Origin of the sequence: Kitasatospora sp. NPDC101235 (genome assembly GCF_044767505.1) — a bacterium.
GTDB lineage: Bacteria > Actinomycetota > Actinomycetes > Streptomycetales > Streptomycetaceae > Kitasatospora.
The window spans coordinates 1-55,608 of the sequence record NZ_JBIWNZ010000029.1 but is presented as its reverse complement, the minus strand read 5'-3'; the positions used below and the strand labels follow the sequence as shown (position 1 = coordinate 55,608).

General features: G+C 70.4%; 51 protein-coding genes and 11 pseudogenes (1 of these 62 only partly in view). 26 read left to right on the top strand and 36 right to left on the bottom strand.

From position 1 onward, the window contains the following. Positions 1–320, top strand: partial view of a hypothetical protein gene (locus ACIRRH_RS34800; protein ID WP_403075460.1) — the 3' portion only. The gene continues 31 nt to the left of window position 1, outside the view; 320 of the gene's 351 nt are visible here — the last part of the coding sequence; its start codon lies off the left edge, out of view; it ends in the stop codon at positions 318–320. 205 nt (positions 321–525) lie between these two features. Continuing rightward, positions 526–658: pseudogene (locus ACIRRH_RS34795) on the top strand (IS5/IS1182 family transposase); the annotation flags it as partial. A gap of 2 nt (positions 659–660) precedes the next feature. Here the strand turns inward: ACIRRH_RS34795 and ACIRRH_RS34790 are convergent. Continuing rightward, positions 661–1,572 carry an NmrA family NAD(P)-binding protein gene (locus ACIRRH_RS34790; RefSeq protein ID WP_403075458.1) on the bottom strand — a complete coding sequence of 304 codons (912 nt, stop codon included), beginning with the start codon at positions 1,570–1,572 and terminating at the stop codon, positions 661–663. Between the two features lie 107 nt (positions 1,573–1,679). On the opposite strand from ACIRRH_RS34790, the gene ACIRRH_RS34785 reads away from it, so the two are divergent. The 3 genes from ACIRRH_RS34785 (at position 1,680) to ACIRRH_RS34775 (ending at position 4,318) form a co-directional block, all read left to right on the top strand. Further along, on the top strand, positions 1,680–2,447 hold the full coding sequence (locus tag ACIRRH_RS34785; RefSeq protein WP_403075455.1) for a TetR/AcrR family transcriptional regulator: 768 nt from the start codon (positions 1,680–1,682) through the stop codon (positions 2,445–2,447). Positions 2,448–2,620: 173 nt separating this feature from the next. Further along, on the top strand, positions 2,621–2,992 hold the full coding sequence (locus ACIRRH_RS34780; protein ID WP_403075454.1) for a hypothetical protein: 372 nt from the start codon (positions 2,621–2,623) through the stop codon (positions 2,990–2,992). A gap of 198 nt (positions 2,993–3,190) precedes the next feature. Further along, entirely contained in the window at positions 3,191–4,318 is a 1,128-nt protein-coding gene (locus tag ACIRRH_RS34775; protein WP_403075453.1) for a DUF4185 domain-containing protein, read from the top strand. On the opposite strand, the gene ACIRRH_RS34770 is transcribed toward ACIRRH_RS34775, so the two are convergent. The 5 genes from ACIRRH_RS34770 to ACIRRH_RS34750 all read right to left on the bottom strand — a co-directional run bounded on the left by ACIRRH_RS34770 (position 4,279) and on the right by ACIRRH_RS34750 (position 8,558). Continuing rightward, entirely contained in the window at positions 4,279–4,446 is a 168-nt protein-coding gene (locus ACIRRH_RS34770) for a hypothetical protein (protein WP_403075450.1), read from the bottom strand. The genes ACIRRH_RS34775 and ACIRRH_RS34770 overlap by 40 nt on opposite strands. Positions 4,447–5,266: 820 nt before the next feature. Beyond that, positions 5,267–6,325: a caspase family protein gene (locus ACIRRH_RS34765; protein ID WP_403075448.1), complete on the bottom strand. Its 1,059-nt coding sequence runs from the start codon at positions 6,323–6,325 to the stop codon at positions 5,267–5,269. Continuing rightward, on the bottom strand, positions 6,322–6,666 hold the full coding sequence (locus ACIRRH_RS34760) for a hypothetical protein (RefSeq protein ID WP_403075447.1): 345 nt from the start codon (positions 6,664–6,666) through the stop codon (positions 6,322–6,324). Before ACIRRH_RS34760 ends, ACIRRH_RS34765 begins: the two co-directional genes overlap by 4 nt. A gap of 28 nt (positions 6,667–6,694) precedes the next feature. Beyond that, a complete protein-coding gene (locus ACIRRH_RS34755; RefSeq protein WP_403075444.1) occupies positions 6,695–7,915 on the bottom strand; it encodes a tetratricopeptide repeat protein in 1,221 nt (406 codons plus the stop codon). A 112-nt stretch (positions 7,916–8,027) separates the two neighbouring features. Beyond that, entirely contained in the window at positions 8,028–8,558 is a 531-nt protein-coding gene (locus ACIRRH_RS34750) for a hypothetical protein (protein WP_403075441.1), read from the bottom strand. Positions 8,559–8,651: 93 nt separating this feature from the next. Between ACIRRH_RS34750 and ACIRRH_RS34745 the strand changes: the two genes are divergently transcribed. The 3 genes from ACIRRH_RS34745 to ACIRRH_RS34735 all read left to right on the top strand — a co-directional run bounded on the left by ACIRRH_RS34745 (position 8,652) and on the right by ACIRRH_RS34735 (position 12,266). Next, positions 8,652–9,260 carry a transposase gene (locus ACIRRH_RS34745; RefSeq protein ID WP_403075579.1) on the top strand — a complete coding sequence of 203 codons (609 nt, stop codon included), beginning with the start codon at positions 8,652–8,654 and terminating at the stop codon, positions 9,258–9,260. 548 nt (positions 9,261–9,808) lie between these two features. Continuing rightward, the gene (locus ACIRRH_RS34740; RefSeq protein WP_403075439.1) at positions 9,809–10,975 is read left to right on the top strand and encodes a serine hydrolase domain-containing protein; all 1,167 of its coding nucleotides are present in this window, start codon (positions 9,809–9,811) and stop codon (positions 10,973–10,975) included. A gap of 115 nt (positions 10,976–11,090) precedes the next feature. Next, positions 11,091–12,266 carry a serine hydrolase domain-containing protein gene (locus tag ACIRRH_RS34735; protein WP_403075436.1) on the top strand — a complete coding sequence of 392 codons (1,176 nt, stop codon included), beginning with the start codon at positions 11,091–11,093 and terminating at the stop codon, positions 12,264–12,266. Between the two features lie 370 nt (positions 12,267–12,636). On the opposite strand, the gene ACIRRH_RS34730 is transcribed toward ACIRRH_RS34735, so the two are convergent. Both ACIRRH_RS34730 and ACIRRH_RS34725 read right to left on the bottom strand, forming a co-directional pair. After that, on the bottom strand, positions 12,637–13,338 hold the full coding sequence (locus ACIRRH_RS34730; protein WP_403075435.1) for a response regulator: 702 nt from the start codon (positions 13,336–13,338) through the stop codon (positions 12,637–12,639). Beyond that, positions 13,335–14,564, bottom strand: a complete 1,230-nt coding sequence (locus tag ACIRRH_RS34725; protein ID WP_403075432.1) for a sensor histidine kinase — start codon at positions 14,562–14,564, stop codon at positions 13,335–13,337. The genes ACIRRH_RS34730 and ACIRRH_RS34725 overlap by 4 nt, the downstream gene beginning before the upstream one ends. A 326-nt stretch (positions 14,565–14,890) precedes the next feature. Between ACIRRH_RS34725 and ACIRRH_RS34720 the strand changes: the two genes are divergently transcribed. Continuing rightward, positions 14,891–17,209, top strand: coding sequence for an MMPL family transporter (locus tag ACIRRH_RS34720; RefSeq protein ID WP_403075430.1), 2,319 nt, complete (start codon positions 14,891–14,893; stop codon positions 17,207–17,209). Positions 17,210–17,651: 442 nt separating this feature from the next. Continuing rightward, positions 17,652–17,933 (top strand): annotated as a pseudogene (locus ACIRRH_RS34715) (DDE-type integrase/transposase/recombinase); the annotation flags it as partial. A 159-nt stretch (positions 17,934–18,092) separates the two neighbouring features. Here ACIRRH_RS34715 and ACIRRH_RS34710 read toward each other — a convergent pair. The 4 genes from ACIRRH_RS34710 to ACIRRH_RS34695 form a co-directional block, all read right to left on the bottom strand. After that, on the bottom strand, positions 18,093–19,100 hold the full coding sequence (locus tag ACIRRH_RS34710) for a zinc metalloprotease (protein WP_403075428.1): 1,008 nt from the start codon (positions 19,098–19,100) through the stop codon (positions 18,093–18,095). 499 nt (positions 19,101–19,599) lie between these two features. Beyond that, the gene (locus tag ACIRRH_RS34705; RefSeq protein ID WP_403075425.1) at positions 19,600–20,043 is read right to left on the bottom strand and encodes a hypothetical protein; all 444 of its coding nucleotides are present in this window, start codon (positions 20,041–20,043) and stop codon (positions 19,600–19,602) included. Between the two features lie 141 nt (positions 20,044–20,184). Beyond that, positions 20,185–22,083 (bottom strand): putative Ig domain-containing protein, encoded by a 1,899-nt coding sequence (locus ACIRRH_RS34700; RefSeq protein ID WP_403075423.1) that lies wholly within the window; start codon positions 22,081–22,083, stop codon positions 20,185–20,187. A 434-nt stretch (positions 22,084–22,517) separates the two neighbouring features. Next, on the bottom strand, positions 22,518–22,847 hold the full coding sequence (locus ACIRRH_RS34695) for a hypothetical protein (RefSeq protein WP_403075420.1): 330 nt from the start codon (positions 22,845–22,847) through the stop codon (positions 22,518–22,520). Here ACIRRH_RS34695 and ACIRRH_RS34690 point away from each other — a divergent pair. Further along, complete coding sequence (locus tag ACIRRH_RS34690) at positions 22,827–23,009, top strand: hypothetical protein (RefSeq protein ID WP_403075417.1); 183 nt, start codon at positions 22,827–22,829, stop codon at positions 23,007–23,009. The two genes, ACIRRH_RS34695 and ACIRRH_RS34690, sit on opposite strands and share 21 nt — an antisense overlap. A gap of 22 nt (positions 23,010–23,031) precedes the next feature. On the opposite strand, the gene ACIRRH_RS34685 is transcribed toward ACIRRH_RS34690, so the two are convergent. Further along, the gene (locus tag ACIRRH_RS34685; protein ID WP_403075414.1) at positions 23,032–23,757 is read right to left on the bottom strand and encodes a hypothetical protein; all 726 of its coding nucleotides are present in this window, start codon (positions 23,755–23,757) and stop codon (positions 23,032–23,034) included. Positions 23,758–23,983: 226 nt separating this feature from the next. Continuing rightward, entirely contained in the window at positions 23,984–24,457 is a 474-nt protein-coding gene (locus ACIRRH_RS34680) for a hypothetical protein (RefSeq protein WP_403075412.1), read from the bottom strand. An 87-nt stretch (positions 24,458–24,544) separates the two neighbouring features. Between ACIRRH_RS34680 and ACIRRH_RS34675 the strand changes: the two are divergent. Then, positions 24,545–25,695 (top strand): annotated as a pseudogene (locus tag ACIRRH_RS34675) (ATP-binding protein). A gap of 86 nt (positions 25,696–25,781) precedes the next feature. Here the strand turns inward: ACIRRH_RS34675 and ACIRRH_RS34670 are convergent. After that, the gene (locus ACIRRH_RS34670) at positions 25,782–26,405 is read right to left on the bottom strand and encodes a hypothetical protein (protein ID WP_403075410.1); all 624 of its coding nucleotides are present in this window, start codon (positions 26,403–26,405) and stop codon (positions 25,782–25,784) included. A 350-nt stretch (positions 26,406–26,755) separates the two neighbouring features. On the opposite strand from ACIRRH_RS34670, the pseudogene ACIRRH_RS34665 reads away from it, so the two are divergent. Together ACIRRH_RS34665 and ACIRRH_RS34660 are read left to right on the top strand one after the other, a co-directional pair. Further along, a pseudogene (locus ACIRRH_RS34665) lies at positions 26,756–26,998 on the top strand (IS1380 family transposase); the annotation flags it as partial. A 101-nt stretch (positions 26,999–27,099) separates the two neighbouring features. After that, positions 27,100–27,816, top strand: a complete 717-nt coding sequence (locus tag ACIRRH_RS34660) for a class I SAM-dependent methyltransferase (protein ID WP_403075408.1) — start codon at positions 27,100–27,102, stop codon at positions 27,814–27,816. Between the two features lie 125 nt (positions 27,817–27,941). Here ACIRRH_RS34660 and ACIRRH_RS34655 read toward each other — a convergent pair. The 3 genes and pseudogenes from ACIRRH_RS34655 to ACIRRH_RS34645 all read right to left on the bottom strand — a co-directional run. After that, positions 27,942–28,244: pseudogene (locus tag ACIRRH_RS34655) on the bottom strand (transposase); the annotation flags it as partial. A gap of 17 nt (positions 28,245–28,261) precedes the next feature. Then, positions 28,262–29,350, bottom strand: coding sequence for an IS110 family transposase (locus ACIRRH_RS34650; RefSeq protein WP_403075405.1), 1,089 nt, complete (start codon positions 29,348–29,350; stop codon positions 28,262–28,264). Between the two features lie 200 nt (positions 29,351–29,550). Beyond that, positions 29,551–29,808: pseudogene (locus ACIRRH_RS34645) on the bottom strand (IS630 family transposase); the annotation flags it as partial. Between the two features lie 310 nt (positions 29,809–30,118). Here ACIRRH_RS34645 and ACIRRH_RS34640 point away from each other — a divergent pair. The 3 genes and pseudogenes from ACIRRH_RS34640 (at position 30,119) to ACIRRH_RS34630 (ending at position 32,617) form a co-directional block, all read left to right on the top strand. Continuing rightward, complete coding sequence (locus ACIRRH_RS34640) at positions 30,119–30,598, top strand: nuclear transport factor 2 family protein (protein ID WP_403075403.1); 480 nt, start codon at positions 30,119–30,121, stop codon at positions 30,596–30,598. An 808-nt stretch (positions 30,599–31,406) separates the two neighbouring features. Continuing rightward, positions 31,407–32,186: pseudogene (locus ACIRRH_RS34635) on the top strand (transposase family protein); the annotation flags it as partial. Between the two features lie 185 nt (positions 32,187–32,371). Beyond that, on the top strand, positions 32,372–32,617 hold the full coding sequence (locus ACIRRH_RS34630) for a helix-turn-helix transcriptional regulator (RefSeq protein ID WP_403075401.1): 246 nt from the start codon (positions 32,372–32,374) through the stop codon (positions 32,615–32,617). Positions 32,618–32,649: 32 nt separating this feature from the next. Here the strand turns inward: ACIRRH_RS34630 and ACIRRH_RS34625 are convergent, their stop codons facing one another. From ACIRRH_RS34625 to ACIRRH_RS34610, 4 genes are all read right to left on the bottom strand, one after another. Next, positions 32,650–32,847 (bottom strand): hypothetical protein, encoded by a 198-nt coding sequence (locus ACIRRH_RS34625; RefSeq protein ID WP_403075399.1) that lies wholly within the window; start codon positions 32,845–32,847, stop codon positions 32,650–32,652. After that, a complete protein-coding gene (locus ACIRRH_RS34620; protein WP_403075397.1) occupies positions 32,838–33,197 on the bottom strand; it encodes a hypothetical protein in 360 nt (119 codons plus the stop codon). The genes ACIRRH_RS34625 and ACIRRH_RS34620 overlap by 10 nt, the downstream gene beginning before the upstream one ends. Positions 33,198–33,310: 113 nt before the next feature. Continuing rightward, positions 33,311–33,496 (bottom strand): hypothetical protein, encoded by a 186-nt coding sequence (locus tag ACIRRH_RS34615; RefSeq protein ID WP_403075394.1) that lies wholly within the window; start codon positions 33,494–33,496, stop codon positions 33,311–33,313. Between the two features lie 94 nt (positions 33,497–33,590). Beyond that, positions 33,591–35,150 carry an NPCBM/NEW2 domain-containing protein gene (locus ACIRRH_RS34610; protein ID WP_403075576.1) on the bottom strand — a complete coding sequence of 520 codons (1,560 nt, stop codon included), beginning with the start codon at positions 35,148–35,150 and terminating at the stop codon, positions 33,591–33,593. A 366-nt stretch (positions 35,151–35,516) separates the two neighbouring features. On the opposite strand from ACIRRH_RS34610, the gene ACIRRH_RS34605 reads away from it, so the two are divergent. The 3 genes from ACIRRH_RS34605 to ACIRRH_RS34595 are packed head-to-tail and all read left to right on the top strand — an operon-like array spanning position 35,517 to position 39,252. Further along, the gene (locus ACIRRH_RS34605; RefSeq protein WP_403075574.1) at positions 35,517–36,623 is read left to right on the top strand and encodes a substrate-binding domain-containing protein; all 1,107 of its coding nucleotides are present in this window, start codon (positions 35,517–35,519) and stop codon (positions 36,621–36,623) included. 32 nt (positions 36,624–36,655) lie between these two features. Next, positions 36,656–38,230 (top strand): sugar ABC transporter ATP-binding protein, encoded by a 1,575-nt coding sequence (locus ACIRRH_RS34600; protein WP_403075391.1) that lies wholly within the window; start codon positions 36,656–36,658, stop codon positions 38,228–38,230. Further along, positions 38,227–39,252: an ABC transporter permease gene (locus ACIRRH_RS34595; RefSeq protein ID WP_403075389.1), complete on the top strand. Its 1,026-nt coding sequence runs from the start codon at positions 38,227–38,229 to the stop codon at positions 39,250–39,252. Before ACIRRH_RS34600 ends, ACIRRH_RS34595 begins: the two co-directional genes overlap by 4 nt. Before the next feature lie 19 nt (positions 39,253–39,271). Here the strand turns inward: ACIRRH_RS34595 and ACIRRH_RS34590 are convergent, their stop codons facing one another. Continuing rightward, positions 39,272–39,481, bottom strand: coding sequence for a hypothetical protein (locus ACIRRH_RS34590; RefSeq protein ID WP_403075387.1), 210 nt, complete (start codon positions 39,479–39,481; stop codon positions 39,272–39,274). A 48-nt stretch (positions 39,482–39,529) separates the two neighbouring features. Further along, positions 39,530–40,333, bottom strand: a complete 804-nt coding sequence (locus ACIRRH_RS34585; RefSeq protein ID WP_403075384.1) for an SDR family NAD(P)-dependent oxidoreductase — start codon at positions 40,331–40,333, stop codon at positions 39,530–39,532. Positions 40,334–40,428: 95 nt separating this feature from the next. On the opposite strand from ACIRRH_RS34585, the gene ACIRRH_RS34580 reads away from it, so the two are divergent. Next, entirely contained in the window at positions 40,429–40,731 is a 303-nt protein-coding gene (locus tag ACIRRH_RS34580; RefSeq protein WP_403075381.1) for a hypothetical protein, read from the top strand. A gap of 237 nt (positions 40,732–40,968) precedes the next feature. Continuing rightward, a complete protein-coding gene (locus ACIRRH_RS34575) occupies positions 40,969–41,394 on the top strand; it encodes a DUF6262 family protein (RefSeq protein ID WP_403075379.1) in 426 nt (141 codons plus the stop codon). Here the strand turns inward: ACIRRH_RS34575 and ACIRRH_RS34570 are convergent. Together ACIRRH_RS34570 and ACIRRH_RS34565 are read right to left on the bottom strand one after the other, a co-directional pair. Next, positions 41,388–41,900 carry an NUDIX domain-containing protein gene (locus ACIRRH_RS34570; protein ID WP_403075377.1) on the bottom strand — a complete coding sequence of 171 codons (513 nt, stop codon included), beginning with the start codon at positions 41,898–41,900 and terminating at the stop codon, positions 41,388–41,390. The two genes, ACIRRH_RS34575 and ACIRRH_RS34570, sit on opposite strands and share 7 nt — an antisense overlap. A 222-nt stretch (positions 41,901–42,122) precedes the next feature. Beyond that, positions 42,123–42,743: a plasmid pRiA4b ORF-3 family protein gene (locus ACIRRH_RS34565; RefSeq protein WP_403075375.1), complete on the bottom strand. Its 621-nt coding sequence runs from the start codon at positions 42,741–42,743 to the stop codon at positions 42,123–42,125. 128 nt (positions 42,744–42,871) lie between these two features. Between ACIRRH_RS34565 and ACIRRH_RS34560 the strand changes: the two genes are divergently transcribed. Beyond that, positions 42,872–43,906 (top strand): IS630 family transposase, encoded by a 1,035-nt coding sequence (locus ACIRRH_RS34560; RefSeq protein WP_403075372.1) that lies wholly within the window; start codon positions 42,872–42,874, stop codon positions 43,904–43,906. 27 nt (positions 43,907–43,933) lie between these two features. On the opposite strand, the gene ACIRRH_RS34555 is transcribed toward ACIRRH_RS34560, so the two are convergent. The 3 genes and pseudogenes from ACIRRH_RS34555 to ACIRRH_RS34545 all read right to left on the bottom strand — a co-directional run bounded on the left by ACIRRH_RS34555 (position 43,934) and on the right by ACIRRH_RS34545 (position 45,950). Further along, positions 43,934–44,353: a hypothetical protein gene (locus ACIRRH_RS34555; protein ID WP_403075369.1), complete on the bottom strand. Its 420-nt coding sequence runs from the start codon at positions 44,351–44,353 to the stop codon at positions 43,934–43,936. A gap of 419 nt (positions 44,354–44,772) precedes the next feature. Beyond that, a pseudogene (locus ACIRRH_RS34550) lies at positions 44,773–44,925 on the bottom strand (RNA polymerase sigma factor); the annotation flags it as partial. A 641-nt stretch (positions 44,926–45,566) separates the two neighbouring features. Further along, positions 45,567–45,950 carry an NADAR domain-containing protein gene (locus ACIRRH_RS34545; RefSeq protein ID WP_403075571.1) on the bottom strand — a complete coding sequence of 128 codons (384 nt, stop codon included), beginning with the start codon at positions 45,948–45,950 and terminating at the stop codon, positions 45,567–45,569. 62 nt (positions 45,951–46,012) lie between these two features. On the opposite strand from ACIRRH_RS34545, the gene ACIRRH_RS34540 reads away from it, so the two are divergent. Continuing rightward, a complete protein-coding gene (locus ACIRRH_RS34540; protein WP_403075367.1) occupies positions 46,013–46,867 on the top strand; it encodes a hypothetical protein in 855 nt (284 codons plus the stop codon). A 671-nt stretch (positions 46,868–47,538) separates the two neighbouring features. Here the strand turns inward: ACIRRH_RS34540 and ACIRRH_RS34535 are convergent. Both ACIRRH_RS34535 and ACIRRH_RS34530 read right to left on the bottom strand, forming a co-directional pair. After that, the gene (locus tag ACIRRH_RS34535; RefSeq protein ID WP_403075364.1) at positions 47,539–48,387 is read right to left on the bottom strand and encodes an NAD(P)H-binding protein; all 849 of its coding nucleotides are present in this window, start codon (positions 48,385–48,387) and stop codon (positions 47,539–47,541) included. A gap of 136 nt (positions 48,388–48,523) precedes the next feature. Next, positions 48,524–49,405, bottom strand: a complete 882-nt coding sequence (locus tag ACIRRH_RS34530; protein ID WP_403075362.1) for an SDR family oxidoreductase — start codon at positions 49,403–49,405, stop codon at positions 48,524–48,526. Positions 49,406–49,490: 85 nt separating this feature from the next. Between ACIRRH_RS34530 and ACIRRH_RS34525 the strand changes: the two genes are divergently transcribed. Further along, on the top strand, positions 49,491–50,069 hold the full coding sequence (locus tag ACIRRH_RS34525) for a TetR/AcrR family transcriptional regulator (protein ID WP_403075359.1): 579 nt from the start codon (positions 49,491–49,493) through the stop codon (positions 50,067–50,069). An 80-nt stretch (positions 50,070–50,149) separates the two neighbouring features. On the opposite strand, the pseudogene ACIRRH_RS34520 reads toward ACIRRH_RS34525, so the two are convergent. The 3 pseudogenes from ACIRRH_RS34520 to ACIRRH_RS34510 form a co-directional block, all read right to left on the bottom strand. Beyond that, positions 50,150–50,347 (bottom strand): annotated as a pseudogene (locus tag ACIRRH_RS34520) (VOC family protein); the annotation flags it as partial. 195 nt (positions 50,348–50,542) lie between these two features. Beyond that, a pseudogene (locus ACIRRH_RS34515) lies at positions 50,543–50,764 on the bottom strand (hypothetical protein); the annotation flags it as partial. Positions 50,765–51,317: 553 nt separating this feature from the next. Beyond that, positions 51,318–51,572, bottom strand: a pseudogene (locus ACIRRH_RS34510) (hypothetical protein); the annotation flags it as partial. A gap of 11 nt (positions 51,573–51,583) precedes the next feature. Here ACIRRH_RS34510 and ACIRRH_RS34505 point away from each other — a divergent pair. Further along, positions 51,584–52,336 (top strand): hypothetical protein, encoded by a 753-nt coding sequence (locus ACIRRH_RS34505; RefSeq protein ID WP_403075357.1) that lies wholly within the window; start codon positions 51,584–51,586, stop codon positions 52,334–52,336. 54 nt (positions 52,337–52,390) lie between these two features. Here ACIRRH_RS34505 and ACIRRH_RS34500 read toward each other — a convergent pair whose 3' ends face one another. Next, complete coding sequence (locus tag ACIRRH_RS34500) at positions 52,391–52,915, bottom strand: hypothetical protein (protein ID WP_403075354.1); 525 nt, start codon at positions 52,913–52,915, stop codon at positions 52,391–52,393. Positions 52,916–52,954: 39 nt separating this feature from the next. Then, complete coding sequence (locus ACIRRH_RS34495; protein WP_403075351.1) at positions 52,955–55,516, bottom strand: hypothetical protein; 2,562 nt, start codon at positions 55,514–55,516, stop codon at positions 52,955–52,957. Positions 55,517–55,608: the final 92 nt, after the last annotated feature.

The following is a 55,608-nucleotide window of genomic DNA, read 5'->3' as shown; positions in this document are numbered from 1 at the left end:
CGGCGTTCGACGATCAGGCCCTCACCGTCGACATCGCCGGCTCGGTGCCGACGGCTGCCGACGCCCAGCAGGTGACAGAGATCCTCTTCGCGTGGGGCTGGCGGGTACGCAAGCAGTCCTGGACAGAGTTCGAAGCTGAGCACACCTACGCCCGGTTGTCAGTGCTCCCGCTGGACCCGGTGACCTTCACGGGCGAGATCGCGATCACTGGGATCACGGAACTGATCGACACCTTCGGCCGGATCGGCCACCGCTGCACCATCGAACTCTATGACCCGGATAGCGGCGAACTCCTCGCCGAACGCCCTGTCCGCCCATAGCCAAGCCTCGAACCGACGGACGGCCACGCTTGTTGACCGCATACGACCGCTAACCCTTGGCATCAGTCATCTAGAGATCGAGCCTATTCAGAGAGGCCACCGATCGGGTGACGGCCTGGTGGTCGGGATGAGGGCAGAACGAACGAGGCTCCCGGGCGGTTGAGCGAGATGTCTCACGTCTCAAACAACCAGCCAGGAAGCCTCGTTGGTCACCTATCCTGCCGCACTGGACCTGCCTCACGCGCTCGTTGAGTGGGTCACCATGCTCATCGTCACCCGGGAGGGTGACCGCCGTTGCAAACTCCGGCCCTCCCAGCGAGCCCTGGTCGCTGGCCTGCCGCTACTGCGCGCCGAGTTGGTGGGCGCGCAGGGCGGCGGCGCCGGTTTCGGCGAGCCAGTCGGCCAGGGTGCGCAGTCCGGGGTGGATGACGCGCAGCGCCTCAATGTCGGCGTGCCAGCGGTGTCCGGTGGCCCACTGCCGGCGGACCTCGGCGAACTCCGGGTTCAGCGCGGCCGCCTCCTCGTGGGTGACCCACTCGTAGCGCACCGGGATGCCGGTCGCGGCACTGATCGCGGCGGCGGCCTCGACCGGGGTGAGGTCATCGCCGGCCAGCTCCAGGGTCCGCCCGGCGAACCGCTCCGGCTGCTCGAAGGCCAGGGCCGCGAACTCGGCGATGTCCTCCAAGGCGATGACCTGCAGCGGCTCGTGCGGGGCGAAGAGGTGCCGGTGGACGCCGTCGACGATCCCGTCGAGGCCGACGCCGGTCCCGAAGTAGTTCGTCATGAACCGCACCGGGCGCAGCACGGTCACCAGCGGGAACCGCTCGCGCAGGTACTGCTCGACGCGCCGCTTCCCCGGGGCCGCGAACGCCGCGCCGGAGGTCGAGGCGACGCCGGTGAACACCACCTGGCGGACTCCCGCGGCCGCCGCCGCGTCGGCCAGCGCCCGGCCGCGGGTGAACTCCAGCTCGTGGTCGGTGCCCTTGGGCCCGTAGGCCACCGGCGGTACGGCGAACAGCGCGGCGGTGCCGGCCAGCGCCGGTTCGAGGCCCGACGGCTCGTCGAAGTCCGCGCGGACCAGCTCGGCTCCGGCCTCCGCGAGCGCCACGGCGGCGGGCGAGGACGGGTCCCGGACCAGTGCGCGCACCGCCCGGCCGCCGGCCAGCAGCCGCCGTGCCGTCGCGGCGCCCTGCCGGCCGGTGGCGCCGGTCACGGCAACGGTGCCCCGGGCGGTGCTGGTGTTGTCGGTCATGTTGTCCTCCCTCTCCCCGGGGTCGTGCCCAGGGACGCTGTGGTGAGCTCGATCCATCTGGAATACTCCAACCCGTTTGACTCCGGGGAAACAAGGGGTTTCGTGACATGACCGCAGTGATCGGCGGCGGCGACCGGGCCGACGCCCGCCGCAACCGGGCCAGGGTGCTGGCCGCCGCCGGCGAGGCGTTCGCCGAGCAGGGGCTCGATGTCCCGCTGGGCGAGATCGCCCGCCGGGCGGGCGTCGGCGCCGGCACCGTGTACCGGCACTTCCCGAGCAAGCAGGCCCTCCTGGAGGCGGTGTTCGCCCAGCAGCTGACCGACCTGGTCGCCTCCGGCGAACGGCGGATGGCCCGGTTCGCACCCACCGAGGCGTTCTTCGGGTTCGTCCTGGACGTCGTCGAGACATCCCACCGGCGCGGCCCCCTCTGCGACGTCGTGGCCGCCGACGCGAGCTGGCCGCGCCCGGTGCTCACGGCCGCCGTGCTGAGGTTCCGCCAGGTCCTGGCGGCGCTGCTGGAGGCGGCGCAGCGGGTCGGCGGCGTCCGCGCCGACGTCGGCCCCGACGACGTCGCCGCCCTCACCCTCGGGTGCGTCGCGATGCTCGACGCGCGCCGTGATCGACCGGCGGGCCGCAGGCTCGTCCGGCTGACCCTGGACGGATTGCGTCTCCCCGGTTCCGTCACGGAAGTCCGGGGCTTTCGTGACGGAACCGCCGGCCCCGGCGGCCCCGGTGCGCGTGGTGTGCGCGGGGACGCGGTCGCGTGCTGCGAGGAGTGCGGGGCCGCGCTCGCCGTCCGACCCACCGGCCGACCGGTGCGCTACTGCGGCGCCACCTGCCGCCAGCGGGCCCGCCGTCGGCGCCTCGCGGGCTGACCGGAAACGTCCGGTCCACCCGGTGGATGCTCCCCAGGCCATCCGCACCCGGTGGCGCGCCCTCGTCACCGCGCGCCAGCACCGCCTCCGCAGCGGCGGCGCCAGAGAGGAAGCCGGCTCCCCGTCGAATCCCGTGGCGGCTCGCCTGGAGCTATGGCGCGGCGGTGGCCAGGGTGTCGTCGACCAGGACCTCGGGCACCGGGTCCGCGGCGGAGCGCGCGGTGCTGGAGCGGGCCGCCGACGCGATGGAGCAGGCCAGCGGCCGGGAGATCGTCCCCGGCGGCGAGGGACAGCTCGACGACGAGCTGCGCTACGCCTTGGCCGCCGGCCTGGTGACCGGCAACCCCTACGCCGGCGGCCTGCCGGTACTGGCGCCCGGGGAACGGGTCGCGCTCACGGCGGTGTGCGCGCTGGTCGCGGCGACGCCGGTCACGGTGCTGAACGACCCGGTACGTGAGCTGCCCGTACTGTGCGCGGTGATCGACGACGCGCCGGCCCTGGCCGCGTGGGAGCCGCTCCCGGCTGGAGACACGGCCGGTCGATGACACGCCCTCCCGCCCCTGCCGGCAGAACGCAGGTGGCGCCGGGTCCGACCGGCCCCGCCTGGTACGTAGTCAGTTCGAGTGAAGGTCCGTCACCGAACGATGAACCGGCGCCCGGCCGCCGTAGCCTCGCCTCGACCGAGGTGCGCGACGCGTTTCGCAGCCGCAGCAGTCCATCGACGCGGAAAGGCCATCGACAGCATGACGCACACAACGGGCGGGAACGACACGACGACCGCGGGGCCCTCCCGCCGCAGGCTCCTCAAGATCGGCTTCGGCGCGGTCGTCGGGACGGCGGCAATCGGCTCAGGCACCCCCGCGGCCGTCGCCGGCGGGCCCAACGACCCGACCATCCCAACGATCGCCACCAAGGTGAAGAACCTCAGCGGCGACGCCGAGACGGGGTGGCTCGGCGCACCGTGGACGGACCTCGGCATCCCCGTGCGGTGTCCCGACGGCAGCATGCTCTTCGTCTGCGGCGACACCTTCGACGGCAACGGGGTGGGCGACGGCAACTGGTACGCCCCCGCCGGCCTGCGCTCCAGTAGCGCGGACCTGAACAACCTGCGAATCGACGGCGTCGTCGGCGGCGACCACGCCCGCAGCCTTGTCGACGAGCCGCACAACCCGGTCGGCGACCACCGCACGACGGCGATCCCCTCCGACGTGTTCGTCGTCGACGGCGTGATGTACATGCACCTCATGCGCGGCGTCCTCTACGACACCCACCACACCGACTTCTGGCGCTCCTTCGACAACGGGGAGACCTGGGAGTACCTGTGCAAGTGGCCGGCCGACCTGCACGGCGGCCAGTTCCAGCAGAAGACGTACGCGGTGGCCGACGACGGCTACTGCTACGTCCTGTCCACGGTCTTCAACCGGGACGTGGACTCGGGCATGCTGCTGCACCGGGTCCGCAAGGAGAGCCTCGGCGACCCGGGCGCCTACGAGCCGTGGGGCTATGACAACGGCTGGCGGTGGAACGCGCCTGCCCCGACGACCGTCTTCGGCACCCGCAAGTGGGGCGAGATCTGCTTCCGCGCCATGGACGGCAAGTACGTGCTCACGTGGCTGAACATGGACCCGCTGTCGATCAGGGCGATGGTCTTCCCGCTGCCGACCTCGGACCTGACGAGGACGCCGGAGCAGACCATGATCCTCCCCTGCGACCCGGGGCAGGAGGCAGGGAACCTCGTCCTCAGCCCCTACGGCGGCTTCGTCATCCCCGGCTCGACCTTCGGCAATTTCCACATCGTCGTCAGCCAGTGGTACGTCCCGGACCCGAGGAACTACCGGATCATGCAGTACCGGATCAACATGGTGTCCTGAGCGCCGCCCGCACACCCGGGGCCGAGCAGCTCTCCGGCGTTGCGGATCAGGTCGTAGCGGCCCAGACCGCGCAGGTACGGCTCCGACGGCGGGCGCAGCGGGTCGTCGTCCTGCTGGCGAGGGAGCACAACCGGCGGGGCAGGTTCGGCGTCGGCCGGTACCGCCGGGACGGGCTGCTCCTGGTCCTCGCCGGCGTCCGGGGTTTCGCCCCGCGAGGCGGAACCGTTGTGGTCCTGGTCCGTCGTCGGTCGAACCGGCGTCGTCGCCCCACAGGTCGATCCGCTCGACCAGGCGCCGGCTGACGCGCTCGGACTCGGTGAGGTCGGGCCAGCGGGTCTTGTCCCGGATGTCCTGCGCGGTGGCGAAGACGCGGGAGCTGTAGCCGGGCAGCCGGAGCGTCAGTTCCTTGAAGGCTGCGACCGGGTCGCCGGTCTCGGTCTCCTCCAGGAAGGCGGTCAGCTTGCGGCGCAACACGTCGGCCAGGCTGAGCAGGTAGCGGCCGTGCTCGCCCCAGCGGTCGTCGTCGGCCGGGACAGCGGCTGCGGGCGCAGCAGCAGCAGCCGGTTCGGCCGGGCGGGTTTCGCCCCGCGTCCTGTGGCGGGACGAAACGCCGCCCGGGACGGGAGGCCACCAATGTGCTGACCCGCGGTGGGGAGTTTGGCCGCGGCGAGACTCACCAAGTGTGCCGGGCCGAACTCACCGGGCCGTGCGGTGTCCTGTTAGCCGGTCACCGGGTGTGGTGGTGCCGGGCGTGGGCGCCCGGGCGAGGGCGCAGGGTGGGGTGGTGGGCGTCCTCGTGGTGATCGAGCAGCCGCAGCAGCCGGACCTCCTGGTCGTGCACGCCACTGGCTCCGATCCGGACGCGCCCGGTGACCCGCTGCCGGTGACGGCCTGCGGGATCGACTCCGCGAGCATGGTCGTCGACCCGTGGCGGCCGCGCATCGACACCTATTCGTCATCAGTGACTGATGTTTCGGCTATGTCGGCGCGCTCGAACCACGATCTCGCCTCATCGGGCATGCCGATCGACTGGTAGTACCGCCCGAGCGCGAGCATCGAGGCCGCGTGGCCCGCTTCGGCCGCCTTGCGCCGCCAGAGCATTGCCTGCCCGTCTGCGCGGCGGTGGAGGAACCGGGCGAGGTCCGCCATAGCCTCTACGTCGCCGGCGCTCACTGCCTGGCGGTAGAGGCTTTCCGCGCCCGCCTCGTCCCCGAGGCGGGCGAGCCGTGCGGCAGCCTGCCGCAAGGATTGGGTATCCGCGGTGCGCCGGTGGTTCCGGGCAAGGGCGAGGTTGGCCGCCGTACGGGTGTTGCGTTGTTCGGGGCGTGGCAGGTCTGCCGCCGACAGTTGCCGGTACAGGCCTTCGTAGATTGCATTCAGGGTGAGGAGGTCGGGCGCCAGTTCGCTGCCGTGCCGGATTATTCGGATCAAGGCACCGGTGAAAGCGGTGTGCTCGGCGCCGACTGGCGCGCTCGAGGTTCGGTTCGCGGGCGATGAGGCCAGGGTGTAGGTGCCGGCGACGTCGAGCTGTGCCGCCACGATTGACGTGCTGTCCGTCATGGCGCTGGCGGTGGCGCGGCCGGAGAAGCAGCAGTCCAGGATCAGTATTCGGTTGGCGGCCCGTGCGGTGGCCAGTCTTCTGCGGACCAGGGGGAACGGCAGGGCGGTCCAGGCGATGAGTTCGCGGTCGGCGTGCGTGTCGGGCAGGCCAAGGTAGAGCTCCCCGTCGTCGCCGATCAGACCGTGTCCCGCGTAGTAGATCAGCAGCATATCCTCGGCCTGCGAGGCGGCGGCGGCCAGAGCTGGGCCGAGGACGGCGAGCGGTGCGTCGAGGTAGGTCCAGCAACTGCCCGGGAGCAGGCCGGTGCCCGCTTCGCTGACCAGGATGTTCCGCATCTCCGAGAGGTTGTTCGCAACTGCGGGAAGCGCGGGCAGTGTGCGGTCGTGAAATGCGCTCGTGCCCAGAAGTACGGCCCGGGACTTACGGGGGTCGGGGAGCCGACTCACGGTTCCAGGGCTTTGCGCACGAGGGCGTCCACTGTCTCAGGGTTCGCGTCGCGGACGGAGACTTTCACCGACATCCCGCCCTCCCGGGAGAACTCGACGTCCGCGGAGGGGCGGCGGTGCTTGATCCAAGTGGAGACGGCGGTGGCCAGGATCGCCCCGGCTCCCTGTGCCCCGAGCGCGACGACCAGGGTGTCGGCTATGCCGCCCATCTCGTCAGCCCGTACGGCGGGAGCCGGGACGGTGACACGGCCGCGCAGTTCGTCCTCCTCGGCAAGCCAGGCGGCGAGGCCCTCCAGGTCGGCCGCCGCCGATTCGCCGATGAGAGTGATCGTGATGTCCACCGTGCGGTATCCCTTCGATCCGGCGCCGCTAAGCGCCCGTTCCGTTCTGCCGAAGCTGCTCCTGGACTTTGCGCAGCAGGTCCAGGGCCATCTCGTCGCCGGTCTGTGCGGCCCGCTCGCCCCAGATCGCGGCTTCGGCGCCGCGGCCGGTCGCACCCAGGAGCGTGGCCAGCATGACCATCGTGGGACCATGGCCGGCCTCGGCGCCCTGGCGCCACCACCGTTCGGCCTCGACGAGGTCGTTCTGCCCGTGCCGAAGCCAGCCCACCTGGAAGGTGGCGGCTGAGTTGCCGGCCTCGGCTCCGCGCTCGTACCAGCGCGCTGCCTCGCCGAGTTCCCCACGTTCCTCGAACCCATGCCCGACGAGGTACATGGCCATGCCGTCGCCGCCCTCAGCTGCCTGGCGCAGCCACTGTTCCGATTCGCCGAGATCCCCGCGCAGCCGGGTCAGGTGGGAGAGCCTCATCATGGCGTCGGTGACTCCGGCCGTGGCGGCCTGCCGGTACCAGTGCTCGGCCTCCTCAGGATCGGAGCGCGATATCACGTCGCCCAGCAGGCTCATCGCCATCGGCATCCCGCTGTGCGCCGCCTTGCGGTACCACTGCTCGGCCTGGGGCAGGTCTTCGGACCTGTGGGCCATAAGGCCGAGTTCCAAGACGGAGGACATGTGGCCTGCGTCGGCGGCCCGCCGATACCAGGCCTCGGCCTCGGCCAGGTTTCCCCTGGCCAGCTCAAGTGCGCCCAGCGAGGCGAAGGCCCCGGGGACGCCTTGCTCGGCGCATCGCCGATGCCACGGCTCGGCCTCGTCGCCGCGCCCAAGCATGTCGAGATAGGCGCCGTAGATGAACATCCCGTCTGGATAGCCGGTTTCGGCCGCCTCCCGGTACCACCGTTCCGCGTCGGCGGCCTCGCCCTGTCGATGCTTGAGCCGGGCCAGCAGGACCCGCGCCTGGGACCGCGTCGCGGCCGCCTGCGCGACCGCGATCGCCTGCCGGTAGTACTTCTCGGCCTGCGCGTCGTCGTTGTGCCTCTCGCAGCGCTCCCCCAGTCCGAGGAACCCCAATTCGTGGCCGCCCTCAGCGGCGGCCACACAGTAAGGCCATGCCTCGTCATGGGCACCGCGCTGCTGGAGGATCCGTCCCAGGATCGCCGAAGCCTGGACGCTGCCCATGGCTGCGGCTTTCCGCAGCAGCCGCTCCGACGCCTCGTGCTCGCCCTCCTCCCAGAGCTGCCACGAGCGCTGCACCATCACTTCAGTGTCTGCAGACCCGCCCATAGCGCCTCCCGTGAAGAACCAGACGTCTGATCCCGGAGCCCGTCGAAGGCCAGTACAGCCTCGAAGCCTCCAGAGGTGAAAACCGCTATCCGCGAACCTGGGCGATCACCGTCGCGACGAGCGTGACCCCAGGCAACGCGAGCAGAACGAGCGCACAGCCTGCACCGCCCCCAGCTCCGGCTCGGGCTCGGGCTGCGGTTTCGCTCCTTTCCTGCTGCTCCACGGCTGCAGCGAGCCGCGTGCCCGACGCGTGCGCGGCATCCAGGTAGGTCTCCATGTACAGCTCGTACCGACCCGGGCCCAGCAGACCGTGCAGCTGTCCGGCCGCTTCGGCGGAACCGCCGGGATACTCCTTGGCGGCCCAATCGGCCAGTACGTGCGGCGTGAACCTCGGATCGGCTCCCGATGCCGCTTGGACCTGCAGGGACAGCACCGCCCCAATACTCCAGGGCGACGCCCCCGTGTGATAAAGGAACGTCGCCGTACCGGCCGTATGGCCATTGACGACGCGGGCCATCGCGACCCGATAGGCGTCCCCCGGTGCCGGATCGACCGAGGTGATGCGAACACCGTCGCTGGCGGCAAGCGCTGCGAGTAACGCGGGGCCATTAGACACCCGCGCAGTCTCGCAGGGAACCAGCGGCTTGCACAGAGGAACGACCGGTAACTACCCGAAAGGATTGGACAGTTGAACTGAAGAGATGGCCGACTGTCGTGCTGTGCACAGGCGCGCTCGCCGACGCCACCGGCGGGGCGCCGCTCGACACGACGATGCTCCTACATCGTCGGCCACACCGTCGAGGCGGCCGAGTCAGCCGAGCGGGCGGAGGAGTTGATCCGCGAGACCATCGCGCGCAACGGCATCGCCCCCCAGACCGTGCACGCCGACCGGGGCACCTCGATGACCTCGAAGAAGGTCTCCCAGCTCCTGATCGATCTCGGCGTCGCCAGGAGTCACTCGCGCTCCAAGGTCTCCAACGACAACCCCTACAGCGAGGCCCAGTTCAAGACCACCAAGTACATGTCCGATTATCCCGAGCGGTTCGACTCCCTGGCCCGCGCCCGCGAATGGTTCGACGCCTTCATCTCGTACTACAACCACGATCACCGGCACTCGGGCATCGGACTTCACACGCCCGCCAGCGTCCACTTCGGCACCGCCGAAGAGATCCGTGACCAGCGGGCCATCACCCTCGCCGAGGCCTACGCACGGCACCCCGAACGCTTCGGCCGCCGCCCCAAACCACCCGAGATCCCAAAGACGGCATGGATCAACGACCCAGCCACACGCAGGGAACCCGCACCACAAACCCCATAACGTCACGACCGTCTCACTGGACCTGAAATCTTCCGCCAGGACCTCTGGTTCCACCACACCGACAACGTCGCGCTCAACACCATCACCATCCACCACCAGCACGTGACCATCCATGCCGCAACCACCGGCGACGTCACGGAAGATCGGCCCGCTCCCCACCCAGTGGTCCGGCGTCCTTCATCAGACACTGGGCGATCGCGACTTCGGCGTCGGCAACGCCCTGACGAGCGCTTCGGACGGGAGCAGGCTCTGTCCAAGGCTTTGGCGACTTCGAAATCGTCGAACACTCGGCGTACTCAGACGCTGCGCCAGTCCGCACGGGCCTGGAAGAAGCTGACCGTGTTCATGGCCAGGGATACGAGAGCGGGCGAGGAGCAGCGGGCCGATCGGCACCGATGGCCAGGAGTACGGTCCTGGCCGGGGGCGACTCCCGGAGTCTGCTCCCGGGCGCGGTTTCGTCCTGGGTGCGGACGAACTCCCCTGCCCCCGAATGGTCCTCTTGATCAAGGCCGGGAATCACCGGCGCCATTCATCGGAGGGGTCCTTTCGTGTACGAGCATGCACCGCACAGTCGCTTCCCGCTCTCCCGCCGGGGCAGCCGGCACCGGGCGGTGGCGGTCGTGACCGCCGTGGCCGCCGGGGTCATGACGGCCGGGGCGCTGGCACCGACCGCGGCGTTCGCGGGCGGTAGGCCGGACAGTGTCCAGTCGGGCCTGAACGCGCTGGTGAAGGACGACGGCCTGCCCGCCGCGCTGGCCTCCGTCAAGGGCCGCGACGGCCGCACCCACAGCTACACCGCCGGCGTCGGCGACCTCGCCACCGGAGCCAAGGTCCCGGTGGACGGGCAGGTTCGGATCGGCAGCAACACCAAGCCCTTCACCGCCGTCGTCGTCCTCCAGCTCGTCGCCGAAGGAAAGGTGGGCCTGGACTCCCCCGTCGAGACCTACCTGCCGGGTCTGCTGCGCGGCGACGGCATCGACGGACGCACCATCACCGTCCGTCAGCTGCTCCAGCACACCAGCGGCCTGCCCGAGTACGTGGACAAGGCCACGATCCTCGCCGGTGCGACGCGGTACTACGAACCGCGTGAACTGCTCGACGCGGCACTCGCCCAGAAGGCTCACTTCGTCCCGGGCACGCGCTGGGAGTACTGCAACACCAACTACCTGATGGCGGGCCTGATCATCCAGAAGGTCACCGGGCGGCCGCTCGGTGAGGAGATCAACCGGCGCATCGTCGACCGCATCGGCCTGCGCCACACCTACTTCCCCACCCCGGGGGACATGAGCATCCACGAGGCCCACCCGAAGGGTTACAACCAGGAAGCCGACGGCTCGTTCCGCGACTACACCGAACTGGACCCGTCCTGGGGTTGGGCGGCGGGCGCCGTCGTCTCCACCAGCAGCGATCTCAACTCGTTCTTCGCCGCGCTCCTCGGCGGCCGACTCCTGCCCGCGGCGCAGCTCGCCGAGATGCGCACCACCGTCCCCGCCGACGAGGTGGCTCCGGGCGTCCGCTACGGGCTGGGCCTGATGAGCCGGCCGCTGTCGTGCGGTGGCGTGTACTGGGGCCACGGCGGGACCATTCCGGGCTACGACACCGCCGGGGGCGCCACCGATGACGGCCGCGCCGTCAGCATCACGGTGACCATGATCCCGAGTGACGCGGTCAAGCAGCACGTGGCGGCCACGGTGGACTCCGCCCTGTGCCGCTGACCCTCCCCGATCCGACCTGAGCATCCGCACCGGTACGACCAGCGGGTTCTGCGCGCACCTGCGCGCAGAACCCGCGCTCCCCACCAATTCCGCCCTCCAGCAGAGGAGTTCCTCCGTGAACGAGCACGTACAGCACAACCGGGCCGACCGACGCCGCCGTGGCCGGCGCGGGTTGGCGGTGGCCGTGGCCTCCGTGGCCGCCGGGGTCATGACGGCCGGGGCGCTGGCACCGACCGCGGCGTTCGCGGGCGGCAGGCCGGACAGCGTCCAGTCGGGCCTGAACGCGCTGGTGAAGGACGACGGCCTGCCCGCCGCGCTGGCCTCCGTCAAGGGCCGCGACGGCCGCACCCACAGCTACACCGCCGGCGTCGGCGACCTCGCCACCGGGGCGAAGGTCCCCGTGGACGGGCAGATACGCGCCGGCAGCAACACCAAGGCCTTCACCGCCGTCGTCGTCCTCCAGCTCGTCGCCGAAGGAAAGATCGGCCTCGACGCGTCCGTCGAGACCTACCTCCCCGGCCTGCTGCGCGGCGGCGGCATCGACGGACGCGACATCACCGTCCGTCAGCTGCTCCAGCACACCAGCGGCCTGCCCGATTACATGGAAACCCCCGCACTCCCGGACTTCACCACGATCCAGTACCGCTACTTCGAGCCCCGCGACCTCCTCGACAGCGCCCTCGCCCAGAAGGCCCGCTTCCCCGCGGGTACCAGCTGGGAGTACAGCAACACCAACTACATCGTCGCCGGACTCCTCATCCAGAAGGTCACCGGACGGCCCGTCGGCGAGGAGATCACCAAGCGCGTCATCGATCGCATCGGCCTGCGCCACACCTACTTCCCCACCCCCGGGGACACCCGCATCCACGAGGCCCACCCTCACGGCTACTACCGCAGCTCGCCGGACGCGCCTCCGATCGACTACACCGAGATGGACTCCTCGGCGGCCTGGGCGGCGGGGGCGATCGTCTCCACCAACACTGACCTCAACTCGTTCTTCGCCGCGCTCCTCGGCGGCCGACTCCTGCCCGCGGCGCAGCTCGCCGAGATGCGCACCACCGTCCCCGCCGAGCTCCTGGGCCCGGGGGTCCGCTACGGGCTGGGCCTGCAGAGCAAGCCGCTCTCCTGTGGCGGCCTCTCCTGGGGCCACGGCGGGACCACCGCGGGCTACCGCTCCCGCAACGGGGTCACCGACGACGGTCGCGCCGCCGCCATCACGGTCACCACCATCCCGGGCGGGGTCGGCGCGCAGCACATGGCGGACGCCCTGGACGCGGCCCTCTGCCGCTGACTCACCCCTCGGCGTGTACAGCGTGCCGGACACCGGGCGGACGGTCTCACGGCTTCCGTGGACGGGGGCCGCGAGGCCGTCCGCGAAGTACCGCTGCCGGAATCGGCCCACCTCAGAGGTCGCTCGGACAGGCGCGGTGTCGGCACCCCAACAGCGGAACAGGCACAGGCCTTGGCAATCATGGAGTTGCGACGTTCCCGGGTCACCGGGGAGACCTGTGCTCCGCCCAGGCCCCGGCAGTCACGGAACGTCACAACAACTCCGTGATCGCCGGGGCCTCTTGCCTGCTTTTCTGCCGGGACACCCGTCCATGCCTATCTGCGCAACCTCTCGGCCGGGCTCGGCTCAACCTTGCCCGACCCGGCCCGCTTCAGCCCGCCGGGTTCGCGCACCGGGCCTCCACCAGGCCCGACTCGTAAGCCGCGATCACCGCCTGGGCGCGGTCGCGGACACTCAGCTTGGCGAAGATGCTGGTGATGTAGTTCTTGACCGTGGAGACGCTGATGCCCATCGCCGACGCGATCTCGGCATTGTCGAGGCCGGTGGCCAGCAGGTGCCACACCTCGATCTCACGGGGCGTCAGTTCACCCAGGCTGGACACCGGCACCGGCGATGGCGACTGCGGCAGGCGGGGCGTGGTGACGTAAGTGGAGATCAACCGGGTGAGCAGGCGCGGCGCCACCGCCGCCTCCCCGGTGTGCACGGTGCGCACGGCCGCCGAGAGCTCCTCCGGGGAGACGTCCTTGGGCAGGAACCCGGAGGCGCCGGCGCGCAGGGCAGCCACCACGTACTCGTCCATGTCGAAGGTGCTCAGCGCCAGGACCCGGCATGCGGGCAGCTCCCGCGCGATCCGCTCGGTCGCCTGGACCCCGTCGAGAACCGGCATCCGGATGTCCATCACCACGACGTGCGGCCGGTGCCGGTGCGCGAGGTCGACCGCTCGCTGCCCGTCGTCCGCCTCGGCCACCACCTCGAACGCCGGGTCCGGTGCCAGGATCAGGGCCAGGCCCCGCCGCACCAGCGGCTGGTCGTCCGCGATCAGCACCCTGATCCGCTCCTGGGTTCCCGTCATCCGAGCCGTTCCTCTCCGTCGGCCGGCGCCACCGGCAGGGTGGCCACCACCCGGAAGCCACCACCGTCGACGCCGCCGGCCACCATGCTGCCGCCCTGCAGCGCGACGCGTTCGCGCATGCCGATCAGACCGTACCCGGTGCGGCCCGCCCTCGGTCCGGCCGCACCGCCCGCCCCCGTCAGGGCTCCCACCAGGGTGTCGGCCGGTACGGCGGCGCCGTTGTCGGACACCTCGACGGTGACCCGGTCCGGGTGGTACGTCAGCTGGACCCGCGCCTGGGCCCGGCCGGCATGCTTGCGGGTGTTGGTGAGGGACTCCTGGACGATCCGGAACACCGCCAGGCTGGTGCTCGGCGGCAGCGGACGCTCCTCCCCCAGGACGGCGAACTCCGTGGGCAGACCGGCCCTGCGGGACTCCTCGACGAGCCCTCCGAGGTGCCCGACACCGGGCTGCGGCGCGGACGGCGCCCCGTCCGCCTCCTCCAGCGCGTCGCCGGCCCGGAGCACGTCGAGCAGTTGGCGCATCTCGCGCAGCGCCATCCGCCCGGAGCCCTCCAGCGTGACCAGGGCGTCGCGCACCACCTCGGTGTCACCCCCGAGGTTCGCTCTGGCACCGCCGGCCATCAGCTGCATGGTGGTGATGTGGTGGGCCACGATGTCGTGCAACTCCCGTGCGATGCGGCGCCGTTCCTGCGCCACCGCGCGGTCGGCGAGCAGCCTGCGCCTGACCTCCACCTCGTGCTGCCAACGTTTCAGCACCTCGGCCGCGACGATGACCAGCGCCGCAGCGAGCACGTTGGCCGCCACGTCCCCCGCCGGAGGGGGCAGCGGATACCCCTGGCCCAGCAGTGGCACGGCGGCCGCCACCAGGGCGGCCGGCGCCGCCACCGCGATGCCGCGGGAGCGGGCCACGGCGAACAGCGCGACGCACAGCGTGCAGTTGAAGTGGTGCGGCACCGGCCCGCTCAGGTTCAGTGCCAGGCCGAGGACCAGCACAACCGCCAGTGACGCCAGCGGGTAGCGGCGCCTGGTGAGCAGCGGCATGGCCGCCAGTACGAGCAGGACCAGCGCGGTCAGGGCGATCGGCTGGCTTCCGTCCGGACCGCCGACCGTGTAGCCGAGGAGGTCCAGGGCGGCCGCCCCGACGGCCAGCAGAGCGTCACTGGCCGTCCAGGGCAGGCCGTCGGCTCTCGGCGACGGCGGCAGGGGACGGTGGTGCGTCGACATGCTGGTGCTGGTCCTTTCTGTGGCCGGGCGGCGCTGGCCTTCGCCGGTTCACCGCGACCGTCGTCCGTGAGCCGTGTGCCGTTCCCGCAACGGCCTGCGGTCCCCGGGGGAAGCGTCCGCGGTCCATTCTGGCAGCGGCTCCCGGCCCCGGGCAGGCACCCCGGACCGATCCCTGACCAGGCCCCTGGTCCTGGTCAGGGCCGTGTACCGGGCCCAGGTCCTGACGGCGTTCTCCTCCCCCGCTCGGACGAGAACGCCCAGTACGCCGTGATGGTCTGGAGACGTGCCGGAACTCCCCGGCGACAGCACCGAAGCCGGAGGACATCGTGATCCGCGCCCTGACCGGATTCTCCACCAGGAATCCGTGGAAGGTGATCGCCGTATGGGCGGTCCTGGGAATGCTCCTGACCGTCCTGAGCCAGACCTTGATCTACCGGGTGACCCAAACGCAGACGGCCGACTTCCTGCCGAAGAGCTACGACTCGGCCGCCGCCATGCAGATCGCCCACGACCACTTCGGGACGAAGCCCGACTCCAACCCGGTGACCGTCCTGGTCGCGCGGACCGACGGCCGGGCGCTGACCCCCGCGGACCACGAGCAGATCGACGCCGGGGCGAAGCGGCTGAGCCGCCTGAAGGTCACCATGCCCAAGCCCAAGGACGCGGCGCCCCTCCAGCGGGACTACTCGCAGATCCCCCAGGTCAGTCCGGCCATGACGGCACCTGACGGAACCTTCGAGCTGCTCTCCGCCAACCTCACCGGCAACCCCGCCGACCCGGGCCTGGAGAACACCTTCCGGGCGTTCCGGGACAACGCCCGGGCGGAGTTCGCCGCCCAGGGCCTGCGAACCGGTTTCACCGGCGCACTCGCCGGCCAGGTCGACTCCGCCGACGACGGGAAGACCATCGGGATCATCGCCTCCGTCTGCTCCTTCGCCCTGATCGTGCTGCTCCACGTCCTCGTGTTCCGCAGCGTCCTGGCCGCCCTGCTGCCGCTGATCGCGGTGACCCTCATCAGCGGCGTGGCCGCCGGCGCGGTCGTGGGCACCGCGCTGCTCACCGGCATCAAGCTCGACCCCTCCGTACCCAGCCTCATCGGCGTGGTGCTCCTGGGCATCGGCATCGACTACTTCCTGTTCCTGATGTTCCGCTTCCGCGAGCAGCTGCGGGCCCGACCCGATCGCCACCACCGCTCCACCGCCGCCGAGGTCAGCCAGAAAGTCGGCACCGCGGTCACCTCGGCCGCGCTGACCATCGTCGCCGCCTTCGCCACTCTCGGGGTCGCCAGCTTCGGCCAGTTCCGGGTGCTCGGCCCGGCCGTCGCGGTCTCGGTCCTGGTCATGCTGCTGGCCAGCCTCACCCTGATGCCGGCCTTGCTCGCGGCCTGCGGACGCAAGCTCTTCTGGCCTTCCCGCGCCCTCAAGGCCGAACCCCGCGACGGCACCGCGGCCCGGTTCGCCGACCTGGTGACCCGTCGGCCGCTGACCATGGTCCTCGCCTCGCTCGCCCTCCTGGGCGCCCTGGCCGGCGGGCTGGCCGGGATCAAGATGGACTACGGCCTGGGCGGCGGCCCAGGCACCGCGTCCCAGACCACCGCCCTCGAAATCTCCCGCGCCCTGCCCGCCGGCGTGGCGGACCCGACCAGCGTCTACGTCGAAACCAAGAACGCCGGCCCGCTCTCCCCCGGCGCACTCGACGGCCTGGCCCAGCGCCTCACCGGGGTCGCCGGCGTCGGCCAGGTGGCCAAGCCGGTCCTGAGCGAGAGCCGGCAGGCCGCGCGGATCGACCTGTTCCTCACCGAGGACCCGCAGTCCCAGCAGGCCCGCGACCTGGTCTCCGGCCCGATCCGCGCGACCGTCGCCCAGAGCACACCCGCCGACCTGACCGCGCACGTCGGCGGCACCCCGGCCGTCTTCGCCGACGTCTCCACCGCCGTCGGCCGCGACCTTCGGCTGGTCTTCCCGGTCGCGGCGGTACTGATCGGGGTGATCCTCCTCCTGCTGCTGCGCAGCCTGCTCGCACCAGTGGTCCTGATGCTCTCCGTCGGCCTCGGCTTCGCGGCCACCCTCGGCGCGGCCGCCCTGCTGTTCCAGCACGCGATGGACAAGCCGGGCGTCAACTTCACGCTGCCCCTGGTCCTGTTCCTGTTCGTGGTCGCGCTCGGCACCGACTACAACATCCTGATCAGCGACCGGATCCGGGAAGAGATGGAACACCCCGGGCCGCCCCGGGCAGCAGTCGCGCGCGCCCTCCGGCACACCGCCCCGGCCATCGCGACGGCGGGCGTCGTCCTGGCCGGTTCCTTCGCCAGCCTCGCGGTGACCCCGCAACCCTCCACCCAGCAGATCGGCTTCGCCACCGGGCTCGGCATCCTGCTCTCCGCGTTCCTGCTGTCCATCGTGCTGGTGCCCGCCCTGGCCGCGGTCCTCGGCCGCAGCCTGTGGTGGCCCCTGCGCCCCGGACGCACGACCACCCGACCCACCCCTCAGCACCGCACGGCCATACCGCACTCACTGCAGTCGCCGCCCTGGTCCCAGTGGCCCGCGCCGCCGCACCAAGACACCCACCCCTACCCCCAGCCGTACGCGCCACAGGAGGAACAGGGCACAGACCCCTCCTGGGCCCGACGGAGCCATCACTCGTAGGACGCGGCCGGCTCGGACGACGACACGGGCGCAGCCGCCCCAGTGCCTCGGAGAACGTGCTGGTCAGTGCGGTGGCACCGGCCGGATCCGCCAGCAGGCGCGAACCAGCGTGGCTGGCGACCCGGTGCGCGTCAGCGCTGACGACGAGCTTGGGGCGGGTGCTGTCACGTTGACTGGTGGGTGGGATGATCTCCGGGTTGGTCGTGGCGCGGAGGGGCCTGTCGTGAGGAGCGTGCCGCCGTCGTACAAAGGCCACCGGTACCCGGCGGAGGTGATCTCGCACTGCGTGTGGCTGTACTTCCGCTTCCCGCTCAGCTTCCGCGAGGTCGAGGAGCTGATGCTCCAGCGCGGTGTCATCGTCTCCTACGAGACCGTGCGCCGCTGGTGCCTGAAGTTCGGCCAGGCGTACGCGGACGGGCTGCGCCGCCGGCGACCCGTGGCTGGGGACACGTGGCATCTCGACGAGGTCTTCGTCAAAATCAACGGTGAGCGGCGGTACCTGTGGCGGGCGGTCGAACGAAGTCTTGGATGGATCATGTTGCGCCGGCGCCTGGCCCGCGACTACGAGACCCTGCCGGCCAGCTCCGAAGCCGTGATCCACATCGCCTCGATCGACAACCTCACCAAGCGCATAACGGACGAGGCCACACCAACCTGGCGAGGAACTTACCAGGGCATAAAGGGCAATCCGCTTACGCCAAACGCCCTCTCAGTAGCCATTTGAATCTGCCGCACAGCACTGAAAACCAGCTGGGCGGCCGGCGCAGTTGGGGCCCGGCCCGGCAGGGGTGTACTGGCGGGTGCGCGGCGTCATCGCCACGCACCCGCCAGCGTCAGGGCGGCGGTCCTCAGATCCGGGTGGACCGCCGGACCAGGTCCGTCGTCAGGCCCGGTAGGCGGCCCAGGCGGTGGACATCCGGGCGACCTGGCCCGCGGTGAACTGCGTCATGCAGGAGTCGTAGGTGTAGTCCATGAAGTTGTGGATCGGGTCGACGCCGGCGGCGGTACAGGTGTCCCGGCCGGCCGGGCACTGGTAGGCGGCGCTCTTCTCGGCCGGGGTGTCGGAGACGTAGTCGCCCTGGCCGCTGCAGCCGCCCTGGAAGGTGTGGTACAAGCCGAGCCAGTGGCCGACCTCGTGGGTGGCGGTGTCGCCCTCGTTGTAGTTGGAGGCCGAGCCGCCGGGGAACGAGCCGTCGAGTATGACCACGCCGTCGTCGGTCGGGTTGGACCGGTAGCTGCTCGGGAACGTCGCCCAGCCGAGCAGCGACTGGCCGAGCTTGGCGCTGTAGATGTTGAGGGCGTTGGCGCCGCCCTTGCGCAGCGTGCTCTTCATCGACTTCTCGGCAGTGGAGCCCGGCGTGACGTCGGAGTACCAGGTCGCGTTGTCGGTGTAGTCGGTGGAGACCAGCTGGAACTGGAACTGGCTGGGGGTGTTGCCCGCGCCCTGGCCGCCGTAGGCCGCGTTGAGGACGTCGATCTGCTTGGCGATGTCGGTGGCCGACAGCTTGCCAGTGGTCCCGGAGTGGACGACGTGCATGTACACCGGGATGGTGGTGGTGGCCGCCAGCGCGCCGGGGGCGAGGGCCCCGCCCTGGGTGGAGTTCGCCAGCTGGGCGACACGGGCCTTGAGGTCCGCGTCCATCGCCTTGGCCTGCGCGTCGGTGACGGCGTTGGGCTCGTGACCACCGGGGTTGCCGGCGGGCTTGCGGGCCGCGGCGTCGTCGTGGCCCGCCTCCTCGACGCACTCGGTGGAGGCCGCGGTCTGCGGGGCCGCGGCGGTGGTGGCCGTGGAAGGGGCGGCGAACTGGGTGAGGCCGAGGGCTGCGACCAGCGCCGCGGCGCTGAGGAATCTGCCGGCGGCACGCGAGGGGACGCGAACGGAACGACGCATCTGCGCTCCTGAGGGAGTTGTGGGGGACGGCGGTCGAGGGGGACCGCCGGGCCAAGGCTACGCAGAGGCGCGTGTACGCGTCAGACTCGTTCCAGCCTGGAAGTTCTGACGATGAATCGGACATAATACGGAAGTTTTAGCGGCCAGACCCGGCCACACATGGAGCATTTCCCGTCGCGCACACGCGCACAGTACCGGCTTTGGGCTGTCCGAAAGTTGACGCCCCCGCCTGCCCGGCGAAGCGGCACAGCGGCCGACGGCACGGGACGAACTGACCAGCCGGATGAACCGGACGCCCCGACCGCCTCGCCGAGACCACGACGCCACGAAGACGATCTCCCGCAGGGCACGCGCACCGGCCCGGTCAAGTACCACCGCCGACGCACAGCCGGGCGGGCGATGACGGACCGGCCGCACGACCACCACGACGCGATCGTCGTCTCCCGGCGGCAGTGGGACGAGGCCAACCCGGGCTCGGAGATCAGGTAGCAATGGGACCTCAGTCCTCGACGTCCACCGTGACCTCGTAAGTCCGCTGCTCGGGCGGGCAGTTGAGGGCCTCGCCGCAGCTGGTACGGGTCGCGGTGAGGCGGGCGGTGCCGGGGGCGCGGGCGGTGAAGGCTGCGGTGACGGTGCCGCAGCCGCCGCCGGGGCGGCAGGACGGGGACGGCGCGGTGCTCGGGGCGCCGTCCGGGGCGAGGACCTCGGGGGCGGAGCTGGTGGCGGCGGACCAGTAGGTGCTGTGGAGGGCGAGCGTGACGGTCGTGCCGACGGCGGCCTTCAGCGTGGTGCGGTCGGCGTGCTCGTCCACCGTGACCGTCGCCGGGCCCGGGGTGGCCGGCGTGGCGGCGTGCGCCGACGGGCCCGTTTCGGCGGAGGCGCAGCCGGCCAGGGTGAGCAGGGCGGCGGCGAGTGCCAGGGCGGCGGGTCTTCTCGGGTTCACGGTGGTTCCTCTCGCCGTTGTTCCAGGGGTATCGGTTCGACGCACCGACGGCCGGTTCGGATCCCGCCGGACCGCGCCCGGACCGGCAACGGCACCGGGGCGGGCGCTGGGCCCACCCCGGTGCGTTCGGCGCGGCGGTGGTCAGGAGACGGTCACGTCGTCGTAGTAGGTGTAGGTCGGGTCACCCGGGTAGTTGTCGTCGTGGTTGCTCAGGGTGAGGGTGTAGGAGTGGCCCGGGGTGACGGTCGCCGTCTTGTTGGTCCAGGTACCGGTGGTGGTGCAGGTCTTGGCCAGGACCGTGGTGGTCGTGCCGGTGGTGTTGTCCTTCAGGGTGGCGGTGGCCCAGTCGTAGGTGACGGTGTCGTTGCAGGTGTTGCTGTACCAGAAGGACAGCTTGCTGGAGCCGGTCGGCGCGGTGAAGGTCTGGGCGATCGAGGAGTCCCCGGTCGGGCCGGTGGCGCCGACCATCGCGCCGTAGCTGCCGCTGTGGGCGGCGGAGGTGGTGGCGGAGGCCGTGCCGGCAGCGGTCCAGCCGGTCAGGCTGCCGCTCTCCAGTCCGCCGTTGGTGACGGCGTCGCCGCCGCCCCCGCTGGTGGACTCGGTCCAGGTGAAGCTGGTGTTGCCGGCGGCGCCGGTGCTGTCGGTGGCGGTGACCGTGACGCTGGAGGTGCCGGCGGCGGTCGGGGTGCCGGAGATCAGGCCGGTCGAGGAGTTGATCGACAGGCCGGCCGGCAGGCCGGTGGCCGAGTAGCTCAGCGTCTGGCCGGTGGCCGAGTCGGTGGCGTTGATCTGCAGGCTGGCCGCCGTGCCGACGGTGCCGCTCTGGTTGCCCGGGTTGGTGACGGTGACCGTGTTGCCGTGGGTCAGGATGGCGTGCGAGATCGCGCAGGAGTTGGTGTCGTTGGACCAGCTGGCCTGCTCGGCGTAGCTGCCGAAGGAGCCGAAGGAGATGTTGGCGGCGCCGCCGGTGCTGCCGGGCTGGATCCAGGCGCACTCGTCGGAGTTCTCCTGGCCGTTGTAGCTGCTGCCGGAGACGTGGTTGGTCCAGCCTCCGGCCGGGTTCTGGTCGGACATCATCTCGTGCCACTCGTGGCCGAGGGTCATCGTCCAGCCGTCCAGCGTACCGGGCGAGTTGACGAAGCCGACGCCGCAGTTGGAGCCCGCGTCGATGTTGTACGGCTGGTTGGAGAAGGCGATGTCGCCGTAGGGCGAGCTCGCCGCACCGCCGGTGAGGGTGGTGTCACCGTTCCAGTCGTGCCAGGCGCAGTACCCGGTGGTGGGGTTCTGGTAGTCGTCCGGGTTGGTGCCGTGCGGCGACAGGACGATGTAGTACGCGTCCCGGTTGGCGGCGGCGGTGGTGTTGCCGAAGTGGCCGGCGGCCTTGACGGCCTCCTGGGCGAGCTGGTTGCCGCTGGCCTGGCTCGGCGAGGCGGCCGCGTTGTCGTACCAGACGCCGGACAGGACGCCGCCGCTCTGGTACGGGATGAAGTTGGCGTTGGACGGGCAGCTCACGGCACCGGTGGCGACGTTGGGGCCGTCGCACCACTGGGTCAGGTCGGCCGACCAGGTCTCGCCGTTGGTGCCGATGCCCTTGAACATCTGCTGGGTGGCACCGGCGGCGCCGGCCGAGTCGTTGGAGAACTTCGCATTGCCGTTGGCGTCGGTGGTCTGGGTGCCCCACTGGTTGCCGTAGAACACCAGGTAGACCTTGGAGTGCCCGCTCTGCACGCCGATGCCGTCGACGCCGCCGCCGTACGACAGCGTCTGCTGGCCCGTCGCCGCGGCCTGGTTGTGGGCGGCGAGCCACTTCTTGTAGTTCTCGTGCTGGGACATGCCGGGGACCGCGCCGTGCCGGTAGGGGTGGCCGTTCTGCGGGCTCCAGGGGTTGAACTCGTTGGTGGTGCTGCCCTGCGAGCTGGAGACGTCCTGCGCGGAGGCCGGGCCGGCCGCGCCGGCCAAGCCGGCGGCGGCGAGCGCGAGCGACGCTATTCCGGTGAGCGCCGCGTACCTCGCGCGTCCGGTCCTGGGGGAGTGACCCATGGGTGAGGGTGCCTCTCTTCTGCCGATCGTCCACGGCCCGGGGCCGGGAACGATCCCTTTGTGGGGAAGGGCCGGCGGCGGATTCCGTCGGGGGAGGGTTCCGGTCGAATTCATGCGCACGCTCGGAATTGACTGCCCGTCGGTTCTTCGCCGCCTGCGCAAGAAGGAAAGCAGAGCTGATGAACACCGGTCAACGGCGTAGGGTAAGGAACGATTAAGAAACGCGTCCAAGCAGGTCAAGTGGCGTTGATGAAAAGGGATCAACGCGTGTAGTCATTCACTGAATAGAGCGGGAAACGGGGTTCCGGAATCCGCACGGCCGCCGTACGGCGAGTTCACCTTGACGGCAATTCACCGCCGCACGAGGGCCTCTCGTCCACGGGTCGTCAGGGAGGGGGCGGCGCCGTGGCTCCGCCCGCCGCCACCCCGGCCCGCTAACGCTCGTACGCCACCTCCGGGAAGCGCGCCGAGGGCCCGTCCAGCAGGTGGTCGTCCTGGCCGCGCAGCCGGCAGTCGAAGAAGGACGCGACGTAGGAGGGGGTGGCGAGTTCGGCGCGGCCGGGGCGGATGTCACCGACGTCCCTGCGCAGCTGCTCGGTGCTGAGCACGCCCTGCCGGGCGAGCTGCGGCAGCAGCGGCTGGGCGTCGGTGTACGAGCCGTGGCGGGAGCCGGTGAGGGTGACGTCGGCGTGCCAGCCGGTGCGGTGCTGCCACAGGGCGTTCCAGCCGGGCTGGTTGCGGTAGTGAGCAACCCTAGGTACCACGTCTGCAAGCCGGTCGCACTGCACTCCTACGGCCTGGTCAACAACACCAACTCGACCTTGCAGGTGCACACCTCCGCTGGGGCGTGCGTGGGCGACTCGATCGATGTTTCTCCCGGCGAGAAGACCAACTCCACTTTCACGAGCTTCATGGCCCTGGGCTGACCCGACAGCTCCTGGCCGGAGGTCAGGAAATCTCTACAGCGGCCGGATCGGGTCTCGTCTGAGCTGTAGCCATTGTCGGTGCCGCTGGTCGGGCCGAATCCATTCGTGGCCCGGCCCGACGCAACGTCCCCGAGGTGAACGGACCCGGTGGTACTGGCTGGAGCGGCGGTTCGGTCACGCGTCGGCGGGCGCGGTCGGATTGTCGTCGGTGTCGGACAGTGGCTTGGCGCCGGATGAGCCAGGCCCGGAGGACGTTCTTGCGGACCTTGCCGAGCTCGTTGCGGGGGAAGCGCGGCACCATCTCGACGCGGGTGGGCCAGTACCAGTCGGTCATGCCGCGTCCGGCCAGCCAGGTGTGCAGTTCGGCCAGGTCGGGGACGTGCTCGCCGGCGGGGACGACGACCGCGCATGGAAGGTCGCCGTGTTCGGCGGGGTAGCCGACCAGGGCGACATCGGCGATCGCCGGGTGCTCGCGCAGCTCCGCCTCCACGTCCAGGACGGGGATCATCAGCTGGGTGGTACCGGAGATCCGGTCGGAGGCCCGGCCCGCGTAGCGCAGGCCGCCCTCCCCGTCCGGGCGCATCAGGTCTCCGGTGGCGTACCAGCCGCCGGTGTCGGCCGCGCGCCACAGGAGCCGGCCGGTATCTCGGTCGAAGGTGCCCAGACAGGTGGACGGGCTGCGCAGGTCGACCGGCGAGGCCTGGTCCGCTCCGGTGGCGGGCGCCATCCGCAGTTCGATACCGCGCATCGGTATCCAGCTCGTTCGTCCTCGCCCACTCGGCTCTCGTCGGGCTCCGGGCGCTCCAGCTGGACTCCTCCGCAGAGGCGGAAGCAGCGTGGCTTTGTCGCCGAGGCCCATCACCGATTCTTGGTCAGCGCCGAGAACGGTCCACAGCCGACAGAAACGGTGTTGCCGAGTTCCGGAAGCACCTCGGTACTTGCGCTGGGCCACCTCGCGCGACACAGGATTCGTTTCAGGTGGTGGGCCACGTGCCGAGCGCACGGGCCAACCGGTCGCTCTGCTCCCGGGTGATGCCCTGAGCTATGCGTGTTCCGAACCAAGGACTTCCGGGCTCGTCGCAGCACAGGATGCCGGTGAAGGATTCCTTGCTGCTGCCGGAGAACGGCGACGCGGACGGCAGCGACCATCCGGCCGGCTCCCAGTACGGATGACCCAGGAGCAAGGCCTCAGCAGCCCGGTGGGTTTCCGTCTCCGGCGCTCCCGCCCACATCTGGGCGCCGCGGACGACATCGGCCGCGTCGGCGGGGAGATCGCTGTCGCCCAGCGCGGGCAGGAGGAGCAGGCGGGCGTTCGGGTCGTGGACTCCTGCGACAGTGGCCCCGCAGCCCGCCGGAACAGTGCCGCAGACGGTCTCCAGGGGGCTGCGGCGGCAGTGCGACACCCTCCCGGTCGGGCGCTCCCGACTGCCCTTCAGGAGCCCGTCCACGGCCTCGCTAAACTGGCTCTGAACTGGTGTCTTTTCGGAAATCTCCTAGGCTGGGGGATCTCTGTCGGACACCTTCGGAGGGGCATCATGAGCGAGGAGTCCAAGGCGTACGACGCCAGCACGATCGTGGTTCTGGAAGGCCTGGAGGCCGTTCGGAAGCGGCCGGGGATGTACATCCGATCGGTCGGTGAACGCGGCCTTCACCACCTGGTGTTCGAGGTCGCCGCGCGGGCGCTGGACGAGATTCTCGGCGGCACTGCCAGCCGTGTCGAGATCACCCTCACCGCCGACGGCGACATCCGCATCGTCGACGACGGCACGGGCCTTCCGGTCGAGCACGCCCGCCACAGTGACGGCCGTCCGCTGGAGGCCCGGTTGGCCGTGCTCTGCTGCGGGACACAGCCTGCCGACCGGCGCTCGCTGTTCGGCGGCTACTTCGGCGTGGGACTGGCCGTCGTCAACGCCCTGTCAGGCCATCTGACGGCCGAGGTACGACGCGACGGCGCCCGCTGGGTGCTGGAGTACGAGCGAGGCGTGGCTGTCGCGCCGCCCGCCCACGCGGGACCGGCAGGCGGCAGCGGGACCGCGATCACCTTCCGGCCCGGTGCCGAGATCTTCGAGACGCTGGAGTTCTCGTTCGACGCGCTGGCCGAGCGTTTCAGGGAACTTGCCTTCCTGAACCGGGACTTGGACATCACCCTGGCCGATGACCGCGACCCCGCGGTGCCCCGGGCCGTCCGCTTCCACTTCCCGGGCGGACCGAGGGACCACATCGCAGAGCAGAGCGCCCCCCTCCACCCGGACGTGATCGGCTTCGAGCGCGAGTACTCCGAAATGGACGGAACCGTCGAGGTGACCCTCCGCTGGTACGACTCCCGCGAGGAGCGGGTCGCAAGCTACGCCAACAGCCAGCCGACCACCGGCGGCGGCACACACGAGTCGGCTTTCGCGACGGCCCGGCGGCCGCGGTCAACGCCTACGCCCGGGAGCACCAGCTGCTCACCCCGTCCGACCCCGACTTCACTCCCACCCAGCTCGGCACGGGCCTGACGGCGGTCGTGTCGGTGAAACTCGATCACCCCAAGTTCGAGGGGGCCATCCGCGACCGACTGGGCAACGACCCCGTCCGCGCCTGCGTCGCCGATGCCGTCCGAGAGCACCTGACCGCCTGGCTCCGCGCCGACCCGGCACAGGCGACGGCCGTCCTCGCCCGGATCTCGACGACCACCCACCACTGACACCCGATGCGCGCCAGGGCGGACACCAGCGCGGACACCAGCCCCCACCGGGTCGGGGCGGGCAGCACCAGCGAGCCAGTGATCCCTCACCTCATCTCCAGGTCGCCCGGGTGAACGGTGTAACCGCCGCCGACGACCGGTGCGAAGGGCGCCGGTGCCATACAGGTGCCCACCACCGGCGGCACGGGCTTCCCGTTGGCGTCCACATCAAGGTTGACAACACCCCAGGAGAAGCCGAGGCGGTCCTTGCCGTGGCCGTGTCCCTGGGAGATGCTCAGGCCGACCCGCTGGCCGACCGGCATCGCATCCGACGTGGTGATGACGGCGGTCAACGTGGCGACGTGGTCCCCGGTCACCAGACAGTCGACCGCGGCGTCGGCGGTACCCACCGCCCCCGTCCCGGCGACGCGGTGGGTGAAGTGGACGGTGCCGCGCGCATCGGTCGGCAGGCCGTCCTTGATCCGGGTACCCGGGAAGCCCCGGGTGTACGGGGCCGCCTGAGCGTCGATGGTGAACCGGATCTCGTCGTCAGGCTGGAAGGCGTAGAAGATCCGCGCCGACCCGGTGACGCTCGCCAGCCGAACGGGATGGCCCTCGGCGGGCGCAGCGGAGCCGGCGGCGGAGGCCGGGGTGACGGTAGCGATCGTCGCGAACGCAAGGCCGACGGCGGCGAGGGCGGCGGCGGTGCGGGGCTTGATGCCGTGAACCATCGGGGGGCTCCCTTCGTTGACGGCGGCCCTGGTGACCGCCGTCCGGTGCCCATCAGCCTCGCCGTCACCGGGATATCCGCACCATGTGCCGATCGGCACGTAGATCCGCCCGAGGACCCGTGGGGTTGTGCCGATCGGCACAACCCGCGCAGCGGACTCCCAGCCCGGGGTCATGCCCGCGAGCTCCAGGACGCCGGGGTGCAGGAGCCGGCCAGACGCCCCCGGCACCAACAGGTCACACCGGACGCCTCGACGCCGGGCAGAGCCTCTCGTGGAGGAGACGGACCTCCCACCACGGGTCGTCGAGCCTGCCGCGCCGAGCCCGGGATCGGCCGTTGTTCGTCTCGTCAGCCACGCCCACCCAACGCGCCACCGGCACACCGATCGCCCGGCTGGAACCACGGCACCGCCAACGCGCCCGCGCCGAGGACCGCATCCGCGCCACCCGCGACACCGGCCTGCGCAACCTGCCCCTGCACGACGCGGCCCAGAACCGGATCTGGCGGGATATCGTCCAGATCGCCCTCGACCTGCTGGCCCGGATACCGATGCTCGCCCTGACCGGCGACGCCCGGCGCTGGGAGCCCAAACGGACTGACGGTACCCGGGACGAGAACCGGCCGTCCCTGACGGACTGGCCGAAAGACGTCCAACCGGCCTTCCGTCCCCGCTCCCCCCGTGTTCCGATGGCCCCATGGACGACAACACGAACACGAACATTACGCGTCGCAAGGGTCACGACGGAACCGGCCCGGGCGCGATCACCCCGGACGGCTGCGCGGTCGAGCTGTATTCCCGCCTCCCCGTCGGCGACGCCCCGGACGTGATCGAGGCCGCCGCGCCGCCCGGCGCGTCCATCCTCGAACTGGGCTGCGGTGTGGGCCGGATGACGCACCCGCTGACCGACCGCGGCTTCACCGTCACAGCCGTGGACGAGTCCCCCGAGATGCTGGCCCGGGTGCACACGGACATTCGCAAGGTGCGGAGCCCGATTGAGAACCTGGACCTCGGCGAGCGCTTCGACGTCGTCATGCTCGCCTCCTTCCTGGTGCACGCGGGCGATGTGACCGTCCGCCAGGCCCTGTTGGAGACCTGCCGCCGCCACGTCACCGAGGGCGGCTGCGTACTGATGCAGCGCGAGGGCGAGGACTGGTACCGGAACGTGCCGCGGGAGAGCCGGATCCCCGGTACGGACGGGGTGTTCCGGCTCACCTCCTCCACCGCGGTGGGCGACGGGGTGAACTCCGTCCACGCGGAGTACGAGTTCCCGGACGGCACCTGGACGCAGACCTTCCTGTCCCGCCCGCTCAGCACGGAGGCCTTCGAGCAGGCCCTGGCGGACGCCGGCCTGCGGGTGGAGTCGTACCTGACGGAGGACCGCGTCTGGGTGCGGGCCCGGCCGATCGGCTGACCGCCAGCGAACCGACCCCGTGGAGCCTGCGCGCAGCTCTACTCGGCCGGGGAAGTCGACCGGGCGCTCAGCACCGCGGCGGTCACCAGCCGCTTCGCGGACAAGGACCTGCTGTCCATCCTCGACTAGTGACCTGCGCCAGAGATTCGTTGGCAGAAGCGGGCGAGGGAGTCCAGGATCTCTTCGGCGGTCTTGGTCCAGGTGAACGGCTTGGGGTTCTCGTTCCAGTCCTTGACCCACGCGCGGATGTCGGCTTCGAGGGCCTGCACGTTCTTGTGGGCGCCGCGTCGGATCATCTGGTCGCTCAGGAAGCCGAACCACCGCTCGACCTGGTTGATCCACGAGGAGCTGGTCGGAGTGAAATGCACGGTGAAGCGCGGATGCCGCTCCAGCCAGGCCCGGATCGCGGGGGTCTTGTGGGTGGCGTAGATGCCCCTATGGTTCGTCAAGCGGCAGATGACATGTCGGCGGTCACTGAAGGGCCTATGTGCCGGTAGAGCTCTCGGGCGACGTAGCGTTTGAGACAGCGAATGATCTCGCGCCTGGACATGCCCTCGGCAATGCGTCGCTGCAGGTATGCCTGTGTGCGTTCGTCCCAGCGTATGCGGGACTGGACGATGCGGTAGAGGGCGGCATTGGCCTGCCGGTGGCCGCCGCGGTTCAGCCGCCTTCGCTGGGTCTTGCCGGACGACTGCTCGACCGGGCTCACGCCGCACAAAGCCGCGAACGATGCCTCGTCCGTGAGCCTTTCGGGGTTGTCGCCTGCGGCGATGAGAAGGGCCGCAGCACTGTCGGGCCCGACGCCCGCCAGCTCCAGCAGCTGCGGCCGATTGGCTCGGACAGCCTTGGTGGTGCGCTTGGTCAGCTCCTTGACCTCCTGGGAGAGGTTCCGGACCCGGCGGGCGAGCGAGCGCATCGTGAAGACCGCCTCGTCTCGATCGTCGTCTAGTGCCGCGCAGGTGGCGATCAGGGCCGGGTTGGTCAGGCCGGTGAGTAGTTCGCGCAGATCGGGGTCGACGACCAGGAGGACGGCCTTGAGCTGGTTCATTGCCTGCGTGCGTGCCTTGACGGCCGATTCCATGGCCAGCCGCAGCACCCGCATGTCCGCCGCAGGACCGTCCGAAGTCTTCGGCGTGGTGGTAGCGCGTCCCGACAGAACGGCCCCTGCGGCCGCGTCCGCGTCAACGGCGTCGGTCTTACCGCGCTTGCGCCGCGTGGCGCGGTCGGGCTGGTTGACCTCGACCACGTCAATGCCCTCCCGGCGCAGGGCCCGGGTCGGCGCGACTCCGTAGGAGCCGGTGCACTCAACGCCAGCACGTCGGACGACACCGAACGACTCTGCCCAACCAATCAGTTGGCGATAACCAGCGGCCGTGGTTGGGAACTCCTGGTGCGCGAGAGAGGCCCCCAGGTAGGTGATCACAGCGGCGACGTGGATGTCCTTGTGGGTGTCGACCCCCAGGATCACATCCTCGGCCAGAGCTGGGACGTGCTGTGCGGGCAGGGCGGGACAGGGCAAGCTGGTGATGGTCACAAGGCTCCTCGGACTGGGGCTGGTGGCCGACGCCGGTCCGGGGGCGGTCAGAACTGTGATGGTGCCTTGTGCGGCAAAGCCCCTATCGGGACACGCTCACCGGGCCGGCGGCAGCAGGCGCCGCAGGGGACCGGAAGCCGACAGATCTACTCCAAGGCACCTGCGGCCAGTTGTCGCACGGGTCAGGCTCCGGTCCCCTGCGGCACACCATGATGCTCACAGTTGTCGCAGATCAGGTGGATGTCGAGCCCGTCGGGAACCTCGCGGTCGATCTCGACGAGGAACTTCTTGAACTCCTGGGCCCGGTGGCGGCGGTGCAGTGAACTGATGACCTTGCCGCTGCTGACATCGAAGGCGGCGAACAGGGTGGTCAGTCCGTTGCGCACGTAGTCGTGGCTACGACGCTCGGGCATGCCAGGCACTATCGGCAGCACCGGCCGGGACCGATCCAGGGCCTGGGCGAGTCGGCGGCGGGAGTCGGTAGTCTTGTCGGGAAGACCCAGCGCGGCCCCTGCTGACCTGCATGCTTCCGGGGTTAAGGGGGCGTCAGCTGTGTTGGCGCCCCGCCGCTGTGCCGAGGCAGTTGGAAGGCGTTCTTTGCGGCGGCTGGCAGCGTTAGTTTGCGGCTGACGACAGTGCGGTGGTTACGGAATGTGACGATTGGGCTGGCCTGGAGCGACGCGAAGTTGGGGCCCCGGCGACCGTCCTGCCGGTGCTCATGCGGAAAAGCCGTTGCCCTGGATCCGGTCAGGGCTGATAGACAGGGGCGTGGACGACGAAATCATGCCCCCGGTCGAGCGAATGCTCGCGGAACGCGCCTGCGAGCGCATCATCGTGGACTTCATCCACCGCCTTGACCTCGGTGAACCGAGCTCGGTGGCCGAGCTGTTCACGCCTGACGGTGTCTGGGACTGGCCCTTCGGGGACCGGCGCATCGAGGGGCGCGAGGCCCTGCGCGCCTACTTCGCCTCCCGCCCGGCCGACAGGCTGTCTCGGCGCCTGATGACGAACATCTTGGTCACGGTGGAGTCCGAGGCGACAGCGCGGGCCGTCTCGTATCTGACGACATACCGGGTCGATGGCTACTCAGGTGGGATGATCGAGCCCCGGCTCCCGGCGAATGTCGGCCACTATGAGGACGTCTTCCGCAAGATCGACGGTGCTTGGTTCCTCGCCAGCCGCACTGTCTTCCTCCCCTTCGGCGGCGGAACCGAACGGCTTCCCGTCGCGGATGCATCCAACGCCTGATGACCTCGCTTTGGGGCCCGGCGACCGAAGGTCGCCGGGTCCTGATGATCGGTGAGGGGCAGCCGCGAGACTCGGGGGCGAAGAGGGCCAGTGGAGTGCCTTCGACGACGATCGCGGTGAAGCCGTTCTCGGTGCCGGACGTGTGGTCTTCGGCCTCCTCCCAGCAGACACCTTGCCCGCAGTGATCGGGGTTCGTGTGCCGTCCGGGCCGGCGACCCAGCCGTCGCCGGGAGGGTATCCGGCAGACCCGACAGCACAATAACGGCTCTCCTGCCGTATGTGTGGGTGCGCTGATCTACGGCTGGACGTGAAACACGCCGTCCTCTGTGACCCTTGAGGTGTCGAAGCCCAAATTGGATCAAGCAGAGAGACGGCGTGCCTGCCTTCAGCATATGGAAGCGCACCCTGATGGTCGAAAACACCGTGGTAGAGACGGTGCGCTGGGACAAATCAGAACAATGTGTAGTCGCGTCGGTGCGGCCTGACGCGCGGCGGCGTGGGCGGTGCGGACTGTGCCGACGCCCGGCCCCTTGGTACGACCGGGGACGCGGCCGGCGGAGCTCGGCCGGTACCCGGACTGCGTCGCGCGGGACTTCATCTCCTGCAGGTTCGGCGAGGGGGCGGATACGGGCGGCGTCGAACTGGTTCCCTGTCAAGTAAGCGTGTTGGACTTGCTTGACGTCTCAGATCGAGCGATTTGCGAGAAGTCATGATGTTGGTGGCATGTCAGCGGACGCGGCAGACGGATCTGATCAATATTTCGGGATCGCCCAGCGTGACTGATCATCAGATCGATCTTTGAACAGTAGTGCTATGTGATCAGACGTTGAAGCTGCTGCTCCCACACCTGTCCGGCCTGGCGGTCGAGGAGGTCCGCGTCGCGGAGGCCGGGCTGCGGATCACCGCTCGCACGGCTTCCAAACAGGCATATTGTCCGGAGTGCGATGCCGGCTCGGCCCGGGTGCATGACCGCTACCGGCGGCGGATCGCCGACCTGGCCGTTGGCGGTCGGGCCGTGGCCATCGCCCTGTCGGTGCGTCGGTTCCGCTGCGAGACGCGCGGCTGTCCGCACCGGACGTTCGCGTCCCTCTCCACCGCGCCCCTGTCCGCCTCCTCCCGGGCGGAGGTCTGGCACGAAGCGGTGTCCCACACCTTCATGCCGATGACGGTGCGCTTCCTCGAAGAGGTGCCGTCCCCCGGAACGATCGTCAGCCGCCAGCTGGGCCCGGTGCGGATATCAAGGATCCAGGCGGGACCGCAGGTGGTCACGCGCGGCACGCGCATGATCGCGGCGGGTGGGCCTCCGTCGCTCTTCCTGAGCCTCCAGGAGCGCGGCACCTCGCTCAAGGAACAGGACGGGCGGGAGTCGCTCATCCGACCGGGCGAGTTCTCCTTCACCGATTCGTCCCGCGTCTTCCGGAAGAAGATCGACGAGGACTTCGCCTTCACGTCCTTCCACTTTCCCCGCGCGGAGCTGGACGTATCGGAGAAGGCTCTGCGGGGGCTGACCGCGACGGCGTTCAGCCGCGCCGAGGGCAGCGCCGCGCTCCTGGCAACCTATCTGACGCAGATGGCGCGCGAGGCGGAGCGGTTGGACGCGAGCGTCGGACGCCGGGCCGCGGCGACGGCGCTCGAACTGCTGGCGCTGCTCGTCGACGACCGGAGCGGGCAGCCACGGCCGCAGGAATCGCAGAGCTCGGCCTCGCTGGAGCGGGTCAAGGACTACACCGCGATCCCGACCTCTCGCCGTCCAGGATCGCCGAAGCGAACTACATGTCGCTCCGCTTCCTCCACAAGCTGTCCCAGCAGGAGGGCGTCACCCTCGGCACCTGGATCCGCACCCAGCGGCTGGAGCGCTGCAGCCGGGACCTCCTGCGGCCGATGGCCGAGGAGTTCGGGGTGGCAGAGATCGCCCGGCGCTGGGGCTTCGCCAACTCCAGCCACTTCAGCCGCATCTTCCGCGAGGCGTACGGCGTGTCCCCGCGGGACTGGCAGGTCGGCGGCAGGCCGACGGACTGACGCGCTTGCCGCCTCCCCGCATCCGGCAGCGGTCAGCCGGACTGAAAGAACGCGAGCGTCTTCCGGCCGACGTCCGGCGACGCCAGGACGTCCTGGATCTGCGCGGACTGCCGGGCGGCAGCGCCGGTGCGGTCGACCAACTCGCGTTCGTACTCCCGCACGGCGGCGGGGAAGTCGCCCGGATGCGCAGCCAGGGCGAGGCCGAGCAGGGCGCCGTCGATCAGCGCCATGTCGGCGCCTGCCCCACCGGCGGCATCAAGTGCGCCGCATCGCCGAGCAGCGTGACGTCCGGCGCCGGCGGCCAGGTCAGGCCGACCAGCAGCGTGGTGATCGGCCGCGGCACAATCGTGTCCTTGCAGGCCTCGATCAGTGCGAGGACTCGCGGGTCCCAGCCGGCGAAGAGGTCGATCAGCCTCACCCCGACGGCGGCCGGGTCGTCGAAGGGGATTCCGCTCGCGGCGAACCAGTCCTCGTCGGTGCGGTAGAAGCTGAGGTAGACGCGGACCCGGCTGTCGCCGTTCCACTGCGCCGCCAGGGACTGTCCGTCGCCGAGCACCCAGTAGTTGCCGCGCCCGACCATAGCGGTGGCGACACCTGGGACGACCCAACTGGGGCCGGACGACAGCCACTACGAGTACACCGACTTCGAGGAGGCCGGCAACCGCATCCTCCAGACCCACCCGGACATGCTGGTCACCATGAGGGCATCAACTGGTACGACAGCCCCTTGGCCGTCTTCAGCCACGGCCGTCCGATGCTCACCCCGGTCCGGACGCTCTCCAACACCCTGATCGACTCCGGGAAGCTGGTCTGCTCCGCGCACTTCGGGGTGAAGCGCCGACCGTCGTTCGGCCGGCAGTAGCCGGACAGGTCCACCACGTCGGTGGCCCCGAAGCTGTTGCGCAGGCTGAACCCTCGCTCAGCGTCAGCCCCTGGCGGGACCGCTGCCCCGGGCGGCGGTCCCGCCGTTCAGTCAGCAGGTGAGCACCGGTGCCGCCCAGTCGGCGTGGTCGGCCGCGTTGCCGTCACCGCCGTCGGTGACCACCAGGCGCAGCGTGGTGGCTCCGGTGAGGTCGATGCTCAGGTGCCTACCCGGATCGGTGCCGGTGAGCAGGCCGCTGTCAGCGGCCAAGGTGTCGTCCTTCCAGATCCGGAACGTCACCGAGCCGGCGCCGCCGGTCTCGTCGTCGACACCGACGTCGGTCGTCAGGTTCTTGCAGGTGCCGCCGAGGTGGAAGCTGATGTCGCTCGGGGCGTTGGTGCCCAGGCCCTTCGGGTACTGGACGCCGCGGATGCTGATGGCCTCGCCGTCACCGGCTGCGGCCTCGCCGTTGCTCGTGTCCCGCTCGACGGGGCCCCAGCCGTTGGTGGCGGAGGCGAACTGCAGGTCGCTGAGGTGGTTCTGGCCGGCGGGCGGTAGCACCGGGGCCCCCGGGGTGACCTTGAGCATCACCGTGCCGTGGCTCGGGACGGAGACCTTGATCGTGCCGGTGGTACTGGTACTGGTCTGCTTGGACCACAGGTCCTTGAGCGCGTACGACGATGCGCCGCCGATGCCGAGGGCCTGCGCGGTGGTGCTGATGGTGGCCGTGCCGGAGCGCTCGTTGGTGAGGGTGACGGCGCGGCTGCCGTCGGCCAGCGGCTTGGTCATCACCACCAGGTCGCTGCTGTTGGAGACGACCGTGCCCTGCTTGCCCAACGGGTCCTGGTCGACCGCGATGACGTCCGGGTTGGTGAGGAGGTCGAGCGTGCTCTGGGTGGCGGTGCGCAGGTCGCTGCCGATGATCAACGGGGCGGCCATCTCGGCCCAGAGGCTGATGTGGGTGCGGTACTCGGTGTCGGTCATGCCGCCGTTGCCGACCTCCAGCATGTCCGGGTCGTTCCACGCGCCGGGCTCGGCGTAGCCGGCCAGGGCCTGGTTGGCGTGCGCGTTGGCGAGCATCGACTTCCAGTTGTCGGCGATGTCGCCCGTGGTTCGCCAGGAGTTGCCGATGCCCGGTGCCCAGGTCCAGGGCGTGTTCTCGCCCCACTCGCAGATCGAGTAGAGGATCGGGCGGCCGGTGGCCTTGAGCGCGTCACCCATCGCCTTGTAGCGGGTCTGCGCGTCGATGCCCTGGTTGGTGCAGTTGTCGTACTTGAGGTAGTCGATGCCCCAGGAGGCCCACAGGTCGGCGTCCTGCTGCTCGTGGCCGAGGCTCCCGGAGTCGCCGGTCAGGGCACAGGTGGCGGTGCCGGCGCTGGAGTAGATGCCGAACTTCAGCCCCTTGGTGTGGATGTAGTCGGCCAGCGCCTTGATGCCGCCGGGGAAGCGGACCGGGTCGGGGACGAGGTTGCCGGTGGCGTCGCGGTTGGGCAGGGACCAGCAGTCGTCCAGGTTGATGTACTGGTAGCCGGCCGCCTTGAGGCCCTTGCTGACGAAGAGGTCGGCGATCCCCTTGATCATCGCTTCGTTGAACTGCGGTCCGCAGCCGGTGGAGTTCCAGTTGTTGAAACCCATCTGCGGGGTTCGGGCGAGCCCGTTCTCGACGGCCATCGCCGGTGCGGCGGTGGCGAGTTGGAGCCCGGTGGCGAGGGCGCCGCCGCCCGTGAGCAGGGCGAGCACGGTGAGTGCGGCGGCGAGGCGCCGGGGCGGTGCACCTGAGCACAAACGCACAAGTTCCTCCACAAGTCGACAGAATCGAACAGGACCGTGCGCACCAGAGTCTCAGTCCTCTCCCCGCACCTGCGTCAAGACCCCGGCGGCCACTTCAGAGCGTACGTGTGATTCTGTTCGCAATTGTTGACCTGCGCTCAGTTCACCCTCATATTGGCGGTGTTCACGCAATGTCCCCTTCCCTCACCCCCGGTTCGTGGACGGACCGGGGACCCCCAAGGAGCCGCCACATCCCCCTTGGCGCCCGTGGCGGCCTCCGCCGAGGAGGCCGCCACGCACCCCGTCCCCACCCACTCACCGGAGATCCTCTTGCGTCTCTCCCCCACCCGCCCGCTGTCCGCCGCCGCTTTCGGCCTCGCCACCGCGCTCGCCCTCACCGCCTGCTCCACCGGGCAGGAGTCCACCTCCGGCAAGGCCCAGGTCGCCCCGGTGAACGGGAAGATCTCGATCACCTACCTGCAGAAGCAGGGCGACCAGGAGTACTTCGTGGGCGAGGCGGCGGGCGCCAAGGCCAAGGCCGCCGAACTCGGCGTCGACCTCAAGGTGGTCAACCTCGGCAACGACGCCAACAAGACCGTCAGCGAGGTCCAGTCCGCCCTCGCCCAGAAGAGCAACGGCCTGATCATCGTCGTCCCGGACCCCGCCGTCGGCCCCCAGGTCGTCCAGCTGGCCAAGGACGCCAAGACTGCCCTGCTCACCTCGGACGACCAGGTCTGCGCCACCGGGCCCGACCCCGCGTCCTGCGCCAAGTCCGACCTGGTGCCGCGAATCGGCTTCTCCGGCGCCCAGATGGGCGGCGAGGTCGGCAAGCGGGCCGCCGAGGAGTTCACGAAGGCCGGCTGGAACCCGGCCGACACCCGGACCGTCTCCGCCTGGAAGCAGGACGTCACCGTCTGCGGCGACCGGGTCAAAGCCGCGAAGGACGCCTTCGCCTCGGCGGTGCCCGGCGTGCAGAACATCGACGTGGCCACCGACAACACCCCGACCGGCGCGCAGGACAAGGTCGCGGCGACCGTCACCGCCAACCCTGGCGTCAGGCACTGGGTGGTCTGGGGCTGCAACGACGAGAACGTCCAGGGCGGCGTCACCGCCCTGCAGAACGCCGGCGTCTCCCCCGGCGACATCGACGGCGTGGGCCTCGGCGCCTACCTGGCCTGCAAGGACTGGGGCAGCGGCAAGCCCACCGGCATGAAGGCCGCCCTGTTCATCAACGGCAAGGACGTCGGCGCGCTCGCCGTCCAGACCATCTACGACCGCCTCAAGAACGGCAAGGACATGCCAGCCGAGGCCTTCGCCCCCACCAGGATGGTCGACGCCGCCAGCTGGCAGTCCGCCGGCGTGACCTGCAGCTGACCGAGCGCACCCAATCCGTCAGTGAGGCCGCGATGACCGCCACCCACCAGTCACCCACCCCATCGTCCGGCCTCGCCGCCGAGGGAATCACCAAACGCTTCGGCAACGTCCGGGCACTGGACGACGTGACCCTGCACTTCCCACCCGGACAGGTCACCGCCCTGATGGGCGAGAACGGCGCGGGAAAGTCCACCCTGCTGAAGATCCTGACCGGTGATCACCTCCCGACCGAGGGCGTGGTGACGCTGGACGGCGCTCCGCTCACCCTCTCCTCCCCGATGGATGCGCGCCGAGCCGGGATCCGGATCATCCCGCAGGAGCCGGAGATCATCCCGCACGTCCCGGTCGCCGAGAACGTCTACGCCGGGTCGCTGCCACGCCGGGCCGGCCGCCGGCTCGACCGTGCGGAGCTACGCCGCCGGACCGTCGCCGACCTGGCCCGGCTCGGCTTCGCCGAGGTCCTCGACGCCGATCTCCTCGGCTCGGAACTCACCGCCGCCCAACGCCAGTTGGTGGAGATCCTGCGGGCCCTCACCGGCCCGGTGCCGCCCCGCGCGATCGCCTTCGACGAGCCCACCTCCTCCCTCTCCGAACACGAGGCAGAGGCGCTGTTCGCCCTGATCGGGCGGCTGCGCGAGGACGGCATCGCGGTCGTCTACGTCTCCCACCGGATGAAGGAGATCTCCCGGCTCGCCGACCGGATCGCCGTCCTGCGCGACGGCGCGGTGGCGGGCGTCGTCGACACGGCCGAAACGAACGACGCCGAGATCGTCCGCCTGATGGTCGGCCGCGACCTGTCCACGCTGTTCACCCGGCAGCAGGTCGCCACCGACCGCCCGGTCCTCGACGTACGGGACCTCACCACCGACGCCGTCCGCGGGGTCAGCCTGCGCGTCTACGCCGGCGAGGTGGTCGCCCTCGCCGGCCTGATCGGCGCCGGCCGCTCCGAACTCGCCCTCGCCCTGGCCGGTGAAACGCCCATCCGCTCCGGCGCGCTCACCCTGAAGGGCGAGCCACTACACCTGCGCGGCCCCCGCGACGCGATCGCGGCCGGCATCGGACTCGCGCCCGAGGAACGCAAGGCACAAGCCCTGTTCCTCCACCGGACCGTCCGCGACAACATCGTCCTCGTCAGCTACCCGTCGCTGCGCCGCCGGCGTTTCGTCAGGCGGGCGCAGGAGCGCGGGCTCGCCCAGGAGTACGCCGACCGGCTGCGGGTCCACGCACCCTCCATCGAGGTCGAGGTCCGCACCCTGTCCGGCGGCAACCAGCAGAAGGTGGTGCTCGCCCGCTGGCTCGCCCGCCGCCCGGAGCTGCTCATCCTCGACGAACCCACCCGCGGCATCGACATCGGCGCCAAGGCCGAGATCTACCGGATCATCGCCGACCTGGCCCGCGAAGGCGTCGCCGTCCTGGTGATCTCCTCCGAACTGCCCGAGGTGCTCGGCCTCGCCGACCGCGTCGTCGTGATGCAGAACGGCCGCGTCACCGGCGAGCTCGACCGCGCCGAGGCCTCCGAGGAGGCCATCCTCGCCCTCGCGATGACCGACGACCTCGCCACCACACCGAGCCCAGCCCCCAACTCCTCCACCGGAGGCGCACGATGACCAGCGCCGTCCCCGAAATCCGGCCGGAGCGGGCCCGACCGGCCCGCCGCGCGCTCGCTCTGCTCGTCTCCCTCGGCGGGCAGAACCTCAGCCTGCTGGGCGCGCTGACCGCCGTCCTCGTCCTCTTCGGCTGGCTCAACGACAACTTCCTGAGCTGGGACAACATCCAGGTCATCGCCGAAGCCGTCACCATCGCCGGCCTGCTCGCCGTCGTCCAGACCGTGGTCATCATCTGCGGCGGCCTGGACATCTCGGTCGGTTCCCAGGCGGGCCTCGCCTCCGTGCTCAGCGCGATGGTGTTCACCTCCGCCGGATCGAGCGCCCCGCTGGGCATCGGCGGGGCCCTGCTCGTCGGGGCGGGCATCGGCATGCTCAACGGCGCCGTCATCGTCTACGGCCGGGTCAATCCGACGATCGCCACCCTGGCCGGGCTCGCCGCGTACAAGGGCCTCGCCCAGCTCGTCTCGGGCGGGCGGGCGCAGGGCTACGTCCTCGGCGACCCCGTGTTCGTCTTCCTCAGCCGCGGAAAGGTCGCCGGACTGCCCACGATGGTGTGGCTGCTGATCCTGGTCGCCGCGGCCGTGCACGTCCTGCTCACCTACACCGACATCGGCCGCAACATCTACGCGATCGGCGGCAACCCCACCGCCGCCCGGCTGGCCGGCATCAACCTCAACAAGTACCTGATCTCCGCCTACGTGCTCACCGGCACCGTCGCCGCCCTCGCCGGCGTCCTGCTCACCGCCCGCACCGGGTCCGGCCAGCCGGTCTCCGGCAGCGAGGGCCTGGAACTTCAGTCGATCACCGCCGCCGCCCTCGGCGGCTGCGCCCTCAAGGGCGGCAAGGGCGGGGTCGGCGGCACCCTGCTGGCCGTGGCACTGCTGGGCGCGCTGCAGAACGGACTCACCGTCGAAGGCATCAACTCCTTCTGGCAGAACGTCGCCCAGGGCACCCTCCTGGTCGCCGCCGTCGTCGCCCAGCAGCGCCGCAACCGTGACCGCGCCATCGGCCTGCCCGCCTGAGGACCGGAGCGTGCGCGCCCTACGACGCCTTGGTGACGTTGATGATCGTCGGGCCCCGGTCCGGAGCGGGCAGGGCGAGGGTGGTCACGTCGGCCCGGGTCCGGGAGGTGATCGTCAGGCCCCACGCGGTGAAGAAGCCGAGCGCGTTCCGTCCCGAGACGCGTGAGGCGTTCAGCCTGCAGTGGTTCTCACTCGGGCTGCCCGCTGACTCGCCCTGTTGCCGGTCCATCCGTCGGATCGGTTGTCCGGCGGATGCCCGGTTCGAGCAGCGCCGTCTTCATGCGGAGGCCTTGACGACGGACCATCCGCCGTCCACGACGAGGGTCGCCCCGGTGACGTACGAGGCGTCGGAGGAGGCCAGGAAGGCCACGGCGGCGGCCACCTCGTCGGGGGTGCCGAAGCGTTTGGCGACGGTCTCGGCCACGCTGTCAGCGCGTCCGGTCTCGTCCACCCGGTCCCAGGCGGGCGTCAGGATCGGCCCGGGCAGGACGGTGTTGACACGCACCCGCGGCCCGTACTCGACGGCCAGCTGGCGGCCCATCGAGCACAGCGCGCCCTTCGCCGCCGCATAGGCGGGATGGCCGGGCAACCCGACCAGGGCGTGCACGGAGGAGGTGAGCACCAAAGCCCCTTCACTGTCCGCAAGTTGTTCGGCAAAAGCGCGAACCGCGAGCCAGGTGGCCTTGAGCGTGACGGCCAGCTGGCCGTCCCACTCCCCCTCGGTGAGCTCGTGCGCGGGCTTGACCACCACGGCGTAGGCGTTGCTGTGCAGGACGTCCAGCCGTCCGTAGCGGCGGCCGATGTGGTCGGCCAGTTCGTCCCACATGGCGGCGGAGGTGACGTCGCCGTGGCGGTACTCGGCGCGGCCGCCCGCGCGCGTGATCGCGTCCGCCAGCTCCTGACCGGTGTCGTCGGCGATGTCGACGGCGATCACCGTCGCGCCTTCGGCGGCCAGCCGCCTCGCCGTCGCGGCACCGATGCCACTGGCGGCTCCGGTGATCAGCGCGACTCGGTCCTGGAACCTTCGACACGTGTACTCGTTCATGCGATCACCGCAGTCCTCGGTCAGGGTCACGGACATGGGCGGGCGTCCGCCGGCAGGGCGGCGCCGGCCGGTGGGTCACGTCGGCGGGAGCTTCAACGGTCAGGACTGAGCCGACCGTTGCCATGATGCCAATGGACATCCCCTTCCGCCCAGGCCGGCAGACACCCTCGAACAGGCCGCGCTCGAACGGATGGACCTTTTTCGAAAAGGCGTCGTTCCACTGGGGGATTGGCTATCTGATGGCCAGTCAGAAACAAGCCGCACGCATTCTGCGCCACCGCACCGACCTCGCGACCGGCACCGTCAGCCGCCAGACCATCTACGCGATCACCGACCTGACCTCCCAGGAAGCCTCACCCGAGCGGCTCGGCCGACTCGCCAGGTCGCAGTGGACAATCGAAGCGGGCCGTGGCCGGCGCGGTCGGGACGGGTGACCTGCTGCTGACCGACGCCGCTACGGTCGGCCCTGAGGAGCGGGAGGCGGTGGCCGAGCGGGCACAGCGGGAGCGGGTGGTGCCGTGTGCTGGGGCCCTGTCGGCGGTGCTGCGGCGAATGCTGTTGCTGATCCGCGCCAAGCCCGGCCGGGCGGTCCAGGGCACTGGCTGCGGCACCGCCCCCACCGGGCCCGTCCCTCTTACCCTCGATCTCGACCGTCACCGAAGGACGCGCCCGTGACCGACGCCCGCACCAAGCGCACGCAGACCCTCACCGCCGCCGCGAAAGCGAAATCGAAGGCCAGGACCCAGGCCGCCGAGCAGGCCATCTGGAGGCTGATCAAGCGCCGCGAGGCAATCACCTTCCAGGCCGTCCAGCGCGAGGCCGGCGTCTCCCATGCCTTCCTCTACAATCACCCTGACCTGCGTGGACGCATCGAGCGCCTGCGGGCCCAGACCCGGGCAATCCCCGCGCCGACCGTCCCCGCGGGCGTGGAGAGCACCCTCGTCCTCGCGCTGACCGCCCAGATCACCGGGCTGAAGCGGCGGCACCGCGAAGAAGTACAGGCCCTGCGGGATGCGCTGGAGCAGGCCCATGGCGAGAACCTCGACCTCCGCCGCGAACTCGCCCGCCGCGGCGGGGCCACAGCGGCCCCTCAGTGACGGTCGACCCGATCAGCCATCCATGCCGCGTGCTGACGGATGCGGGGGAGATCGTCGGGAAAGCAGCTTTCCCAGCCCTCGTCCAGGCGCATCCATGCCGCCGGCTGTCCGGCCTCCGCGACCAACGAGGTTCCTGCATCAAGGATCGCGGCATACGACAACCCGAGGGTGACCGGAAGGTCCGGGTGATAGGAGCGAACCGCAACGGCTGCCGGCTCGGGCAGCAGTTCCGCCCGAAGGCCCGTCTCTTCGAAGAGCTCCCGGACCGCGCCCTCGCGCGGCGTCTCTCCGGCCTCGACCTTCCCACCGGGCGGAACCCACCCCCGCCAACGGTGCTTCACCAACACCACCCGGGCGAGATCCTCGTCGAACACCCAGACCTCGGCTCCAAGAGGCTCCATCGGCCCCTGCCGGGCATCGGCCAGCCACTGGCGAGCCCCGTCAAACTCGGCCACCGCCCGCCTGGCATCGATGACTGCAGCCTCAAGGGCCCGCTCGTCGACCACATTCCGAACCATCGGGCCAACATACGGTGACCCACCGACATCGACGCCACGTCACACCGATCTCATGAACGTCTCTACCAGCAGCAACATGCCGGATCTCAAAGTGAACCGTTGATATTAACGCCGAGGAGAAGATGCCGAATACATCGGCGCATTGATCCTGCGAGGGTCTTGATCGCCCCCGGCGGGGGCTGGGGGCGATCGGTCGGGCGCGGTCCGGTTTCAGTCGTGGACGAGTACGGTCGTGTAGTCGGCCAGGGCGGTGTTGATCTCGGCCGGGTCGAACGCGGCGGCGTCGAACTGGTCGGCCGAGTCGAGGCCGAGCCATTCGAGTCGTTCCTCGTGTTCTTCGTGGCTGGGGTCGGCGAGAACCTCGACGAGGTACTCGTATCCCCAGATACCGCCGCAGTCCTCGGGCGGGCCGGCCCGCCGGCCGGTGAGGCAGTGCGGGTAGGCGACGCCGGGTTCGGCGTCGCCTACGGCCTCGACGAGGATGTCGTGCTCCCAGTTATCGCCGAAGTCGTAGGTGTAGCCGAACCGCGCGCCGACGCCGGGGGCGATCTGGTCGAGGCGCATCGCCGTTGCGCTGCGGATCCCCAGGTCCCGATCGGTGACCCCGTACCGTTCCCGCCCGGTCTCGAAGACCCACATGTGGTAGTCCTCCCACCCGAACGCGGTCTGGATCAGGTCATGTAGCCGCCGCAGACCCGTGCTCGACGGCACCTGCAGGCGACGCCAGATCGGGGGCCGGGAGCCGGACAGGGTGACCTTGACTGTGTGGACGGACGTTCCTGGGGCGGTCCGGGAGCTGGTGGACGGCTTCACGCGCCTGGTGTTCGACATGGCCGCCATCCTGCCAGCGGCGCCGGTCCCCGCACGGGCGTTGGCCGCCGGCCCACTCGCCCGCGTGACAATGACCGGCGCGTGTCGAGTCCAGGGGTGGGAAAATATCGGTGCACAGCCCGTTCACGATGGTGTGGGAAGAGGACCAGCTGGCGACATCGGAGCAGTTGGCGCACTCGCGCACCGCTCCGATCCGGTGCGTCCAACGGGCCCGGGTTGCGCTGGCGGCCACCGACGGTGTCCCGAATGCCGTCATCGCCCGCCGCCTCGGGTTGCACATCGCCACCGTCCGGCGGTGGCGCAAACGGTTCCACCACGAGGGCCTGGCCGCGCTGGACGACCGTGAACGGCCCGGCCGCTCACGCCGTTACGGGCCCGAGGTTCACCTGGCCATCATGGCCACGGTGACCTCCGCCAGACCCGACCCCGACAGCCACTGGACCCACAGGTCCATCGCCGAATCCCTTGCCGGGCAGGGGATCTCCGCTTCTCAGGTGGGCAGGATCCTGGCCGGCTCGGACCTCAAGCCGCATCTGATCCGCGGCTGGCTCACCCGTCCCGCCGACCCCGACTTCCACACCGGGGCCGCCGAGGTGTGCGCCCTCCACCTGAACCGGCCCGAGGAAGCGGTGGTCCTCAGCCTGGACGAGAAGACCGCCATTCAGGCCCGTTCCCGCCGCCATCCCACCCGGCCGGCAAGACCCGGCCATCCCGACCAGTGCGAGTTCGAATACCGCCGCCACGGCACGGCCTCCATCGTCGCCGCCCTCAACGTGCACACCGGCCAGGTCCTCGTCGAGGACATCGCCCGCAACAACTCCGTCACCTTCGTCAACTTCCTGCGGTTGCTGGAGCAGAGCATCGACCCCGCCCTGGCGATCCATCTCGTCCTCGACAACGGCTCGTCCCATGTCGCGAAGGCCACCCGGGCCTGGCTGGCGGCCCATCCGCGGTTCATCGTCCACCACACGCCGAAGCACGCCTCCTGGCTGAACCAGATCGAGATCTTCTTCTCGGTCCTCGCCCGGCGTCTCCTGCGCCGGGGCGAGTTCACCTCCCGAGACGACCTCATCGACAAGATCCGCGACTTCACCATCGCTTACAACGACGGAGCCCGGCCATTTCGCTGGACATGCGACGGCACCCCACTCAAGGCAACCTGACCCTCGCAGGGTCAATGAGGCGCTGCACTAGTCTGCGGTGCAGCCCCAGTAGGCGATCTCGGCTGCTTCACCGCCGCGGTACAGCACCGTGCATCGGCCGCTTCCGCGGCCCACCGGGTGCAGCAGCCGGCCGAGCGCGGCATCCCACTGTTCGCGCGTGGGTCGGCCGTCGGGGGCCCAGCTGCGGATCTCGTCCTCGGTCAAGGGGCGCATCAAGGCGATGTCGTCCCCTGCCTCTGCATCGATCAGCGCGAAGAAGTCGAGCACCGTGCAGGTTCCTCCGGTCAGGATGTACTCCTGCCATGCCTCGTCCTTCCACAGCTCGACGATGCTCCGCCCCGGAAAGCCGTGGTCGTCCTTCGCCAGCTCCTGCTCCTGAGCCTGACGGAATGCCGCTCCCAGATTCTCCTGGTACGGCCCGGTCGACGCCCACCCATTGCCACCCACTACAGAGTCCTCCTCTTCGCCGTCTCTCGGCCGCGCCGCACACTAACTGCTACCGCCGACAGAACCGACCGCGGATGCTGTCCAGTCAGTGGCCGGGTCGTCGTGGTAGGGCCGCACATGATCAGAACTGGCCGGTCAAACTGTCGGTGAGATCGGTCGAGGTTCGGTGAGACGAGACAGCCACAACCCGCTGCGGCGGCTTGTCCCAGCTCTGTCCCAGGTCCGGCGTGAAGTACCGCTACCTGGGGAGATGGGCTGGGACCGTCCCAGCAGATCGGGTATTGCGGGCGTGCTGAGACGGTGCTGGGACACGGGTGTCTGAGGACTGTCCCAGCCCCGGGAGCCGAGCCGGTGAGGCGCAGGCGGCCGGGTCCCGGGGAACGAGGTGGGTGTTCCGCAGGGCCCGGCCGTGGGCGCCCCTCCAGGAAGGTCAGCGAGACCACGTCCTCGGCCAGGGCCCAGTTCCCGGTCACGCGCACGGCGTGGCGGTACACCAGGGAGGAGTGGTCCCGGAACAGGTCGCGGAACGCTTCGGGATTCCCGGCCCGCAGCCGGGAGTGTGGATGGTTCACGTCATGCCTTGTCCGAGCAGGAACACCGGCTCCCGTGACACAGGTCACCGGCCGAGGCCGTGAGGGTGCGTGTGGGGCTCGGCTCAAAAGCTCGGATCCCACAGACCGACACCCCCTCGCCGCAGGAAACACCCGCTAAAGAGGCTCACCGACCTCGACGAAGTCCAGCTCGAACGCCGACAGGTCGGCATCGCCGTACGCCAACGCGGCAACCGCCCCCGACTCCCCCACCACTGGTCAAGATCAGGTGGCGGAAACCTGGCGTCGGTCGAGATCAATTGACGAACAGTCAAGATCGCCTGTCGAAGGACAAACACCACATGGTCCGCGCCCTGCCCCGCAACCCCGCCCGGCACACCCCCGCCCCGGGCATGGCGCCCATCATCCCCCACACCAGCACCCCCGCAGCCGGCAGCGACGGCCACGGACGACGAAACGGCGGCGCCCACCGGGTGATGGCCCGGTGTGTGCGTCTCGGGTCCAGCGGGCGCCGCCAGCAGCGTAGCCGGGGGCAGCGGCCGGGAGGCGGCCGCCAGGCCGGCCGGCTTCCGGGAGCACCCAGGCGTCCGCTTCCGTGCTGTCCCGTCTCAACGAAGTTTGCGGAGTCTGACCGGCCCGGTGAGGTCGCACACCCGGCAAGCTCACACCCCGAGAATCCCTGCTCGTCGTGCCTGCAGTTCGGAGCGGACGAGTTCGAGGAGGCGCCCCGACCAGTTGCGGCCTCGGCCTGCGTTGTCGCCCCAGAAGGGCGAGTTCATGTCGTCGTAGATCACGGTGGCGTCGTCCGTCGCCAGCAGGACCTCGGCCAGTTCGGGGTGCTGGTCGCACTTGGCGCGCAGCAGGTGTGCCATGACGGCGGTTCGGGCGTGTTCCCAGCCCTCTCGGCAGGGGGCCTCGGTCGCGAGCACGCGTGCTGCGGCGGCGGTCTCCGCTGCCGCGATAGCGTGCCGGGTCTCCGGCTCGGCGACCGACAGGGCCCAGTAGGCGTGGGCGACGGAGGGGTAGTCGGTGTCTGCGACCGTGATCGGGGCGGGGTAGTCGTGGCGCAGGCCGAGCTTCCCATCAGGAGGGGTTGACGGAGCCGTCGTTGGACCTGACCGACCGGTTGGTCAGTGCCGTGATCGCAAGGGACGCCGCCACGGTGCGGGCCTGTCTGAAGCAGGGCACGGCGCCGGACACCTTGGGTTCCGATGGCTTGCCCCTGCTCTGTACCGCTGTGGCCGGGCTCGATCACCTCACCGCCGAGGTCCTGGTCGACGGGGGCGCCAACCAGGACCTTGAGCTTCCGGACGGCAGCACGCCCCTTGTGCGGGCAGTCGACACCGGCTCCCCCACGCTGGTCACCGTGGTACTTGGGGATGCCCCTCGACTCCGTGTGCCCGAGGCTTCCCAACGACAACTGCTCGACCTGGCCCGGCACTGGTACGAGGTCGGCGTGGTCGAGGAGCTGCGCCACCAGACCGGAGCCGCCGGCCCGGCCGTGACGCACCGGATCGACGACGCCCACGGCGACACGATCGACGAGATGTCCCTCGGCGGGCTCACCGTGCGGGCCGGACACGGGGCCGTCCTCACCCAGTTGGAGTGGCGGTTCGGTGTACTACCGCCCCTCGACGAAGTGATGGCACGCGCCGTCGAGCACGCGGAGGACGGGGACAGCAACTGGTTCACCGCCGCCTACTACCTGAGCCGGCGCCGGGGCCCGCGCATATGGTCCGAACTCACCACTCTGCGTCAGCATCCCGATCCCACGCACCGCCGTTTCCTCGCCTCGGTTCTGTGGCACCGGGGCACTCTCGTGCGGCCGGCCGCGTCTCGGACGTCGCCCACGATGTCGACTTCCTGGCGTCCTGGGCAGATACCACGGCGGACCCGCACCCTGGTGACCCGGCGGTGGCCGCGTGCCTTGGCGACCGGCACGAGCGCACTACCAATGCTTTGACCTGCGAGAACGTCGATACCTTGATGGCTCACCAAGGTTTCTGGGCCCGGCTGCGGCCGAACCATCAAGGTATCGAGCGGGAACCTTGGTGGACCGTCCGCCACCTTGGTGACCGGGTGACCGCCGAAGCCCGGCTCACCTTGCTACCGCTCCCCCCGCCGACCGCCAGCGCGCCGGGCACCCGGACAGCCTGGTGGCTGTGACCTGCGACATCAAGGTATGAGGAGGAGTCACCAAGGTTCCCGGGCGATTCCTTGATGCCCGGTCCGGGGCCGGGAGCGGCAGGCCCAGCGGGTGCAGCAGTTCGGCGGTGACGCCGGCCGGCGCCTGCTGCACCGGAGCCCTGGACGGTGCAACACGACCCGCTGCGCCCCGCTGCGTGCTGCACCGCCGAGGGCGCGGCGGCGTGCGGCCGGGACAACCTGCTGCACCTCGGGGACAACCAGGCCGGGGCAGGCCGGCCTGCCCGGGACAACCTCCAGCAGCAGCGCCAGGACAAGGGGGTACTGCACTCCCTTGTCCTGATGCCGCACCAGCTTGTCGCCGTGCTGCCGCAGCCCCCGCCACAATCCGCACTGGCACCTCGTCCACGAGTACGGGGGCGAGCTGTTCATCAGCTTCGGGGAACATCGGTACAGCGGTTGACGCCAAGCCGCTGATCTCCGACAAGCTCAGCGGAAGTCGTCGGCGTGGTCGACGGCCCACTGGGCGTATTCATGCGCCGGCGTGCCGGTGATCTTTTCGGCGATGACGGAGGTCAGGGCCGGGACGCCGTCGGCAGCGGCCCACTGACTCACGATCGCCTCGGCCACGACCGGATGCATTGTTCTGCCCACGTCCGCGCGAGCCTGCTCGTCGGAGACGTGTTCGACCCGGATGCCGCGGCCGAGGGCCTCGCCGATGTACTCGACCTGCCGTTGCAGGGTCAGGGACTCGGCTCCGTAGATGGTGTACGCCTGGTGCGAGTGACCCGGTTCGGTCAGGGCGGTCACCGCAAGCGCCGCGATGTCCTTTTCGTGCACCGGTGCCGACTGTGCGAGCGGATAGGGAAGACGGACGACGTTGTCCGTGCGGATCGATTCGGCCCACCAGGTGCGGGTGTTGATCGCGAACGTCCCTGGCCTGACGAACGTCCAGTCCATGCCGGACCGTTGGATGACCTGCTCGATCGTGCGGTTCAGGCGGGGGACCAGGTGGTCGGCGTCGTGGTTCACGACCGACACTGACGAGAGCAGGACCACCTGCCGGATCCCCGCGGCTGTGGCCGCCGCAGCGACCTTCTCGATGTCGTAGGGCTTCTGGGGGTCGAGCATTCCGTACAGGAACATCTTGTCGGCGCCGTCGAGCGCTGCGGGCAGCGTCTCGGGACGGTCCAGGTCGGCGGCGACGGCTTCCCACCCGGGCGTCGAGCCCGAGGCTGGGGTCCTGCTGACTGCTCTGACCTGCTCACCGGCGGCCAGCAGGCCATCGGCCACGTGACGAGCGACGTTACCGCGAGCGCCGAAGACAACTGCCACCATGATGGGGGCCTCCTATTGGCTGTGGACCTGTTGGTTGTGGACGTGAATGGCCGCACAGCGGCGATGCCGAGTGGATGGGGTGTGAGGGTCTGCCGTTGTCGGCGCAAGCGCCGTAAGCGGGCCCTCCGGTCGCCGCTCAGGGCTGGATGTTCTCCAGGTCCTCCAGGAGGCTGGGGTGCTTCGGCTCCCAGCCGAGGGTCTGCCGGGTGCGGGCGCTGGACGAGGGCTGGTCGTTCGCGAAGATCGGGCCGAGAGGGCCGTAGGTCTGCGATGGCACCGACTCGACCGGAAGGCCCAGCCGTCGGCCGATGACCGCGGCGACGTCACGCACCTGGTCTCCCTCGTCGGCCACGGCGTGCCAGGAGGTGCCGGCTTCCGCCTGTTCCAGCGCGAGCCGGAAGAGGACTGCCGAGTCGAGCGCGTGCACGGCCGGCCAGCGCTGTGTGCCGTCGCCCGGGTAGCCGGACACTCCGGTCCGGCGTGCGATGTCGGTCAGCAAGCCGGCGAACCCGCCCGCGCCCTGGTTGTGGACCGTACGCGGCAGGCGTACGGCCGTGCTCCGGACCCCGCGCGAGGCCAGGCCCAGGACCGCCGTGACGGCGCGGCCACGACCACCGACCGGCCCGTCGGTCGGCAGTGGGTCGGCCTCGGTGGAGGCACGGCCCGGCACATGGGGCGTACCCGAGCAGGTGACCAAGGGCCGGTCGCTGCCGACGAGTTCCTCGCCGAGGGCCGCGAGGGCGGCACTCTCCTCGGCGACCGCCTTGGCGACGGCGTCGGGGCTGCTGAAATCGTTGGCGAATGCCAGGTGGATCACCCCGTCGGCCTGAGCGGCGCCGGAGCGAAGGACGTCCAGATCGGCGAGAGCTCCCCGGAGAGGCTCGGCGCCGGCCGCCTCGGCGGCCAGCGCGGAGGCGTCGGAACGGGCGAGTGCGAGGACGCTGTGGCCATTGCCGAGCAGTTCGGCGACGACGGCGGAACCGATCAGACCAGTGCCACCCGTGACAAAGACGTGCATGGATCCCTCCCCCAAGTGATGGGACTCTTGTCCCGTCACTCTAGCAGAGTGACGGGACAAGAGTCCCATCACGTATGATGGGGCCATGGCTCGATGGGAACCAGGCGCACGCGAACGCCTCGTCATTGCCGCGGTCGACCTGTTCACCGAGCAGGGCTACGACGCCACGACGGTCGCACAGATCGCCGAGCGCGCCGGGGTCACCAAAAGCACCTTCTTCCGGCACTTCCCCGACAAGCGAGAGCTGCTGGTGGCCGGACAGGAGACGCTGAGCCGGCTGCTGACCGATGGGATCACCGAGGCGCCCGATGACGCCACCCCGCTCGAGGCGGTCGCTGCCGGACTTGAGCGCGCGTCGAGCGCGATGGGTCCCATGAATCGCGAGCTCGCCCCGCGCCTGAAGGCTGCCGTCGCCGCCAGTGTCGAGCTTCAGGAGCGTGACGCCCTCAAGACCGTCAGCCTCGCGGCCGCGATGACGACCGCCCTCGTCGCCCGCGGCCTGTCCGACCCGGCCGCGGCCCTCGCGAGCGAGCTGGGCGTCCTGGCCTTCAAGCGCGGGTTCGCCGAATGGTCCGAGGGCGACCGTGACGGCAAGGACGAGCTCACCGGGTACGTCCTGGCGGCCCTGGACGAGTTGCGTACGGTGAGTGCATCGCTGGGCTGAGCGGACAGATCGTCCCGCTCATCGGCTGGTTGCGCATCGACCCGTCGCTCGTCAGGCCCGCAGACGCACGCGGCTCCTTCTCAGCGCAGCTGCTCGGCCAGTCCGACGATGATGCCCTCCGGGCCGCGGACGCAGCAGAGCAGACAGCTGTCCTCAAACCCGGCGATCTCGCCGACGAGTTCGGCGCCGTGAGGGCGCAGGCGGGCAACGGTGTCCTCAATGTCGTCGACGGCGAACATGACGCGGTGCGTGCCCTGAATGTTGTGCGGCCGGCTGCACCGCCCGCCACCGATCCCCCGCCGGACAGGGCCCCATCGCCCACACCCACGGAGCCGGGACCGCGTTCTCCGGCGGCTTCGCCGCCGCCTACCTCACCGGCCACGACCTCCCCACCTGCCTGCGCGTCGCCTGCACCACCGGCACCGCGCACCGCACCACGACCCTGCACTTGCCGGAAACCTCATCCGCCCTGCTCAGGCCGCATGCCGGTACTCGTGGAGGAGGCCGCCGAGCCGGTCGGTCCGGCGTATATCGAGGCGGGCGATTTGCTCCGGGTCGTCGACCGGTTTGGGAAGCGCACGCAGGGGGCGGGCGTTCGCAAGGCCCTGGTGCGGTCTGTGGGAGTTGTAGAACTTCTCGAACTCCCGCAGGGCGTGGAGTAGATGCTGCTCGTTCCAGATCAGGGTCCGGTCCAGGGACTTCCCAGGGGTTCGCAGGTCAGGAGCGCAACGCGAGACCTGGCCGAGGCCTACGAGCTGCGTGTGTTGCGCCCCGGCGTCACAGCCGCCGGGGATCAGGTGCGGCGGCCCCCAGGGACAGCTGCGCTTCGCCTCGGCCGCGGCGGCTTCGGCTGCGCCCCGCTCGCGCTCGGCTGCCTCCCGGGCCTTTCGGTCGGCGGTCTCCTGGCGGCAGCCAGGAGAAAGGCATCCGCTGAGGCGAACGGCCACTGGCCACAGCCGCATAGCCCGGACAAAGCGGCGCGGCGTTCTCCCGCTACCTTTCTGGCACGGGTAGCAAGCGGAAACCGTACTGGTGGACCTTCGGAACTCCGACGACGCGCCGGCTCCGGGCCGACCGTCGCCGCGCTGCTGTTCCTGGCCCAGCATGTCCGAGGTCGTCTGGCACTGACACCTCGGCTGGGGACCGGTCCGCTACCCGCTCGGGGGTTCGGGCGCGGACCGGTCCTCCCAGTGTGTGCGGACGGGCGCAACGGGGCCCCTGGGGTTGCTCCGGGGGATGTCGGGGGGTGTCTCCCTGCCAGTCCCAGCGGCGCGGGTCCGCGAGCCGGGGTTCGTCGTGGGCGCGGCCGCCGGGACCGTACCTGCCGATCTCGGTGGGGAGCGCGGCGCCGTCAGCGAGCTGGTCGGTGTCCCGGCCGGTGACGTCGAGGAGGAGGCCGTCAAGCGGGCCGTCGACGAGCTCGCGGTACGTGTGGCCCGGCTGGGGGCCGGGGTCGGGGTCGGCGGGCGGGACGGGCGCCAGATGGCCTCCGCGCAGGCCGATAGCCTGACGGAATGACAGGAGTACTGGAGTTCGGTGCGCTGTTGGCACGCCTGATGGACCACCGGACGCTCGACTCCGCCGCGCTCTCGACGGCGGCCGGCGCCGACCCGGCGCAGCTGCGGGCCGTGCTCGACGGACGGGCTCCGACCGGACAGTTGCTCAGGGTTCTCGGACCGGTGCTCGGGCTGCACGCCGCCGACCTGTTCGTCCTGGCCGGGCAGCCGGTGCCTGACGATCTGACGCCGGTCACCCGCAATCCGCACTGGTCGGTCAGCCACGTCGTCTACAACGTGATGGTCATGCCCGCCGGGAACCGGCGCCTGCTGCTGGACGCGATCCGGGCGCAGCCTCTGGTCCAGCGGGAGGGACGGGGCGGGGTCGACCGGCCGTACCACCGGTACGAGCCGGGCTTCGGCGCGGTGCTCCTGAAGCTCGCACACAGCCGGAACCTCAAGTGGGCATGCACGGCGAAGGCCCTGTACGCGGTGACCGGCGGACAGATCTACCTGTCGGCGTCCACGATCGGCGGGGTGGGCCGCGGCACTGTCGAAGCGACCCCCGAACTGGTGGCCGGTTTCGCGGGCATGCTCGGCATCCCCGCCCCCGACCTGGCAGCGCTCGGGGGCATCCGCCTGCCCGACGGCCTGCCACCACTCCACTCCCGGGCCGCCGACGTGGCCACAATCATCTGGGAAGCCCGCCGCCTGACCACCGCCCAACTCGGGGAAGTCGATCTCACCTCCCGCCACCTGGCCGGTCGCTGACCAGCCATCCCCACCAAGCACCTGGGGAACCTCCAGGACCGCGCGCTCGGCCAATCAACACACTCCGGGTGGGGCTTTGGACCCGCAGTAGACGATGCCACCGAAGTAGACGCTGTCGATTGCAGGGTTGAGGGTCACGGCGACGGGGCCCTTGGGGAGCCATTTCAGATCGTTACTCTCCGCGACCTCGCCAGTGGCGTTCGTCCCCTCGCTGCTGACGAGGCGTCCTGTGGCGTGGAGACCGCCTGTGATTTTGCCATCGGCCCAGGTGTCACAGGGCGTGCGGCTCTCCGTTGCGCAGTTGTAGTAGGTCCGTCCGCCGGCCTCGAACGAGCCGTCCTGGGCAATCGTGAGATAGCGGCCGTGTCCGCTCCATTCTCCGGCAAAGAGGGAGGAGTCGACCGGGCGCGGGCTGGGCAAGGAGGACTCGGGCGGGCCGTCCGGAGCGGAGCTGCTGGCGGTGGTCGGCCGGTCCGAGGGATGACCGTCGGAGCAGCCGGTGGCCAGGGTGGAGACCGTCGCGACGGCCATGGCCATGGTGGCCAGTGAGCGTAACCGGTGGCGTCGGCGCAGGTGCATGGGGGTTCCTCACTTGGTTGCGGACGGTGGAGGTTGGGGTCATCTGGCACGGCCGCAGGGGGCCTGGTAGTCGATGTCGGGGAGGTGCTGCTTCCAGGCGGTGGCGTCCAGGGGCACTCCGCTCGCGGCACACAGCCGCTGGAGGAGTGCCTCGGGGGAGGTGTCGCGGACCACGATCGTCCCCAGGGATCCGGCGGTGAGGAGGAGTCTGCCGCCGCTGGCCCGCAGTGCCGTGAGTGTGGCGAGGTTGTCGCTGTCGCTGTCCAGGGGGAGGAAGTCTGCGGTCACGGTGGCGTGCTCGGGAGTGGAGACGTCCCACAGGTGCACTCCGCCTCCGTCGTCCATGCCTGCCAGCGCTGTGCCGTCCGGGCTGAATCGCAGAGACCGGAGCGGGCCGGTGGCACCGGAGGCCGTCCCTAGCCGCTTCGGCGCGCTGAGCTGCCGGATGTCCCACAGGGTCAGTACGCCGTCGGCGCTGGAGGCGGCGAGCAGCTGCTGCCGTGGGGACAGTGCGGTGGCGGTGACCTGGCCGAGCCGTGTGGTCAGCGCGGTCAGCGCGGTCGGGTGGTCGGGGTCGCTGAGGTCCCAGAGTTGGCTGTCGGCGTCGGCGTTGTTCAGGGAGGCGCCTTCGCTGACGGAGAGCACGGTGTTGCTCGGGTCGAAGCTGGTGACCGGGGCCCCGCGACCGTTGGTGGGAACGGTGCCTCGCACGGCTGGGTGGGCCGGATCGGTCAGGTCCAGCAGGCGTAGCTCATGGGAGTTGAGGGCGGCAGTGAGCATCCGTCCGTCCGGGCTGAAGGTCACTTGGACTCGCGTTGACGAGGCCGAGCGTCCAAGTCCGGTCGAACCGATCGTGACCGGACGCCGGGGATCGGCGACGTCCCACAGGGAGACGGTGGCAATCACGTCAGCTCCCTCCTTCGCCGCTCTGGTCCGGCCTATTGCCAGCAGGTGCCCGTGCAGGGCGACGGTGGTCATTCCGGTCACCTCGGTACCGCTGTTGCGGGCCGTCTCCAGCTGGGCGGCCGGTTGTGGTGCACGAGGATCGCTCAGGTCCCACAGGAAGGCGCCGTCGTGTGTTCCGGCCACGAGGAGACGGCCGTCCTCGGCGACCGCCGCCGCCGGCGATACCGTCACCTGCGGCCACTCGGGATTGGTCACCGTGGCCAGGGCGGATCGGACCGCGCCGCCGCCGATATCCCAGAGTTCGACCCGATCCGCCGCGGACAGGGTCCGGTGGTCCGACCGGCCCAAGGTGGCCAGGGTTCGGCCGTCTGGGGTGAAGGCCAGGGCACCGCTGCCGCCTTTCAGCGCGGGTAGTTCCACCGGATGCTCGGGGGTGGTGAAGTCCCACAACGTGGTGTCGCCGAACTCGGGAGTCGCCTGCGTCACCGCGAGCGTCCTGCCGTTCGGGCTGAAGGCCACGGCTGCCGCGGACCCGCCCTGTTTGCCGAGCACCCTCGGCGCTGTGAGGCCGCGCGGGTCGCTGACGTTCCACAGGTGGACGGTCCCGCCGTCACCGGCGGCCGCGAGGGAACGGCCGTCCGGGGCGAAGGCGACCGCGCGTGCCGTGTTCGGCGGCTGGGCCCCTACCCGTCCAAGGGGGTGTTGGGCGTCGCCCAGATCCCACAACCGCACGCCGCGCACCAGGTCCGCAGCGGCGACCGTGCGACCGTCCGGGCTGACGGCCACGTCCGACGCCTGTCCCGTGTCGGCTTCAGGTAGGGAGAGGAGCCGGGGTCGGGCCCGGTCGATGAGCTGCCAGGCCCGCACGTTGAGGTCCCAGCCGATGGCCGCCAGCGTGCGGCCATCCTGGGAGAGCGCCAGGCCGCGGACCGGCCCGGGCGGGCCGGTCACCTCGGCCAGCCGCTGTGGCCGGTCGGGGTGTGAAGTGTCCCAGAGCCCGATCGTCCCCTGACTGGACCCCACCGCCAGGAGGCTCCCGTCCGCCGTGAGCGCGACGGCCGTGCTCGTGCCCCCAACGGGCGCAGCGGCCAGGAACGCATGGTCGGTGAGACTCCAAAGGCGTGCCGTCCTGCCCCCCGCGACGGCGAGCAGTCCCCCGCCCGAGCTGAGCGCGGTGGCCTCGGGGGCAGCGATGGTCCCTGGCAGGGGCAGGGCCGAGAGGAGGGCGTTGTAGGTGTCCCTGGTCGGGGCGAGCCGGAAGGCGGCGATGCGCAGTTGCTTGGCCTGGTCCGGCTGGGCGGCGTCCAGCTCGGCGGCCTCCCCAACGAGCTTTCTCGCGAGGTTGGCGCGGTGCTGGGCGCTGCTGTCCTGGCTCTGCTGTACAGCCACGACGGCTGCGGCCGCGGCCACGGCCAGCGACGTGCACAGGGTCGCGAACCGGAGGATGCGCGTGCGTCGTTCACGTGCCCGCAAGAGCCCGCTGTGCCGGACGAAGTCGGCTTCCTCGTCCGGTATCTGCTTCGCCCGGGTCCCGAGCCAGCGCTGCGCCTCGTCGAGCCGGCGCCGGTCCAGGGTGAGGCCGGGAGGCCGGCCCTGCTCCTGCCAGGTTCGTATGGTGCGCCGAAGGTCCTCCTGCCAACTGCGGAAGGCGCGATTGTCCTCGACCCATCCACGTAGTCGTGGCCAGCTCTCCACTAGGGCACGTATTCGGTCGTGATCAATCTGTGTGATTCACCTTCGCGGCGGGTCCTGATCCGGTAGACCGTGGTGTGTGACGCGAGCGCAAC

Excerpts from the sequence above, each read along its gene's own strand:
- ACIRRH_RS34790 (WP_403075458.1), bottom strand. The coding sequence starts at position 1,572 with ATGACCGACAACACCAGCACCGCCCGGGGCACCGTTGCCGTGACCGGC.
- ACIRRH_RS34785 (WP_403075455.1), top strand. The coding sequence starts at position 1,680 with ATGACCGCAGTGATCGGCGGCGGCGACCGGGCCGACGCCCGCCGCAAC.
- ACIRRH_RS34775 (WP_403075453.1), top strand. The coding sequence starts at position 3,191 with ATGACGCACACAACGGGCGGGAACGACACGACGACCGCGGGGCCCTCC.
- ACIRRH_RS34755 (WP_403075444.1), bottom strand. The coding sequence starts at position 7,915 with ATGGTGCAGCGCTCGTGGCAGCTCTGGGAGGAGGGCGAGCACGAGGCG.
- ACIRRH_RS34730 (WP_403075435.1), bottom strand. The coding sequence starts at position 13,338 with ATGACGGGAACCCAGGAGCGGATCAGGGTGCTGATCGCGGACGACCAG.
- ACIRRH_RS34725 (WP_403075432.1), bottom strand. The coding sequence starts at position 14,564 with ATGTCGACGCACCACCGTCCCCTGCCGCCGTCGCCGAGAGCCGACGGC.
- ACIRRH_RS34710 (WP_403075428.1), bottom strand. The coding sequence starts at position 19,100 with ATGCGTCGTTCCGTTCGCGTCCCCTCGCGTGCCGCCGGCAGATTCCTC.
- ACIRRH_RS34700 (WP_403075423.1), bottom strand. The coding sequence starts at position 22,083 with ATGGGTCACTCCCCCAGGACCGGACGCGCGAGGTACGCGGCGCTCACC.
- ACIRRH_RS34685 (WP_403075414.1), bottom strand. The coding sequence starts at position 23,757 with ATGCGCGGTATCGAACTGCGGATGGCGCCCGCCACCGGAGCGGACCAG.
- ACIRRH_RS34670 (WP_403075410.1), bottom strand. The coding sequence starts at position 26,405 with ATGGTTCACGGCATCAAGCCCCGCACCGCCGCCGCCCTCGCCGCCGTC.
- ACIRRH_RS34660 (WP_403075408.1), top strand. The coding sequence starts at position 27,100 with ATGGACGACAACACGAACACGAACATTACGCGTCGCAAGGGTCACGAC.
- ACIRRH_RS34630 (WP_403075401.1), top strand. The coding sequence starts at position 32,372 with ATGTCGCTCCGCTTCCTCCACAAGCTGTCCCAGCAGGAGGGCGTCACC.
- ACIRRH_RS34625 (WP_403075399.1), bottom strand. The coding sequence starts at position 32,847 with ATGGCGCTGATCGACGGCGCCCTGCTCGGCCTCGCCCTGGCTGCGCAT.
- ACIRRH_RS34620 (WP_403075397.1), bottom strand. The coding sequence starts at position 33,197 with ATGGTCGGGCGCGGCAACTACTGGGTGCTCGGCGACGGACAGTCCCTG.
- ACIRRH_RS34610 (WP_403075576.1), bottom strand. The coding sequence starts at position 35,150 with ATGGCCGTCGAGAACGGGCTCGCCCGAACCCCGCAGATGGGTTTCAAC.
- ACIRRH_RS34600 (WP_403075391.1), top strand. The coding sequence starts at position 36,656 with ATGACCGCCACCCACCAGTCACCCACCCCATCGTCCGGCCTCGCCGCC.
- ACIRRH_RS34595 (WP_403075389.1), top strand. The coding sequence starts at position 38,227 with ATGACCAGCGCCGTCCCCGAAATCCGGCCGGAGCGGGCCCGACCGGCC.
- ACIRRH_RS34590 (WP_403075387.1), bottom strand. The coding sequence starts at position 39,481 with ATGGACCGGCAACAGGGCGAGTCAGCGGGCAGCCCGAGTGAGAACCAC.
- ACIRRH_RS34585 (WP_403075384.1), bottom strand. The coding sequence starts at position 40,333 with ATGTCCGTGACCCTGACCGAGGACTGCGGTGATCGCATGAACGAGTAC.
- ACIRRH_RS34580 (WP_403075381.1), top strand. The coding sequence starts at position 40,429 with ATGGACATCCCCTTCCGCCCAGGCCGGCAGACACCCTCGAACAGGCCG.
- ACIRRH_RS34565 (WP_403075375.1), bottom strand. The coding sequence starts at position 42,743 with ATGTCGAACACCAGGCGCGTGAAGCCGTCCACCAGCTCCCGGACCGCC.
- ACIRRH_RS34560 (WP_403075372.1), top strand. The coding sequence starts at position 42,872 with ATGGTGTGGGAAGAGGACCAGCTGGCGACATCGGAGCAGTTGGCGCAC.
- ACIRRH_RS34535 (WP_403075364.1), bottom strand. The coding sequence starts at position 48,387 with ATGGTGGCAGTTGTCTTCGGCGCTCGCGGTAACGTCGCTCGTCACGTG.
- ACIRRH_RS34530 (WP_403075362.1), bottom strand. The coding sequence starts at position 49,405 with ATGCACGTCTTTGTCACGGGTGGCACTGGTCTGATCGGTTCCGCCGTC.
- ACIRRH_RS34525 (WP_403075359.1), top strand. The coding sequence starts at position 49,491 with ATGGCTCGATGGGAACCAGGCGCACGCGAACGCCTCGTCATTGCCGCG.
- ACIRRH_RS34505 (WP_403075357.1), top strand. The coding sequence starts at position 51,584 with ATGACAGGAGTACTGGAGTTCGGTGCGCTGTTGGCACGCCTGATGGAC.
- ACIRRH_RS34500 (WP_403075354.1), bottom strand. The coding sequence starts at position 52,915 with ATGCACCTGCGCCGACGCCACCGGTTACGCTCACTGGCCACCATGGCC.